We start from the raw sequence: 57,671 nt of genomic DNA on the forward strand, positions 1-57,671 counted from the left end.
GGCGGCGGGGCCGGTCAGCGCGGGTTCGCGCGGCGCGGAGCCGTCGGCTCCCGCCATCAGGGTGCTCACATCCCAGAGCACGCGCGAGAGTGGCACATCCAGCGCCTCGCAGATGCTGGCGAGCAGTTCACTGGAGGCTTCCTTGCGGCCGCGCTCCACTTCCGACAGATAGCCGAGGCTCACGCGCGCCGAAGTCGATACCTCGCGCAGCGTTCGATGCTGGGCGAGACGCGCACGCCGCAGACTGTCCCCGATTGCCTCCCGCAGCAGCGTCATCTCGTTCTCCTCCACCTCGTGTCACCGCCGTAGCGGTGCTCACCTCTTTCTGGCACAACGTCGAGCATGAACCGGTGGTTCCCGAACCGGGCTACTTCACACCGCCCGGCTCCACATTCACACAGCGCAGCAGCTCACGCACCGCGCTGTGCACGGCACCGAGTCTGATCGTCCACCGGTCACCGCGCAGTTTCAACCGGACCACTTCGCTGTGACATGGACCGGCCAACCCGAGGTATACCGTGCCGACGGGATGCCCGTCCTGGGAATCGGGTCCGGCGACCCCGGTCAATCCGAGACCCCAGTCCGCGCCGCACTGCTCGCGAGCCCCCACCGCGAGCTGTTCGGCGGTCGAGGCCGCGACCGGTCCGTCGGTGCGCAGGAGGTCGTCGTCGACGCGGGCCAGCCGGCTCTTGAGGTCGGTGGCGTAGACGATCAACCCGCCCCGCAGCACGGCGCTGGCGCCGGGAACTCCGGCCACCGTGGCCGCGAGCAGACCCGCGGTGAGCGATTCGGCCGTGGCGACGGTCTGACCCGCCGCGTTCAGGGCCGTGACCAGTTCGGCGACCGGCGCACCGTCGACGAGCGGATCGCTCACGAGCGCGACCGTCCACCCGCCAGCCATACTCTGGCGGCCTGCCCCACGTAGTCCAGGCCGGTGATCACCGTCAGCGCCACGGCCAGGTACATCAGCCACATGCCTGCGGTGGCGAAGACGCCCGACAGCGGCAGCACCAGCAGCGCGATCGCCACCGACTGCACCAGCGTCTTGAGCTTGCCGCCGCGTCCGGCCGGGATCACCCCGCGCCGCACGACCACCAGTCGCAGCAGCGTGACGCCGATTTCGCGGCCGCAGATGACCAGGGTGATCCACCACGGCAGATCACCGAGCACCGAGAGCCCGATCAGCGCGGCACCGATCAGCGCCTTGTCCGCGATGGGGTCGGCGAGTTTCCCGAAATCGGTGACCAATCCGTATTTGCGGGCCAGTTGCCCGTCGAAACGGTCGGTGATCGCGGCCAGGCCGAATACCGCCGCGGCGATGACCCGCCAGCGGGTGTCGTGCCCGCCCTCGGCGAACAGCGCCAGCACGAACAGCGGCACCAGCACGATGCGCGCGATGGTGAGCACATTGGCGATGTTGAGCAGCGGAACCGGGGGCTCCGCCACCCCGTGCATCGGCGTCACCGCACTCGACCCGCGATCGATCTCCTCGGGTCGCACGCTCATGCCCTGTCCTCTTGCCAGGACCGCGCGCCGTCCGTGGCTCCGCGAGTTACCGCCCCCAGGCGCTGACCGTTCATGCGCTGCCCTCTCGGCACTCACCGGCACTGCGCCGAAATTCAACGATTTCGCGAACTGTTTGCTCGCATGATCGGCGCCGCGCGATCCGGTCGTCGAACCCGGCGCGATGCGAGCAGCGGAGCGACAGGATGTGCGGCACATGTTCAGACTATCGGTAACCGGGCCGACTACTGTGCACCCATGACCTCACGGGGACCCTCGAGCAGTCCGACCAGCGACGCGCGTACCGCCGCGCCTGTCACCGGTGTGGTCGTACGACGAGCGCGAACCTCCGATGTCCCCGAGATCAAGCGCCTGGTCGACGAGTACGCCGGCCGCATCCTGCTGGAGAAGAACCTGGTCACGCTGTACGAATCGGTGCAGGAGTTCTGGGTGGCCGAGCTCGACGGACAGGTCGTCGGCTGCGGCGCGTTGCACGTGCTGTGGGCCGATCTGGGCGAGGTACGCACGGTGGCGGTGGATCCTGTCGTGAAGGGTCGCGGAGTCGGCGGCGCGGTGGTGGAGCACCTGGTGGCCGTCGCCCGCGAACTGCAGTTGCAGCGGGTGTTCGTGCTCACTTTCGAGGTGGACTTCTTCGGCAGGCACGGCTTCGTCGAGATCGACGGCACGCCCGTCACGGCCGAGGTGTACGCGGAGATGTGCCGCTCCTACGACACCGGTGTCGCCGAATTCCTCGACCTCAGCTTCGTCAAGCCGAACACCCTCGGCAATACCCGCATGCTGCTGACCCTGTAAGAGAATCCCTCGCGAGAAAGAAATCGACTGTGCCGATCTTCGCTGTCCACTACACCTACTCCGACTCGACGGCGGCCGACCGCGCGACCCACCGACCCGAGCATCGGGGCTGGTTGAACGCTCTCGTCGACGCGGGCACGCTACTCAGCAGCGGGCCCTACCCCGACGGTACGGGCGCGCTGCTGCTGTTCCGCGCCGAGGACGCGCCCACGCTGACCGAACTGCTGACCGATGATCCGTTCGCGAAGCTCGACCTGATCGACGCCGTCCGGGTGGTCGAGTGGCTGCCGGTGATGGGCGCCTTCGCCGAGTAGCCGACGTCGGGACACAGCGCTGCCCGCGACCGCGAGGGTCGCGGGCAGCGCTGTTGTCAGGCGTTGGTGCGGCGGGTGCGCAGCAAGCTCGCCACCGTCGCGATGACCAGAATGCCGATGATCACGCTCAGCGAGACCACCGTGGAGATCTCCGGGACGCTCACGTGCTCACCGCCGTTGATGAACGACAGCGTGTTCTCGTGCAGTGCGTGCAGCACCAGCTTCACGCCGATGAACGCCAGGATCGCGGCCAGACCGTAGGACAGGTACACCAGTCGGTCGAGCAGCCCACCGATGAGGAAGTACAGCTGTCGCAGGCCCATCAGCGCGAAGGCATTGGCGGTGAACACCAGATACGGCTCCTCGGTGAGACCGTAGATCGCCGGAATCGAGTCCAGCGCGAACAGCAGGTCGGCGAAACCGATGGCCAGCAGGGCCAGTAGCAGCGGCGTCACCACCCGTTTACCGTCGATCCTGGTGATCAGCTTGTCGCCGTCGTACTCGTCGGTGGTTGGCAGGATCCGTTTGGCCAGCTTGACGATGTAGCTGTCGCGTTTCTGTTCGTGTTCGACCTCGTGCCCGCTCTCGCGCAGCAGGTTGACCGCGGTGTAGATCAGGAACGCGCCGAAGAGGTAGAACACCCAGCTGTAGGCGCTGATCGCGGCCGCGCCGACCGCGATGAACACACCGCGCATCGCCAACGCCAGCACGATGCCGATCAGCAGCACCTTCTGCTGATAGATCCGCGGCACGGCGAAGGTGCTCATGATGATGAGGAAGATGAACAGGTTGTCGACCGAGAGCGCTTTCTCGGTGACGAAGCCCGCGTAGTACTCCCCCGAGAAAGTGCCGCCCCATTTCCAGGCGACGAACAGGCCGAACAGCAGCGCCAAGGTGATGTAAACGGCCGACCAGATGCCCGATTCCTTGAAGGTCGGCTCGTGCGGGGTGCGCACGTGGGCGTAGAAGTCGAAGACGAACAGGCCGAGGATCACCAGTCCGGTGATCACCCACTCGAGCGTGGTCACCTGCATGTGGTGGTCCGATCGATGAAGTTCATGACGCCATCATGCCCGAATTGTCCGTTTCAGTCGGCTTTGCGGAACGATTGCCCGCCATGATTTCACACACATCCACGGTAGCGGCCACCGCCGCGCGTACGAAAAAGCTCTTTCGCCGGTTCTCGACCGGCTGCTACCGTCGCCGCATGCCCCGACCACAGCCCCGAGAGGAGCGAGCCGTGTACGAAGCCACCGCGCAGATTCAGCGCCCCACCGCGATGCACCGGCTCCGCCCCGGTGCTGTGATGTCGGGTACCCGCCTCGCGCGCGCCCGCTTCACCGTCTGACCGGCGACTCGGCCCGACTCAGGGCCGTTCCCCGACCATGAGCCGCGCCAGGTCCCTCCTCGTTCGTCGCCGCCTGCTTCCGGCACGGTCAGAGCAAACCGGGAACGGTCTCAGTCGTCCTGCGACGCACCGGGATCACCGCCACGGATCGACCACAGCAAACCGTCCAGCTCGTCGGGCTTGATGAGCACGTCGCGCGCCTTGGAACCCTCGCTGGGTCCCACCACGCCGCGCGTCTCCATCAAGTCCATCAACCGTCCCGCCTTGGCGAAACCGACGCGCAGCTTGCGCTGCAGCATCGAGGTCGACCCGAACTGAGAGGTGACCACCAGCTCCACCGCCTGCAGCAGCACGTCCATGTCGTCGCCGATGTCGGGGTCGACGTCCTTGACCTCGCCGGCCTTGGCCGCGGTGACGCCCTCCTGGTATTCGGGTTCGGCCTGGGTCTTGCTGAACTCGACGACGGCATGGATCTCCTCGTCGGAGATGAACGCGCCCTGCAAACGGGTCGGCTTGCCCTGCCCCATCGGCAGGAACAGGCCGTCGCCCATGCCGATCAGCTTCTCCGCGCCCGGCTGGTCCAGGATGACGCGCGAGTCGGTGAGCGAGGAGGTGGCGAAGGCCAGCCGCGAGGGCACGTTGGTCTTGATCAGACCGGTCACCACGTCCACCGACGGTCGCTGGGTGGCCAGCACCAGATGGATACCGGCGGCGCGGGCCTTCTGCGTGATCCGCACGATCGCGTCCTCGACGTCACGCGGCGCGGTCATCATCAGGTCGGCGAGCTCGTCGACGATCGCCAGGATGTAGGGGTAGGGCCGGTAGACGCGTTCACTGCCCAGCGGAGCGGTGATCTTGCCCGACCGCACATTCTTGTTGAAGTCGTCGATGTGGCGGACCTTGTTGGCCTGCATGTCCTGGTAGCGCTGTTCCATCTCCTCGACCAGCCAGGCCAGCGCGGCGGCGGCCTTCTTGGGCTGGGTGATGATGGGGGTGATCAGGTGCGGGATGCCCTCGTACGGCGTGAGCTCCACCATCTTCGGGTCGATCAGGATCATCCTGACCTCCTCGGGGGTGGCCCGGTGCAGCAGCGAGATCAGCATCGAGTTCACGAAACTCGACTTACCCGAGCCGGTGGAACCGGCCACCAGCAGGTGCGGCATCTTGGCCAGGTTCGCCGAGACGAACTCGCCCTCGATGTTCTTGCCGAGACCGATCACCAGCGGATGGTGATCGTTGCGGGTGTGCGGCGACTTGAGGACGTCGGCCAGGCGCACCAATTCGCGGTCGGCATTGGGCACTTCGATGCCGACCGCCGATTTCCCGGGGATGGGCGCGAGCAGGCGCACGTTCTCGGTGGCGACGGCGTAGGCGAGGTTGCGGGCCAGCGCGGTGATCTTCTCGACCTTGACGCCGGGCCCGAGCTCCACCTCGTAGCGGGTGACGGTGGGGCCGCGCACGAAGCCGGTGACCGCGGCGTCGATCTTGAACTGCACCAGCACCTCGGTGATCGCCTCGATCATCGATTCGTTGGCCGCCGAACGCTTCTTGGGCGGATCACCGTCGAGCAGCAGGGTCAGCGGGGGCAGCGTGTAGTCCCCGTCGACGACACGATCGGTGACGAACTCCGGTTCCGGTGGCGGCGGCGGGGTCTGATCGACCGGCTTGACCACCGGCCGCTTGCGCGCCGGTTTCGGTGCGGGCGCGGGCGGTTCGTCGATCGGCTTGGCATCGCGCAGTGGTGGTTCGCCCAGCGATTCGGTGACCGCGTCGGAACCGCCGAACTCGTCGGCCGGGTAGTTGTCGTCGGGGTTGCGGCCACGGCGACGGGGTCGGTCGCGGTGCACCGGGAATCCGTCGGCGTCGTAGTTGGCCGGGTCGTAGGGGTCGCCGTCGTCGGCGTAGTCACCGAGGCCGAAGTAGTCGCGCAGCTTGGCAGGCACCTCACGCACGGTGGTGCCGGTGAGCAGCAGGACGCCGAACATGATGGCCAGCAGCAGGATCGGCAGCGCGAGCCAGGGCGTGAGGCCCTGACCCAGCGGTCCACCGATCGCGTAGCCGAGCGCACCGGCCGCCGTGGCGCGCCCGTCCGCGTCGGTGGGGGAACCGGCCGCCAGATGCCACACGCCGAGGGCGGGCAGCACCACGAGCAGCCCACCGAGGACCAGTCGCGGCCGGATCTCCGGCTGCGGTTCGGTGCGCATCAGCACCACCGCGAGCGCGACCAGCAGAATCGGCGCGAGCGCGGCCGCGGAACCGGCGATCGCCCGCACGATGTCTTCGAGGAAGCGGCCGACCGGCCCGCCCGCCGACAACCACATCGCGGCGGCGATGATCGCGCTCAACGCGATGAGCGCCAAGCCGATGCCGTCGCGTCGATGCCCGTGGTCGAGTTCCCCCGCCCGGCTCAGCGTGCGGGTGGTGGCGCCGACTCCGCGCGCGAGCATGGTCCAGCCGCTGCCGATGCCACGGCTGATCACCGCCAGCGGCGCGGTGGTGGACGCGCGTTTGACCGGCCCGCGCACGGGCGTGGTGCGGCCACGCGGAGCCGCGGTCGCTCGCGGGGTCGCCGCACGAGACCGCGCCGCCGGCGTCCGCCCCCTGGTCGATCCCGCCCGCGCACGAGAGGTCGTGGTGCTGCGGGACTTACCTGCCATGACCATCAGGCTAGTCGCTCGAACACCTCCGAGACCATCCGCAACACTGGTCCCACCGCGCTCGCCGCGATGATCCAGGGTGGATGCGCAGGTCGCAGCGCCCCGGTCAGCGCGGGGAAATCTCGCCGAGAACCGCGTTTCGCGGGTTCGAACTTGCGGAATCCTTGTCGATCGCCACTGATTCGGGCGCTGACGGGCCCGGATGGCTGGCGCGGGCGCGGTCACCCTCGGTACGTTGACGACGCTCTATCGGGTCGTCGACCCGTGCATTATGAAGGGGACTCTACAAGTGAAGAGAATGCTCACCAGCGCGGCCGTGCTGGGCGCTACCGCAGCCGCAGTGTTCGCGGGGCACATCGCACCGGCCCAGGCGCAGTCGGGCAACTACGGCGCCATCGCGGTGTCGGTCAAACCGGGGGTTTACGGATACGCCACCGACTACGGCAGCTACGCCGATGCCGAGGCCGGTGCCATGGCGGCCTGCCGGCGTGGCGGCGGCGGTGGCGGATGCGATGTGAAGGTGTCCTACCGCAACGGGTGTGGTGCCATCGCGATCTCGCGCGGGTGGTGGAGCTACGGCTCCGCGTCGACGATCGGCGGCGCGAAACGCGAAGCGCTGAACAACAATCCGGGCAACGCCTACATCAAGCACTGGAACTGCACCAGCGGCTACCAGCTCTAGCCCGACCCGTTTCGACCATGATCATGGGAGTTGTAGTGAACAACCGTTCGATGAAAACCGCTGCCGCACTCGTCGCGATCGTCGCGGCGCTCGGCCTCAGCGCGTGCAGTTCCGACACCGACTCGACCAGCAAGAGCGCGGAAACCACCACCAGCAAGGGCGGCGCCTTCGAAACAGGCGATGCGAAGTCGGGCAAGGAAGAGGGCGGCGAGCCCGCGGCGACCACGGTGCCCAACCTGCCCAAGCCGACCGCTGCCGAGCTGAACGCCCGGTTGACCAAGGCGCTCACAGGTCAGCTCACCGGTGACGAGAAGAAGACCTATATCGAGGATGCCGATCAGGATCCGATGCTGGTCGACAAATTCGTCGAGGCGGCCAAGAAGAACAACGTCAAGGTCGCCATCACCACGGTCGGTGACCCCGCCGACGGCAAGCTCAAGGCGAACGCCGATGTCACGATCGACGGCACCGCGGTCAAGGACGCCTTCGTCGACTTCGTCGCCGAGGACGATTCCTGGAAGGTATCGCACGTGTTCGCGTGCAACATCGTGAAGTCGGCGAAGCTCGACTCCGCGGCCTGTCAAGCCTGAGTCCCGGCCGAATACCGGTCCCGGAAACGGGAAAACCGCTGGGCGACAAGGTCGCCCAGCGGTTTCGCGTCGATCTGTCGATCAGACGGCGACGACCGTCGGCACGATCATCGGGCGGCGACGGTAGACGTCGGCGACCCAGCGGCCGACCACTCGGCGCACGCCCTGGGCGATGCGGTGGGTGTCGGTGATGCCCTCACCGGCCAGGCGCAGCAGTTCCGCCTCGACCAGTTCGTTCGCGCCGTCGAGCGCGGTCCGGTCGTCGGAGAAGCCGCGGCCGTTGAGCTCGGGCGTGCTCACCGCCTTGCCGGTGGTCGAGTCGATGACGATGGTGATCGAGATGAAACCGCCCTCGCCCAGGACCAGGCGGTCCGACAGGGTCGACTCGCCGACGTCGCCGACGGAGAGGCCGTCGACGTAGACGTGTCCGACCGGGACGCGACCGACGATGGAGGCGATGCCGTCGACCAGGTCGACGACGACGCCGTCCTCGGCCAGCATGACCCGCTCCTCGGGGACACCGGTCGCCACGGCCAGTGCGGCGTTGGCGCGCAGGTGCCGCCATTCGCCGTGCACGGGCATGGCGTTGGTCGGACGCACCGCGTTGTACAGGTACAGCAGCTCACCGGCGGACGCGTGGCCGGAGACGTGCACCTTCGCGTTCTGCTGGGTGATCACGGTCGCGCCGAGCCGAGCCAGGCCGTTGACCACGGCGAACACGGAGTTCTCGTTGCCGGGGATCAGCGAGGACGCCAGCACCACCAGGTCGTCGGCGCGGATATTGATCTGGCGGTGCTCGCCGCGCGCCATCCGCGACAGCGCCGAGAGCGGCTCGCCCTGGGAACCGGTGGAGATCAGCACCAGCCGGTTGCCGGGCAGGTTCGCGGCCTGGTCGAGGGTGACCACGACATTGTCGGGCACCGTGAGGTAGCCGAGGTCCTGCGCGATCTCCATATTGCGGACCATCGAACGGCCGACGAAGCAGACCTTGCGGTTGTACTTCTGCGCGACGTCGACAACCTGCTGGATGCGGTGCACGTGGCTGGCGAAGGAGGCCACGATGACGCGGTTGGTGGCCTTGCCGATCACATTGTCGAGCACGCCGCCGATCTCACGCTCGGGGGTGACGAAACCGGGGACCTCGGCGTTGGTGGAGTCGACCAGGAACAGATCGACACCCTCGTCGCCGAGCCGCGAGAAACCGGCCAGGTCGGTGAGGCGACCGTCGAGCGGCAGCTGGTCGAGCTTGATGTCACCGGTGTGCAGCACCACGCCCGCGGGCGTGCGGATGGCAACGGCGAGCGCGTCGGGGATCGAGTGGTTGACCGCGAAGTACTCGAGCTCGAACGGGCCGTGCACCGTGGTCTCGCCCTCGGCGACCTCGCGCAGCTTGGGCTGCAAGCGGTGTTCGCGCGCCTTCGCCGCGACCAGGGCGAGGGTGAACTTGGCGCCGATCACCGGGATGTCCTGACGCAGGCGCAGCAGGAACGGCACCGCGCCGATGTGGTCCTCGTGACCGTGGGTGAGCACAACGGCGACGATGTCGTCCATCCGGTCCTCGATGGGACCGAAGTCGGGCAGGATCAGGTCGACGCCGGGCTGCTGGTCCTCGGGGAACAGCACGCCGCAGTCGACGATCAGCAGCTTGCCGCCGTATTCGAACACGGTCATGTTGCGACCGATTTCGCCGATGCCACCCAGCGCGAACAGGCGAAGCCCGTTCTTCACCAGCTTCGGCGGCGCGCCGAGCTTGTCGTGGGCTGCCTTCTCGCGCGGCTCCGCCACCGGCGCCGAACCGCGACCGCGACCGCCGCCCTGCCTGCCACGACCGCCCCCGCGGGTCTGCTCGGCGGCGGGCTTGGTCTTGGCTTCGGCCTGCTTGGTCTTGGCTTCGGTGGCCGGCTTGGTCCTGGCGCGGCGCGGCGCGGTCTTCTTCGCGGTGCCGCGTTCTTCGGCGACGCTCAGCGATTCGGTGCCCACCTCCGCGGCGGCGACCAGGTCCGCCTCGGCGGCGACCTCGGCGATCGGCGCGGCGATGGCCGGTTCCTGCACCGCGGGTGCGGCGGCCTGCACGGTCTCCACCGGTGTCGGCGCCGGCGCGCCCGCGGCACGCGATGCCGAGCGGCGACGGGGCTTACGGGCTACGGGTTCGGTCATACCGACACCCCCGCGGCCTGCAGGTCCAGCGCCAGCTCCTCGAGCTGTGCCTGCGTCGGCATCAGCTGGGGCAACCGGGGCTCACCTACGTCGATGCCGAGCAATCGGAGTCCTCCCTTACACATCGCCACACCTCCCAGGCGGGTCATGGCCGCGTACAGCGGCAGTAGTGTCGCGTTGATCTCTCGTGCTCCGGCCACGTCACCGGCGGTGTAGGCCTGGTGGATTTCGCGCAGTCGCTCCGGCACGAGATGTCCGATGACGCTGATGAATCCGACCGCACCGACCGAGAGCCAGGGGAGATTCAGTCCATCGTCACCGGAGTAGAAATCCAGATCGGTGGTCGCGATGAGATCGGCTCCGGAGACGAGATCGCCCTTGGCATCCTTCACCGCGACGATGTTGGGATGCTCGGCAAGGCGCCGGATCGTGTCGATGGCGATAGGCACCACCGACCTCGGTGGAATGTCGTAGAGGGTGATCGGCAGCGCGGTGGCGTCGGCGACCGCGGTGAAATGCGCGATCAGGCCCTCCTGAGTGGGCCGCGAGTAATACGGGGTCACCACGAGCAGACCGTGTGCGCCCGCGTTCTCCGCGGCACGCGCCAATTCGATCGAATGCGCGGTGTCGTAGGTACCCGCGCCCGCGACCACGGTGGCCCGGTCGCCGACGCCGTCGACGACCGCCCGCAGCAGATCGTGCTTCTCGGTTTCGGTGGTGGTCGGCGATTCGCCGGTGGTTCCCGAGATGATCAGCAGGTCGACCCCACGGTCGACCAGGTGTGCCGCCAGCGCGACACCGGCATCGACGTCGAGCTTGCCCGCAGCGCTGAAGGGGGTCACCATCGCGACACCGACCGTGCCGGACGCGCGCAGCTCCGTTGGCGTCGATTCACCGTTCGTCATGGTCAGAAAGGCTACCCGGTCGCCGGACGCGCCTCGACACCCTAGCGCCCGAAGCGGCTGCCGGTGAGACTTTCCGACCTTGCGTGATGTCATTTATGACGTCACAATGATGTCATGGATCTGAACGCTCATACCGCGCGGTTGCGCGAGGAACTGATCGCCGCCGCCGCGCTCGGCGACGAGAAAACGCAGGCCACCGCCGCCGCCCTCGCCGCCGCGGTGGAGAGTTCGAGCCGCCTGGTGCTGCTGTCGGCGCTGTCGGAACTGGCCGCCGAGATCAGTACCGAGCTCGGTGACCGCACCGTGCACGTCCGGCTGGAGGGCACCGACGCGAAGGCCGACGTGCGCAAGAACACGCCCTCGGGCGCGGAGGAACCCCCGACTTTCGAGGAAATGACCGGTGACATCAGCCGGGTAACCCTGCGCTTGGTCGAACAGCTCAAGTCGCGCGCGGAGGAGGCGGCCCAGCAGAACGGGCAGTCACTCAACTCCTGGCTCTCCGGTGCCGTCAGCGGCGCGCTGAAGGATCAGATGCGCGGATACGGCGGCAAGGGCTGGTAGGCGCCGCCCGACGATCACAGCAGGGGCGCCAGGTCGCCGCGTTCGCCGATAACGACTTCGTCGAGTTCGAGCCAGTCGGCCATTTCCCGCAGCGCCCCGCGCAACGCCTCGGCGGTCTCGGCGGTCGCGTAGCCGGGTTCGGCGAACGCGCCGGGCGCGAGTAGTCGGCCGGTGGCACGTTCGGCACGCAGATCCACCCGGCCGACGAGCCTGCCGTCGACGAGCAGCGGGAAGACGTAATAGCCGTGCACCCGTTTGGGTTCGGGAGTGTAGATCTCGATGCGGTAGTGGAAGTCGAAGACCCGCTGGGTGCGCGGGCGGAAGAAGATCAGCGGGTCGAACGGGCACAGCAGCGCGGTACCGGTGATCCGGCGCGGGGTGGCTGCCTCGGGATGCAGGTAGGCGGGCGCGTCCCAGCCGTCGACCTCGACCGGCAGTAGTTCGCCCGCGTCGACCAGTTCGGCGATCGCGGGGGCGCTCTGGCGCCGGGCCAGCCGGTAGTAGTCGCGCAGATCGGCCTCGGTGCCGACTCCGAGGGCCCGGCCTGCCCGGCGGATCAGCTCGCGCACGGCGTCGGCTTCGCCGATCTCCCGGTCGCGCACATCGGCCGGGACGACCCGTTCGGTGAGGTCGTAGTGGCGGGTGAATCCGACGCGGCGGGCGGTGGACAGTTCACCGGCGGCGAAGAGCTGCTCGCAGATCATCTTCGTGTCGCTCAGGTTCCACCAGGTCCCCTTTGCCCGCGGCTTGTCCAGTTCCAGATGACGTTCGATCTCCCCCGCGCTCGCCGCACCCACCTCGGTGACGACATCGAGAATGTCCTTGCCCAGCGTGGGATTGCGGTCGATGACCTTGCGCATCCCCGACCAGCGCCCGTGCCGGTACTGCGCCATCCGCCAGCGCATCAGCGGCCAGTCGGCGACCGGGATCAGCGCCGCCTCGTGCGCCCAGTACTCCACCAGCCCCCGTCGGGCCTTCGCGCTGTCGCTCCAGGCGGCGCCGTCGAGCAGGCTGCGATCGTAGGGACCGATCCGGCTGAACACCGGCGCGTAGTGCGCGCGGACCACCGCCGAGACCGAATCTATTTGCAGCAGGCGGGTTCTGGCGATCACATCGAGCACGGCCCGCCGCTTCGGGTTGGTCGGTCTACGCTTGCCGAAACCCTGCGCGGCCAGCGCCGTTCGCCGGGCCTGCGCCGCATTCATCCGCTGCATTCGCTCAGCCTGGCACAGGGGTCCGACAGGTTTCTCGGCGCTCAGGTCGAGACCCGGACCTCGCCCGCGGTGTCGATCTCGGTTCGCCGATCACCGCCCGGCGCGGCGGCCAGCACGGTCGCCACCCAGCGCCGACCGACCGGCAGCACCCGCACCGTCACCGAGCCCGCGCCCGCCATCGCCAGTTCGTCGACCGCGGCCTCGATCACCCGGTGACGCACCCATTCCGGGACCCCGAGAAAGCCGCCGTCGTCGAGCAGGGTGACCTCGACGCCGCGCGATCGCGCCTCGCGAGCGGCGGCGCTGAGACGGTCGGTGACGAGCTGCGGCGCCCGAAGACCGTCGCGCAGTTCGGCTTCGAGCAACCTGCACTGTTCGCGTTCGGCGGCGGTGAGCTCGATCCCCGCGGCGATGCGGGCGAGCAGTGGCCCGGCCACGCGGTCGAGCGCGCCGAGCTGACGATCACGCTCGGCGGTGGCCGCGGCCAGCGCGGCCTCGGTCGCCGCCCGGCGATTGGCCTCGCTGCGCAGCTCCCGCAGCGAGCGCTGCGTGGGTGCCACGATCGACATGAACACCGTCACCGCGCCGACGGTGGCGATCGGCGTCAGCGCGCGCACCACGGTTTCGGGATGCCAGCTGGTGAACGCCCCCATCGTCACCAGCACCGTCGCGGCACCCGCCACACCGAGCCAGGCCGACGCGATCCGCCCGCGCAGCACCAGCATCGCCAGCAGATACGACGTCGGATAGGCGGTCCACATCTGGTGGGCGAACCCAGACGAACTCTCGAGCCACGGCAGGGTGATCGCCATCGCGGTAGGTCCCGCGCACGCCACGAAGATCGTGGCCTGCCAGGGCAGCGGGTCCACCGGGACCACCAGCACCACCAGCGCGGCCACGGCCATCAGCACCAGCGCGCCGCCCGCGGCCGCGGGCGGCGCGATATCGAAATTCACCCGCAGGTACATCACGATGGTGGCTTCGAAGATCACCACGAACAGCCACGCCGTGCCGTCGCTGGGCCCGAACAGGTCGCGCATCGCGAACGGCAGATCCCGATCGACCATCAACTCCCCCACACCAGAGTCACCACGGTTCCCGCGCCCGGCGCCGATTCCACGAACGCCGCGCCACCGGCGAGCGCGCGCATCCGGCCCAGGATGCTGCCCGCGATCCCCATCCGGTCGACCGGCACCCGCGCCGGGTCGAACCCGGCGCCGTCATCGGAGAGCACCACCCGGATCCCGCCGGTCGCGATGGTGACCGACACCCCGCGCCGCACGGTTCGACCGGCGACGTCGGCGTGGCGCACGCTGTTGCGCACCGCCTCCGAGAGCGCGGCTCCCAGTACCTGCGCGGCCTCGATCGGTAGGCACAGGTCCGACGCGCGCCGCGAGGACACCTGCACCGACATCTCGGATTCCACCTCACGCACCGCCTCGCGCACGAATTCGATCGCGGCGGCGGCGTCGAGGTGTTCGATCTCGGGCGCGGTCCGCGACAGTTCGAGCTGTTCGAGGGTGCGCGCGGCCTGGTTGCGCAGCACCGACGAGGACTGCCGCGCCCGCGAGGCCTCCAGCAGCGTCGAGAGCACCGCGTCGTGGATGAGCGCGGCGAAACGCGCGCCCTCGCGTTCTCTGGCCGAGGTCGCCGCGACCGCCGCCGCTCGGCTGCGCCGGCGGACCGACTCCCGGTCGACCCGCTCGGCGGCGGCCCGCGCGTACACCACGCACCACAGGAACAACGCGGCCACCCCGAGCGCCCGGGTGATGTCGCCGAACAACGCCCACATCGAACTGTCCGGCACCACAAGGGAATTCGACACACTGGTCGCCACCGCGAGCAGGGCACCGAACGCGGCCGCGCCGCGTCGTGGCCACGCCAGCCCCGCGGCCATCACCCCGACCGCGAGCCCTCGATAGGGCCACGAGGCGAACGAACCGATGTGCACCACCGAGTACACCAGCGGCGTCGCCACGGTGGCCGCGAGGTAGCACATGGCGGCCACGGCGGCGGTGCGCCGGATCGCGCCGGCGGGGCCGCGCGCCGACACGATCGCCAGCACGGCGAACGTCAGATACGCCGACACGAGGTGCAGTTCCGGCCACACCGACTGATTGACCGGCTGCACCAGCACCGCGGGCAGTTCCAGACCCATCACGATCGTGGCGCCGGTCCCGATCACCAGCCCGAGCCTGCGCAGGATCTGTTCGGTCGCCGCGCGCGAGAATTCGATGTCGTCGACCGGTGCGGGCGCCGTCGCGACCGCGAGCTCACTCACGTGGCCGGTCGCCTCTCCGGCACGGGCAGCCATCCGTCCTCGACGGCCCGTTTGTACAGATCGGTCTTGGTCGGCGCGGGGCGGCCCGCGTCGGCGTATTTCTGCCGGATACGGCCGAGGTAGTCGTTGACGGTCTGTTCCGACAGACCGGTCAGCCGGGCCACCCGGGAGGCCTTCTCGCCCGAGGCGTACAGCATCAGCACCTCCTCCTGCCGCGGGCTGAGCCCGACGTCGGAGAGCTTGGGATCACCGTCGATGGCGGCGGCCCAGTCGGTGGTCACCACCTGTTCGCCCGATGCGGCCCGGCGCACCGCCTCGACCACGGTCGCCACGCTCTCGGACTTGCGCAGCACTCCGAGCACACCCGCCTTGGCGGCGGACCGGACCAGGAAGGCGTTGTCGGCGCCGGTGAACACCAGCACCTCGATCTCGTGTTCGCGCAGCGCGGTGACATTGTCCTCGGGCGTCGAGCCGTCGGGCAGGCGCAGATCGAGCACCACGAGGTCGAGATCGGTGGTCTCGGCGAGCAACCCGGAGACGGACTCCGCCACCGCCACCAGTTCCAGATCGGGTTCGGGCCCGAGCATGGCCGCCAACCCGATCGCCACGGACTCGTGGTCCTCCACCAGACCGACCCGTCGCACCGTGCGCGTCTGCGCCAACTCGCTCACCCGACCACTCCCCCTCGTCGAACACCCACCGCGGCCAGCCCGCAACACGTCGGTCGAGTTCTACCGCATTCCGAGCCCGCCTGTCAGCCCACCAGAATTCGGGGCGGGCCCGCTGTCGCGATCAGCTAATCCATCAGACCAGCGGCGATGGTCGCGCCGAGCTCCCAGCATTTCTCCAGATCGGCCTTGCTCGGCGGGCCCGAGACCACGACCGCCGCGGCGGCGCGCTGCCAGCCCAGCCCGGAGGTAATGCGCTCCACGCTGTTCTCGGCGCCCTCGGTGCCTTCGTTGCCGTGCAGATAGACGCCGTAGGGGCGCCCGCCGGTCGAGTCGAGGCACGGGTAGTAGATGGTGTCGAAGGCGTGTTTGAGGGCGCCGCTCATGTAGCCGAGGTTGGCCGGGGTGCCGAGCAGATAACCGTCGGCGTCGAGCACGTCGACGGCGGTCACCGCCAGGGCGGCCCGGCGCACCACCTCGACCCCCTCGATCTCCGGGTCGCTCGCGCCGGCGAGGACCGCTTCGAACATCGCCTGGGTGTGCGGGGACGGGGTGTGGTGGATGATCAGCAACCGGGCCATGGGCTCGCTACTCTCCTGGGTCGCGTTCCAGTTTTTCCAGTGCCACCGCGCGGCGCATGGTGTCGCGGGCGCGGCCTCGGTCACCGGCGTAGTCGTAGGCGCGGGCCAGCCGGTAGGAGGATCGCCAGTTGTCCGGGTCGGCTTCCCATTCGGTCTTGATCTCGGCGAACAGGGCGTCGGCCGCGCCGCGTTCGATCCGGCCGGAGGGTCGGCGCGGCAGGTGCGAGGTGTCGACCTCCAGGCCTTCCTCGTGGATACGCCGGGCCAGCCGTTGATGGGCGAACGCCGCGCTCAGGGTGGCCCACAGGATCCAGAGACCCACCAAGGGCAGCAGCAGCATGCCGATGCCGATCGTGATGCCGGCGAACCCGCCGTCGGCGATATAGGCGATGGCGAGCCCGCCGAGCCGCACGAAGTAGAACAGCAGCGCGATGACCAGGAACACCACCACCGCAACGGTTTTCAGGACCTGCCGATCGCCTCGCCCCGCGTCGGAGTCGCTCACAGATCCAGGAACGGGTCGAGTCCGACGGTCAGACCCGGCCGGCCGGCGATCTCGCGCACCCCGAGCAGCACGCCGGGGGCGAACGAGGAGCGGTCGATGGAGTCGTGGCGGATGGTGAGGGTCTCGCCCTGGGTGCCGAACAGCACCTCCTGGTGGGCGACGAGCCCGGCCACGCGCACCGAGTGCACCCGCACACCGTCGACGTCGGCGCCGCGGGCACCCTCGAGTTCGGTGGTGGTCGCGTCGGGGCTGATCCCGACTCCGGCCGCGGCGCGGGCCGCGGCGATCACCGCGGCGGTGCGATAGGCGGTGCCGGAGGGGGCGTCGGCCTTGTTCGGGTGGTGCAATTCGATGACCTCGACCGAGTCGAAGAACCGTGCCGCCTGCTCGGCGAAACGCATCGACAGCACGGCGCCGATGGCGAAGTTAGGCGCGATCAGCACGCCCACCTCCGGCCGCTGCGTCAACTGCGCGCGCACCTCGGCGAGGCGGGTCTCGTCGAAGCCGGTGGTGCCGACCACCGCGTGGATGCCGTTCTCGATCAGGAACTTCAGGTTGCCCATCACCACATCGGGATGGGTGAAATCGACGACCACCTGGGTGCCCGCCTCGGTGAACGTCTCGAGCGCGTCACCCTTGTCGACCTGCGCCACCAGCTCCAGATCGGGCGCCGCCTCCACCGCCGCGCAGATCGCCTGCCCGACCTTGCCGCCCGCACCGAGCACTCCGACCCGAATGGTCACCGCATCTCCTCGTCCTCGACTCAGCTTGCTCGTGCCAGCCTATCGAGCAGCCGACGAGGCCACGGCGGCGACCTCCGCGCCCTCGGCACGGCGTCAGTCGAAGACGATGACCTGCCGTAGCGCCGCGCCCGCCGCGAGATCGTCCATCGCCTGATTCACCTGGTCGAGGCCGATGCGCGCGGAGACGAGCCGTTCCAGCGGCAGCGTGCCTTCGCGCCATCGCCGCACGTATTCGGGAATGTCGCGCTCGGGGACGGCGGAGCCGAGATAGCTGCCGATGATGGTGCGGCCCTGCGCGACCAGCGCCAGCGGCGAGATCGTGGCGGTGGCAGTCGGTGCGGGCAGGCCGACCGTCACGGTGACGCCACCGGGTGCTGTCGCGGCCACGGCGGTTTCGAACGCGCGCACGTTACCCGCCGCTTCGATCACCACCTCGGCCCGCACGCCCTGCTCCGCGATCTCACCCGGCGTGCAGGCCGCCGTGGCACCGAATTCGCGGGCCAGCGAAAGCTTTTCGGGAACCGTGTCGACGGCGATCACCTCGCCGAGGCCGAGCGAGACCGCGACGAGCACGGCCGCCATCCCGACGCCGCCGAGCCCGACCACCATGATGCGATCTCCCACAACGGGTTTCGCGGCGTTGAGCAGCGCCCCACCCCCGGTGAGCACCGCGCAGCCGAGCACCGCCGCCACCTCGGGCGGCACATCGTCGTCCACCGGGACCACCGAGCGCCGATCCACCACCGCGTGGGTGGCGAAGCCGGACACACCGAGGTGGTGCTGCACCACCGCACCATCGCGGGTGAGCCGTCGCCCACCGCCGAGCAGCTCGCCCTCGTTGTTGGCCACGCTGCCCGGCCCGCAGGGCGTGCGCCCGTTGCTCGCACAGCCGGGGCAGTCGCCGCAGCGCGGCAGGAATGTCATCACGACCCGCTGCCCGAGCCCCACATCGCTGACACCGGCCCCCACCGATTCCACGATGCCGGCGGCTTCGTGGCCGAGCAGCATCGGCACCGGACGCACCCGATTGCCGTCCACCACAGACAGATCCGAGTGGCACAGCCCGGCCGCTTCGATGCGCACCAGCAATTCACCCCGGCCCGGTTCGTCCAATTCCAGGTCACACACGGTGATCGGCCGCGAATCGGCGAAGGGCGCCGGGTCGGCGATCCGTTCCAGAACGGCTCCACGAATCCTCATGCTCGCGACGCTACCGCGCGCGCCCTTTACAGGTTCCGGGATCTGTCGCTAATCTCGATCTCGGTGATGGTGCTCCTGTCGGCCGCCTCGTACCGTGCCCAGGGTCGGCGCCATCACGAACAAGGAGCAATCCACTGTCAGTGCAGTTCAATCACACCATTGTCGGATGTCACGATAATCGGGAGACCGCCGAGTTCTGGGCGGACATTCTCGGGTTGGACGTTGGAAAAGAGTGGGGGCCGTTCATTCCGGTCGCCCTCGCGCACGGTGCCGCCTTCGATTTCGCCAAGGTGCCTCCGTTCATTTCCGAGATCCAGCCGCAGCACTACGCATTCCTGGTCAGCGAACCCGAGTTCGATGCGGCCTACGCCAAGATCCAGCGCTACCAGCTGGACCATTGGGCCGACCCTCAGCAACACGGGGTCAACGAGATCAATCACAACGACGGTGGTCGCGGCGTCTATTTCCTCGACCCCAACGGCCACTTCCTGGAACTGATCACCGTTCCGTACGGCGGTTGGCCGCAGTGAGCACCCAGGCCGGTCCCGATGCCCTCGGGACCGGCCTGTCGTTCTATACCGGTCGCGTGGCGGCTCTGGTCCCGCGCACTCCCAGCAGCGCGGCGCAGACACACGCCACCGAGACGATCACGATGAACCACGGGAACACTGTCGCGATCCCCCAGGTCGTCGCCGCCCAGCCCGCTGCCAGCGTCGGCAACGCCATCGCCGAATAGGCCAGCAGGTAGTAGGCCGACATGGTCTCACCGCGGCGATCGTGCGGAACGACTTCGGCGAGGTGGCGCAGCGAACCGCCGAAACCGAGTCCGAACGTGGCGCCGAGCACCAGCCCCGCGATGATCACGACCGCGGGCTGTTTCGTGGCCAGCGCCGGGATGGTGGCCAGCAGCGCCGCGGCCATGCCCAGGTCGCCGATCACCGCGGCGCGGCGCGCCGGGATACGGGTGGCGAACAGCTGGACCAGGGCCGCCGACAGCGCGGTGCTCGCCACGACGACGCCACCGAACACCAGGTTGTGCACGCCGGTCTTCGCCGCGGCCAGCGACGGGTACAGCGACAGCAGCACCCCCAGCACCGACCAGGCGGCCATCACGCCGATGGCGGAGAACCAGAAGTCGGCCCTGATCTCGTGCGGAACAGACGGCTTCGCGATGGTGATGCGCGCCTTCACTCGCGTGGTGTGCGGTTCACGCAGCGCGAGGATGCCCACCCCCGCGGCGAGGCACACCGCCGCGATCACGACGTACGGCGTGCGCAGCGGGGACGGCGCGTACTGCGCGAGGACGGCGGTGCCAAGGACCGTCACCGCGATGCCGACATTGAACGCGACGCCACTGAGCTGCCCGGATCGCGCACCATGCTCGGGCCGCAGGTCCAGCAGCGCCGCGGCGCCCGCGACGACGGTGGCGCCGACGGCGGCCCCGTGCAACGCCCTGGCCAGCAACAGCATCGGCACCGAATCGGCGAGCAGGAAGACGACCAGCCCGAGGATCATGGTGGCGAAGGCGCCGATCATCACCGGCTTGCGGCCGACGACATCGGAGATCCGGCCGGAGACCAGCACCGCGCCCAGCGCCGCGAAGGCATATACGGCGAAGACCATGGTCGTGGTCAGCGGCGACAGATGCCACTCGGTCTCATAGATCCCGTAGAGCGGAGCGGGCGCGCCGGAAACCCCGAGCGCCACCGCGGTCGCGGCCAGGACGAGCCCGTACGCCCAGCGCTGTCCGGCTTCGACCGGCGCCATCGTTGTCGCTGCCACAGCAGCCCCCATCAGCAGAGTTTGATAACCATCGAACGAGGTTCAGGCTACGCCGAGTATGATGACTATCGAACCCTCGAGTGAGGTAACTCATGACTCAGACTAAAGACCTTTCCCCGGCGCCGACCATACCGGTCGCCCCGCTCCCCACTGTCCTCGGCGCCCTGCACGACCCCGTCCGGCTGGAAATGGTGCGGCGCCTGAGCAACGCGGCCGCCCCCATCCGCTGCGCGGCGCTCTACGACGCGATCAACAAGTCCACCGCGACCCACCACTTCAAGATCCTGCGTGAAGCGGGCCTGATCGAGCGCCTCACCATCGACGGCCAGACCTTCCAGCGGCTGCGCGCCGAGGCGGTCGAGCACGCCCTGCCCGGCCTGCTCCCGTCGATCGTCGATGCCGCCAACCGGGCCGACGCGCCCGGCGAGCCCGACCGCGACGACCGGTGACGGCCGAATCACTCAGCGTTCGACGAGCTTTCGTACCGAGGCGGGCAGCTCGCGGGTGCGCTGGTACGGACCCGACACGGCAGCACCGTAGGGGCGGGCGAGCAGTGTGCGGGCGATCTCGCTGACCTCGTCGGTGGTGACCGCGTCGATGCGCGCCAGCGTCGCCGAGACACTGCGGTGGTTGCCGTAGCTGAGTTCGCTGCGGCCGATGCGGTTCATCCGGGAGGCCGAGTCCTCGAGGCCCAGCACCAGCCCGCCGCGCAAAGAGCCCTTGGCCCTTGCGCATTCGGCATCGGTGACACCATTGGCGGCGACCTCGTCGAGCACGTTGCGCGCCAAGGTGGTGACCTGGCCGAGGTTTTCGGGCTGGCAGCCGAGCGAGACCGAGAACGCGCCGGTGTCGGCGAAGGTGTCGACACTCGAGTACACCGAGTACGCCAGGCCGCGTTCTTCCCGAATACGTTGGAACAGGCGCGAACTCAGCCCGCCGCCGACGATGGTGTTGAGGATCGACAGCGGCCAGCGCTGTTGGCCTTCGTGCCTGCCGAACGCTCGCACACCGAAGGCGAGGTGGGTCTGTTCGCTGTCGCGGTTGATCCTGATCAGGCCGGGGGCGCCCTGAGCGCGGAACTTGCCTTCGCGGCGCGGCGCGGGTTCGGCGGCGGTGTCCAGGTGTGGTCCGAACGCGCGCCGCACCAACTCCACCACCCGATCGTGGGTCACATTGCCCGCCACCGCCACGACCATGCGCTCGGGCCGGTAGCGGCGCTGGTGGAACCCGCGCAGTTGGGCGGCCTGCATGTTCTCGATGGATTCGACGCTGCCGATGACCGGGCGCCCGATGGGGTGGTCGCCGAACATCGCGGTGAGGAAGGAGTCGGCGACCAGGTCCTCGGGGTCGTCGTCGCGCATCGCGATCTCTTCCAGGACCACCTGGCGTTCCACGTCGACGTCGACCGCGCGGCACAGCCCGTTGAGCACCACATCGGCGACGAGGTCGACCGCGAGCGGCAGGTCCTCGTCGATGACATGGGCGTAGTAGCAGGTCTGTTCCTTGGCGGTGAACGCGTTGAGTTCGCCGCCGACCGCGTCCATGGACTGCGCGATATCCAGAGCGGTCCGCGTCGGGGTCGCCTTGAACAGCAGGTGTTCGAGGAAGTGCGCGGCGCCGGCCACGGTGGGGCCCTCGTCGCGTGATCCGACCCCTACCCACACCCCGATGGACGCCGAGCGCACCGCGGGTACGTGTTCGGTGACCACGCGAAGGCCGCCGGGGAGCACGGTGCGGCGCACCCCACCGGCTTGGACATCGTCAGCGGATTCGATATTCGATTCGGTCAACTTCGGCTTGTCCACCCGATCCTCGACAACAGTGTCCTCCCCGGACTCGGTCCGCGCTTCGACGTACTTCGACCTCGTCACCCGATCCTCGATGTGCTCGGACCTCGTCACCCGATCCTCGACGACGTTGTCCTCATGGGGCCAGGTTCGCGATTCGATGTGCTCGGACCTCGTCACCCGATCCCACCGGACGGCTGTGCTGGCATGGTTCCTCGACCTCTCGAACGGGAGCCGGCGACGTGCGCGTAGTGCCTCATCGTGCGCCGCAGCAGGCGCGACGGCCGGCTCCGCGATTCTATGCGCCCATCGCCCCCGCCCGCGCATCGGCCCTCGAGGCCGGGTCCCGGCCCACGAGCCCGTGCGTACCTGATCCGTCGAGGACACTCGCGATCGCGGCCAGCGCGGCCTCGCCCGCCATCGCCCAGTGCGTGGCGTCGATGCGGTACCGGTGGACGACACCGTCGACGGCGGTGACCCAACTCGCCGCGCCGCGCGAACCGCTGGGGTCGTCGACGGCGGCGGCGAAGTAGACGAGGTCACCGTCGAAGCGACGCGGCCGGTAGTCGTCGACCATCCCCATCGAGGCGGTGGCGGCGTCGATGATGCGGGCGATGCGCCCGCGATCGAGTGCCGCCAGCGGTCCGCCGAGATCCGCGGCCGCGGCGGCGAGGCCGTCGGCGTCGAACGCGAGATCGGTGCCGGCCAGCCCGCCGAGCAGGTCGCCGACGGTGGGCATCGAGGTGTCCTCCGGTCCGTCGCCGAGCCAGCTGTCCATCATGGCCAGCTGCGCCACCTGGTCACCGTCGGCTTGCAGACCGGTGGCGACGGCGTGGGCCAGCAGCCCACCCAGCGACCAGCCGAGCAGGTGGTACGGCCCTTCCGGCTGTACCTCGCGGATGGCGGCGATATAGCGGCGTGCCCAGTCCTCGATCGTGGCGGGCAGCGGTTCGTCGGCGGTGAGGGCAGGCGATTGCAGACCGTAGATCGGGCGCTGCGGTGCGAGGTGGCGCGCCAGTCCGGCGAACGACCAGGACACCCCGCCGACGGGATGGATGCAGAACAGCGGCGCACCGGTGCCGCCCGCGCGCAGCGGGAGCAGCACCGCGAAAGCGTCGTCGCCCGAGTCGTCGCCCGAGTCGTCGGCGCGCAGCCGTTGCGCGACGACGGCGGGCGTCGGGTCGGTGAAGAACCAGGCCACCGGCACCGCGTGGCCCAGCGCCTCGCTCAGTCGCGACGACAGCTGGACCGCGGTGAGCGAGTTGCCGCCGAGATCGAAGAAGTTGTCGTCCATGCCGATCCGGTCGAGCCCGAGGACCGCGGCGAACGCGCCCGCCACAAGCCGTTCGGTCTCCGTGATCGGCGCCCGGTAGCTCGCGCGGCGCAGTTGCGGACGTGGCAGGGCGTCGCGGTCGAGTTTGCCGGAGGCGTTCACGGGCAACGCATCCAGCTCGAGCACCACGGCGGGCACCAGATATCCGGGCAGTTCCGTGGCGAGCGCTGCCCGTAGCGCGGCGGCGTCGAATATCGAACCACCCTGTGTCGCAACGGCATCAGCCGCGAATCCAACTCGGGCACCGGGATCTGCGTCGAACTCGTGGTCGCGCGATGTCACCACGTAGGCGACAAGCCGATCGGCGCCGACCCCGGCCACCACGGCGGCCGCGGCCTGCGCGACCCCCGGCTGCCGACCCAGCGCGGCTTCGACCTCGCCGAGTTCGATGCGCTGGCCGTTGAGCTTCACCTGTAGATCGGCGCGACCGACGTATTCCAGTGCCGCGCGGTCCGTGCCACGCAGACGAACGAGGTCGCCGGTGCGGTACATCCGCGCACCGGGCACGCCGAACGGATTCGGGACGAACCGCTCCGCGGTGAGTTCGGCGGCCCCGATGTAGCCGTGCGCGAGTTGCGCGCCACCGACATACAGCTCACCGGTCACCCCGGGCGGTACCGGACGCATCCTGGCATCGAGCACGTAGAGGCCCGTATTCCACACCGGCGTGCCGATCGGCACCGTGACGACATCGTCATCGGTCACCCGGTGAGCACTCACCTGCACCGTGGTCTCGGTCGGCCCGTAGAGGTTCACCACCTGCGCGCCGGTCAGGGCGCGCACCTGCTGTGCCAGCGCGGCGGGCAATGCCTCGCCACCGGCGAACACCCGCCGCAGCGTCGCGGGCGCGGTGCCGTTGCCTTCGGTCGCCGCCTCCCGCACGTGCGCCACATAGGCCGCGAGCAGGGTCGGGGCGAATTGCACTGTGTCGACCCGATGTTCGGCGATCAGTGCGGCCAGGTAGGCCGGGTCCCCGTGCCCACCGGGCCGGGCGATGACAGTGCGGGCGCCCACTCGCTGCGGCAGCAACAGCTCCCAGATCGAGGCGTCGAAGGTGATCGGCGTCTTGTGCAGCACGGTGTCACCGGCGGCGACACCGAACTGCTGTGCCAGCCAATCGAGTTGGTTCACGATCGCGCGGTGCGCGACCCCGACGCCCTTGGGCAGGCCGGTCGATCCGGACGTGAAGATCACGTACGCGGTGTGTTCCGGGAGCAACGGCGACACCCGCTCGGCGTCAGCGATCGGCGCGACCGCGAAACCCGCGAGATCGACGGTGTCGAGCGCGATCACCTCGTGCCCGCGCAGCGGCAGGTCGGTGGCGTCGCCGCCGGTGGTGAGCACACAGACCGGTTGCGCGATCCGCAGGACACGGGTGATCCGCTCGGCCGGGTGATCCGGATCGATCGGCACGTAGGTACCGCCCGCCGCCAGCACCGCGTACAGACCGACGAGCAAGTCGGCCGAGCGCCGAATCGCCACCGCCACCGAGTGATCGGGCCCGACACCGTGTTCGATCAGATGGCGTGCGAGCCGGTTCACCCTCGCCGCGAATTCGGCGTAGGTGAGCACTGTGTCACCGTCGACGAGCGCGACGGAATCAGGTGTCGCGGCGGCTCGGCGATCGAACGCTGTCGGCAGCACGCCGGCCGTGCCTGCCCACGCCGTATCGCCCGCACCCGGCATCTCCTCAGATGCGGCCGCGATCCCCCGCGCGTCGCTACCCGGATGCGCGGTGTCACACCAGTTCTCGAGTGTCCGGCGGTCGCTGTCGGTGAGCAGGTCGATGTCACCGACCGTCGCTGCCGGGTTCGCCGTGACCGCGTCGAGCACCCGCACGAAGCCGTCGGTGATGCGGGCGGCCGTCGCCGCGTCGAACAGATCGGTGGCGTAGGTCAGGCTCACCGCGCAGCCGCCGTCGTCGGTGTCGGTCAGGACGAGATCGAGGTCGAACTTGGCGATGGCGGCGTCGGCGTCCAGTCCGGTCACGGTGAGGTCGGGCAGGACCACCTCGGCGGGGTTCGCGGCCAGGTTCTGGAAGGCCAGCATCACCTGGAACAGCGGGCTGTGCGCGGTCGAGCGGTTCGGGTCGAGCACGTCGACCAGTCGTTCGAAGGGCACCTGTGCGTTCTCGAAGGCATCCAGGTCCACCCGCCCGGTCTCGCGCAGCAGCGTGGCGAACGAGACGGCGGGGTCGACCCGGGTGCGCAGCACCAGCGTGTTGACGAACATGCCGACCAGATCGTCGAGGGCCTGCTCGCCGCGCCCCGCCACCGGGGTGCCGATCGCGATATCGCCGGTGCCGCTGAGCCGGGCGAGCAACGCCGCCAGCGCGGCGTGGGCCACCATGAACTCGCTCACGTCGGCGCGACGGGCCACCTGCGCGACCCGCTGCCAGACCCGCCGCGGCACCACGGTGTCGATTCTGGCGCCACGATGCGAGGCGGCGGCCGGCCGTGGGCGGTCTGCGGGCAGTTCGAGCAGCCCGGGCAGTCCGGCCAGTTCGGTGCGCCAGAATCGCAGTTGCCGCGCGGCGACCGACTCGGTGTCGTCCTCGCTGCCCAGCACCGCGCGCTGCCACAGCGTGTAGTCGGCGTACTGCACGCGCAGCGGCGCCCACGCGGGTGCGGTCCCCGCGCGCCGGGCGAGGTAGGCGACAGTGGTGTCGCGCAGCAGTGGCCCGGCGGAGAACCCGTCGGCGCTGATGTGGTGGATCACCACGACCAACACCACTTCGTCCGCCGCGCAGCGCAATACGCGGACCCGCACCGGCGGCGCGAGGGTGACATCGAAGCCGCGCCCGATCTCGGCCGCCACGATGGCTGGTACCGCGATGGGGTCGACGGTCTCCACCACCGGTGTCGGCACGAACTCCCACACCGCCTGGTGTCCGATCCCGTCCAAGGCGGGGTAGGCCGTGCGCAGCACCTCGTGCCGGTCGAGCACATCGGTGACCGCGGCGGCCAGCGCGTCGGCGTCGACGTCGCCGGTGAGCCGCACCGCGATCGGGATGTTGTACGCGGCGGACTCGGGATCGAGGCGGTTGAGCAGCCACATGCGCTGCTGGGCCGCCGACAGTGGGATCCGCGCCGGTCGTTCGCCCGCGGTCAGGGCGATCCCCGCGCCGCTGCCCGCGGTGGCCGCGAGCACGGCGGCCAGGTCGGCCACGGTGCTCGCCTCGAACAGGGTTCGCACGGGCACCCGGGTGGCCATGGCCGCGCCGAGACGGGCGGCGACCCGGGTCGCGATGAGGGAGTTGCCGCCGAGTTCGAAGAAGTCGTCGTCGAGCCCGACCCGCTCGCGCGCGAGGACGGCACCGAACACCTCGGCCACCGCCCGCTGGGCCGCGTCGACCGGTGCCCGGAACGGGCGTGCCACGAATTCCGGCGCGGGCAGCGCCGTGCGGTCGAGCTTGCCGGAGGTGTTGACCGGGAACGCGTCGAGCACGACGATCACCGACGGCACCATGTACGACGGCAGCACCGCACCCACGGCGGACCGCAGCGCGGCGGCATCCAGCGCGACGCCCGGCACGGGCACCGCGTAACCGACGAGCCGGTCACCGGTCGCGCTCGCCGCGACGACCGCCGCCGCCTGGCTGACTCCGTCCACGCCGCGCAACGCGGACTCGATCTCGCCCAGCTCGATGCGCTGACCGCGGAACTTCACCTGGAAGTCGATGCGCGCCAGATAGACCAGTACCCCGTCGCGAGTCCACTTCACCAGGTCGCCCGTGCGGTACATGCGTCCGCCCCGGCGACCTCGGTCGGGACCGTCACCGTCCGGACCGGAGTGCGCATCGGCGCCGAGGAACGGGTCCGCGACGAACCTGTCCGCGGTGAGCCCCGTGCGGCCGAGGTACCCGCGAGCGAGCTGCTCGCCCGCCAGGTAGAGCTCACCGGCGACGCCCGGCGCGACCGGGCGCAGTCGTTCGTCGAGCACGTACACGCGCGAATTCCCCTCGGGCACACCGATGGGCACGGTCTGTCCCGTCGCGCCTTCGGCGGGCCAGGCCGTCACCGAGACGGCGGCCTCGGTCGGGCCGTACAGGTTGTGCACCACCGCACTCGATTTCGCGCGCAACGCACCCACATGCTCGGGCGTGAGCGCTTCACCGATCGCGAGCACCAGCCGCAGTCCGGCCAGCTGCTCGGCCTCGGCGTGCGCGGCGAACATCGCCAGCATCGACGGCACGAAATCGACGACGGTGATGCCCCGCGCGGCGACCAGTTCGGCCAGGTACAGCGGGTCGCGGTGCCCGTCCGGGGTGGCGAGCACCAGGGTCGCGCCCGCCGCGAGCGGTGCGAAGTAGCCCCAGACCGACAGGTCGAACCCGGCCGCGGACTTCTGCAGGTACCGATCGTCGTCGTCGAGGTCGTACTGCTCGATGAGCCAGGCGATCTGGTTGCGAATTCCGGCATGGCTCATCGCCACACCCTTGGGGACGCCGGTCGAGCCGGAGGTGAACAGCACGTAGGCGAGATTCGAATCCCGCAGGGGGGCAAGCCGTTCGACATCCGCGACCGGATGACCCGGGTAACGAGCGGTGTCCACGTCGTCGAGCACGACGACCCCGCTCGGCCTGGCCGTCCCCGAACCCTCTGTCCCGGTCCCGACGCCAGGGGTCGACGCACCCTGATCGCTACCGATCGACCGGAACGCCGAGTCGGCGACGTCGACCGCTATCGAACCGTCGAATTCGTCCGCCGCGGTGGTGAGGACCAGGTGCGGTCGGGCTGTGTCGAGGATGCGAGCGATCCGCTCGGCCGGGTGGTCCGGGTCGATCGGCACATACGCCCCGCCCGCGGTGAGGACCGCGTACATGGCGACGACGAGTTCGGTGGAGCGCCGGATGGCGAGCCCCACCAGGGCGTCGGGGCCGACGCCCTGGTGGATCAGGTGCCGCGCCAGGCGGTTGACCCGGTTGTCGAGTTCGGCGTAGGTGAGCTCGACGTCGTCGAACACGAGCGCGGTCGCCTCGGGATTCGCCCGAACCCGCGCGTGGAACGGGGCGAGTAGCGTTGCGGTGCGGTCGATCTCGTAGTCGGTCGCATTCCACTCGGTGAGGATGCGGGTCCGCTCGACCGGTTCGAGCACCTCGACCGAATCCAACGGTGCGTGCGGCGCCGCGGCGACCGCGGCGAGCAGGCGTTCGAGCCGTCCGGCGATCGCGACGGCGGTCTCGGCGTCGAACACATCGTGGGCGTAGGTGAGAACGCCGGTGATGCCCGCGGCCGCACCGTCGGCGGTGTACTCGTCGCTGACGATGAGGTGCAGGTCGAATTGCGACAGCTCGTTGTCGGTGTCAAGTCCCGACACCGTGATGCCGGGCAGGGCCAGCTCGGCGCGCTCGAAGTTCTGGAACGAGAAGCCGACCTGGAACAGCGGATGCCGGGCGGTGGAGCGGGCCGGGTCGAGCACCTCGACGAGACGTTCGAACGGCACCTCGGCGTTGGCGTAGACGGCCAGGTCGGTCGCGCGCTGGCGAATCAGCAACTGCTGGAACGACTCTCCGGCCCGCAGGCGCGTGCGGAAGACCAGCGTGTTGACGAACATGCCGATGAGATCCTCGAGCGCGGCCGCACCGCGCCCGGCCACCGGCGTGCCGACGGTGATGTCGGCGCTGCCCGTCAGTCGACCGAGCAGTGCCGCGAACGCGGTGTGCACGACCATGAACACCGTGGCCCCGGATTCCCTGGCCAGCGCGCTGAGCCGGGCATGGGTGTCGGCGTCCAGGGTCACCGGCACGGTGCCGCCGACCAGCGTCCGTACCGCCGGGCGCGGTCGGTCCAGCGGCAACGCCAGCTCATCGGGCAGGTCGGCGAGTTCGCCGCGCCAGAAGTCGAGCTGGCGGGCGGCCACCGAGTCGGGATCGGCTTCGTCGCCGAGCACCGCGCGCTGCCACAGCGCGTAGTCGGCGTACTGCACCGGCAACGGCGTCCACTGCGGCGCCGCGCCGTCGCGGCGCGCGAGGTAGGCCGTCATCAGATCGCGCACCAGCGGCGGCATCGACGAACCGTCGGCGCTGATGTGGTGCACGACCATGGCCAGCACAGCCTCATCGGCGCTGATCCGATACAGCACCACCTGCCACGGCACCCCCGCCGTGACGTCGAAGGTGGTGGCGGCCAGCGCCGTCACCTCGGCCACGATCCGCGCCGCGGCCAGATCGGTAACACGCAGTGCCACACCGGCTTCGGCGGCGGGCAGGATCCGCTGCACCGGGCCGTCGGCCGACTCGGGGTAGTAGGTGCGCAGCACTTCGTGCCGGCCGATGAGATCGTCCACGGCGGCGGCGAGCGCGTCGAGGTCGAGCAGGCCGCGCAGTCGCACCGCGATCGGCACGTTGTAGCCGGCCGACTCCGGATCGAACCGGTTGAGGAACCACATGCGTTGCTGAGCGGGCGAGAGCGGAATCGACGAGGGCCGCTCCCCCGCCACCAGCGCCGGTCGCGCCGCGCCGTGCTCGCCCTCGAGCGCAGCGGCCAACGCGGCCACCACCGGTGACTCGAAGATCCGGGCCACCGGCACCTGCCGGTGCAAACTCGCCCCGAGCCGCGCCGCGACCCGGGTCGCGATCAGCGAGTTGCCGCCCAGGTCGAAGAAGTCGTCCTCGGCACCGACCGCCTCGACACCGAGCACCTCGGCGATGACACCGGCCACCAACTGCTCGGACGGTGTGCGGGGAGCGCGGAACTCCCGCGCGAGCACTGTCGGCGCGGGCAGGGCCCGCCGATCGAGCTTGCCCGAGGAATTGAGCGGGAACCCGTCGAGCACCACGAACGCGCTCGGCACCATGTAGGCGGGCAGTGCCTGCCCGAGCGCGGCTTTCACCGCGCCGAGATCGAGCGGCGCGGCAGCGAGCAGGTAGGCGGTGAGGTAGTCGCCGGTGCCGTCGTCGCGCACGGTGACCACTGCTCGTTCGACGGCGTCGAGACCGGTGAGGACCGTTTCGATGTCGCCGAGTTCGATGCGCAGACCGCGCAGCTTCACCTGGAAGTCGGTGCGGCCCAGGTATTCCAGTTCACCGGAGCGGGTCCGGACCACGAGATCGCCGGTGCGGTACATGCGCGCGCCGGGGGCGCCGAGCGGGTTGGCGACGAAGCGGTCGGCGGACAGGTCGGGACGGGCGAGGTACCCGCGGGCCAGTTGGACACCGGCCAGATACAGCTCGCCCGGTGTGCCGACGGGAACGGGGCGAAGACGAGCGTCGAGCACGTGCAGGGCCGTGTTGGCCACCGGGGCGCCGATCGGCACCGTGACCGTGTCGGCGTCGGTGACCTCGTGGAAGCTCACGTCGACCGCGGCCTCGGTGGGCCCGTACAGGTTGTGCACCGCGACACCGGGGATCAGCGCGCGCAGACGTTGGGCGTCGGCCGCGGGCAGTGCCTCACCGGAGGCGAACACCTGCCGCAGCGACACACACTCCACGGCGCGCGGCTCGGCAAGGAACGCCGCCAGCATCGACGGCACGAAATGCGCCACGCCGACACCGGTACGGGTGACGAGCTCGGCCAGGTAGGCGGGATCCCGATGCCCGTCGGGCCGGGCGATCACCAGGGTGGCGCCGATCTGCAAGGGCCAGAACAGTTCCCACACCGACACATCGAAGGTGATCGGCGTCTTCTGCAGCACGGTGTCGGCCGCGTCGAGCCGGTAGGCGTCCTGCATCCAGACCAGGCGGTTGACGATCGCGGTATGGGTGACCGCGACCCCCTTGGGCTTGCCGGTCGAGCCGGAGGTGAACAGCACGTAGGCCAGGTCCGCGCCGCGCAACGGCCGGATCCGCTCGGCATCGGTCACCGGGTCGCTCGCGAAACCTGACAGGTCGAGTGTGCCCGGATCGACCACACCGGTGCCGGACTCGACCACACGCGGGTCGGACTCGACCACGCGCGTGCCTCGCTCGGCCACACGGATACCGGGCTCGACAACGCTCGTGTCCGGCTCGATCCGCGCGGCAGAGGAAACTGTGCTCGATCTGGTCGCGGGGAACCCTGCGGCGGCCAGCACGCAGACCGGGGCCGCGCTCGCCAGGACGTCGGCGATCCGGTCGGCCGGGTGGTCGGGATCCAGCGGCAGGTAGGCGGCGCCCGCGGCCTGCACCGCGTAGAGGGCGACCAGCAGGTCGATGCCGCGCGGCAGCCCGACCCCGACGACCGCGCCGGGCCCGACCCGCTGGGCGATCAGCCAGCGCGCCAGGCGAGCGACCCGAGACCCGAACTCGCCGTAGGTGATCCGCTGCCCCTCGAACTCGAGGGCGACCGCGTCGGGAGTACGCGCGGCCTGCACGGCGAACATCGAGACCAGCGTCGCGTCGGTGTCGAGCGGGGCCACGGTGTCGTTCCATGCCGCGAGCTGCGCGGTCTCGGCGGCGGTCAGCAGCTCGATCTCGCCGACCGCGATGCTGTCGTCGGCGACGACGGCGCTCAGTATCCGCACGAACCGCGCACCCAACGATGCCACCGTGTCGACATCGAACAGATCCGTGGCGTAGCGCAGCCACCCGCGCATACCGGGTTCGCCTGCGGCGCCGACGGTTTCGTTGATCGCCAGCGACAGATCGAACTGGGTGGTCGCCGCGGGCAACGCGAACTCGTCGACGCGCAGCCCCGGCAGTTCCAGGGTGGTGTCCTCGCGATGTTCGAACGCGAGCATCACCTGCACGATCGGCGAATACGCCGTGGAGCGCACCGGATTCAGCTCGTCGACGAGCTGTTCGAACGGTAGGTCGGCGTGCGCGAAGGCACGCAGATCGGCCGCCCGCACCTCGGCGAGCAGCGCGGCGAACCCGGCGCTCGCGTCGACCGCCGTCCGCAGCACGAGTGTGTTCACGAACATGCCGACGAGGTCGTCGAGCGCGGCATCGGCGCGCCCGGCGACCGGGGTGCCGACGAGCACCTGCGTGCCCGCGCCGTGCCGGGACAGCAGCACCGCGAACGCCGCGTGCACCACCATGAACGTGGACACCCCGTGCCTGCGGGCCAGCGTCTCGATCCCCGCCACGACATCGGCGGGCACCTCGAACCCGACGGATCCGCCCGCACCGGTGCGCGCGGCGGGCCGAGCCCGATCCGTGGGCAGATCGAGAACCGGTGCGATCCCGGCCAATTCGGCCCGCCAGTGCGCCGACTGACGCGCCAGCCGCGACTGCGGGTCGTTCGCGTCGCCGAGCACGCCACGCTGCCACAGGGTGAAATCCGCGTATTGCACGGGCAACGGCGCCCACACCGGAGCGGTCCCCGCGGCGCGCGCGGCATAGGCGGTGATGAGATCGCGTGCCAGCGGTGTCGTCGACACGCCATCGGCGGCGATGTGATGCACGGCCAACACCAGCACGTGCTCCGGCTCGGACGACCCAGCGGGTTCGTCGTGTGCTGCGCGGTGCAGCAGCGCGGCGCGTAGCGGCGGCTGGGTGGTGAGGTCGTAGCTCTCGCCGACGACGTCGCGCACGGCGACGGCCAGCTCGTCCTCGGCGACCTCGCGCACGACGGCGGCGGGCAGCACCGCGTCGACGGGAAGGACCACCTGGGTCGGGCCGTCGGCGTCCTCGGGGAAGACCGTCCGCAGCGATTCGTGCCGGTCGAGCACATCGGCCAGCGCCGCCCACAGCGCGTCGGTGTCGAGGACACCGGTCAGGCGCAACGCGATCGGCAGGGTGTAGACGGCCGATTCGGGGTCGATCCGGTTCAGCAACCACAGCCGGGTCTGGGCCAGCGACAACGGGATTCGGTCCGGTCGCGGTCGCACGACGGTCAGCGGCAAGGTCAGCTCGCGGCCTGCGCCCGCCCGCTCGACGAGTCCGGCGACGGTCGGCGCGTCGAACACATCGCGCACGTCCAGCGCACTGCCCAGCGCCGCGTTGGCCCGGGCGACCAGCCGCATCGCGAGCAGCGAGTTGCCGCCGACGGCGAAGAAGTCGTCGGTGGCGCCGATACGCGCCACTCCGAGCAGCTCACCGATCACCTCGGCGAGCGCGGTCTGGGCACCCGGTAGCGGCGCGACGTACTCGGCGGTGACGGACAGGTCTGCGGCGGGCAGCCCGGACCGATCGAGTTTGCCCGACGAGTTGAGCGGCACAGCGTCGAGCACCACCAGGTGCGCGGGCACCATGTACGCGGGCACCCGGCCCGCGACGTGCGCACGCACCGCCACGCTGTCCACCACACCGGCGACATACCCGACCAGGCACTGGCGCCCGGCGTCGTCGGTAGCGGGCAGCACGGCCGTGTGGGTGACGCCCGGCGCGGTGCCGAGCGCGGCCTCGATCTCGCCCAGCTCGATCCGCAGGCCACGGATCTTCACCTGGAAGTCGTTGCGGCCCAGGTAGACCAGTGCGTCGTCGCGATCGCGGCGAACGAGGTCGCCGGTGCGGTACATCCGGGTTCCGTCGGCGCCGAACGGGTCGGCGACGAAGCGGTCGGCGGTCAGATCCGGCCGGCCGAGGTAGCCGCGGGCCAGCTGGTCGCCCGCGAGATACAGCTCTCCCGCGACGCCGCCGGGGACCGGGTGCAGGCGCTCGTCGAGAACGTAGGCGCGCACGTTCCAGGTCGGCCTGCCGATGGGCAGTTCGGTCTGCTCGACCGGGGCCGTGATCTGCTGAAAGGTGCTGGTGATGGCCACTTCGGTGGGGCCGTAGGTGTTGTGCAGCTCGCCGGGGATCGCCGCGAGCACGGCGGCCGCGAGCGGGGCGGGCAGTTCCTCGCCGCCCACGTGCAGCATGCGCAGCCCGCTCAGCTCGCCGCCGAGCCCTTCGGCGAGCATCGCGGCCAGTACCGAGGGCACGAGTTCCAGAATGGTGATGCCCTGCTCACGCACCACCCGCGCCTGATATTCCAGGTCGAGGTGCCCGCCGGGGCGCAGCAGCACCAGCGGGGCGCCGAGCAGCGCGGGGGCCAGCAGTTCCCAGAGGGAGACGTCGAAGGTGAGGGGCGCGCGCTGCAGGAAGCGATCCGCCGCCGTCATGTCGTATTCGCCACGTAGCCAACAGATCTCGTTGAGCACGGCGCGATGCGAGATCAGCACGCCCTTCGGCGTGCCGGTGGAGCCGGAGGTGAACAGCACATACGCCGGGTGCTCGGGGCGCAGCGGCGCGAGGCGCTCGATGTCGGTGATCGGATTCACCGCCACCGACTCCTGGGCTGTGTCCTCGAGCTGGGCGACGGTCAGCACCGCGAGCCCGGAACGCGACGCGGCGGCGAAATGCACCGAGGCCGTGGCGGATCGGACGACGCCGTCCACATGGTCGAGATCACCGGCCGACGCGACGACGACCAGCCGGGGTGCCGTGGTCGCCAGCACATGCGCGATGCGCTCGGCGGGTTGGCTCGCATCGATCGGCACGTACACGCCACCGGCGGCGAGTACGCCGTGCAGCACCACCAGCAGCTCGATGCCGCGCGGAACAGCCACGGCCACCGGCGTTTCCGGCCCGACGCCGCAGTCGATCAACCTGCGGGCCAACCGATTCGCTCTCGCGGCGAGCGCGCCGTAGCCGATCTCGGTGCCTTCGAAGATCGCCGCCACGGCGTGGGGATCTCGCGCGGCCGCGGCATCGAGCAGGTGCGCGGCGAGTGGGGCGCGCAGGCCCAGTTCCGCGAGTCCGCTGTCGAGCGGCACCACCTCACCGTGGTGTCGCACGGGCAGCGTGGCGGCCGTGGGGTCGGCGAGCAGGGCGAGGTCGCCGACCGCGGTGTCGGGGGCCGCGACCGCGTCACCCAGCACCCGCTCGAGCATCGCGACCATGGCCGCTACGGTGTCGGCGTCGAAAAGATCGGTGGCGTAGCGCAATTCGAGGTCGAGGCCGTTGGGCGCGCCGTCGGGGGCGAATCGATCGACGAAGGTGAAGTCCAGATCCACTTCGATCGGCGCGTCCGGCATGGTCAACCCCGACAGGGTGAGACCGGGCAGTTCGAAGGCGGTCACCCGCTGGTTCTGCAAAGCCAACGAGATCTGGTACAGCGGCGAATACCCCTGTGAGCGAGCCGGATTCAGCGCGTCGACCAGGCTCTCGAACGGCACGTCGGCATGGTCGAAGGCATCGAGATCGTCGGCCCGGACCTCGTCGAGCAGCTCACTGAAACGCGCGCCGGGCCGCACCCGTGCGCGCAGCACGAGCGTATTGACGAACATGCCGACGATGTCGTCGAGTTCGCGATGCCCGCGCCCGGCCACGGGCGTGCCGACCACGATGTCGGTGCCGGTCGACAGGCGCGCGAGCAGCACCGAGAGCCCCGCGTGCAGCACCATGAACGGCGTGGCGCGGTGCGTGCGCGCCAGCTCCTCGATCCCGCGATGCAGGTCGGCGCCGAGCGTGGTGGTGAAGGTGGCGCCCCGGTTGGACGCGATCAGCGGCCTGCGCCGGTCGGCAGGCAGAGTGAGCACGTCGGGCAGGCCCGCGAGTCGACCCGTCCAGTAGTCGAGCTGGCGGGCCAGCGGCGCGTCCGGGTCGTCGGCGCTGCCGAGCCCTTCGGTCTGCCACAGCGCGTAGTCGGCGTACTGCACCGCCAGCGCGGGCAGCTGCGCCCGCGCGCCGGTGGCGCGTGCGGCGTAGGCGGCCACCAGATCCCGGGTCAGTGGACCCATCGACCAGCCGTCGGCGGCGATGTGGTGCACGACGAGCACCAGCACGTGTTCGGTGGGGGCGACCCGCAGCAGGGCGGCGCGCACCGGTACCTCGGTGGTGATGTCGAAAGCACCGTCCAGGACCGAGACCACCGCCGGTGCCACGTCGTCAGCGGCGACCTCGGCGACGGCGAGCTCGGGAACGAACGCCGGCCCCACGAGCTGGGTTGCCTGCCCGTCGAATTCGGGATAGGTGGTGCGCAGGGTCTCGTGCCGGGCGATCAGATCACCCAGCGCGCCACGCAGCGCGGCGGTGTCCAGCTCGCCGCGCAGCCGGATCGCGACCGGAATGTGGTAGGCGGCGGAGTCCGGATCGAAGCGATGCAGGAACCACATCCGCTGCTGAGCGGGCGAGAGCGGAATCCGTGCCGGCCGTCGGCCCGCCACCGGGCCGCGCCGACTGCCGGTACCGCGCAGCGCGTCCAGCCGCACGGCGAGCGCGTCGACCGTGCTCGCCTCGAACAGTTCCCGTACCGGCACCCTGGCATCGAGGGCGGCGCCGAGGCGCGCGGCGATCTGGGTCGCCAGCAGGGAGTTGCCGCCGAGCGCGAAGAAGTCGTCACCGGCGCCCACCCGGTCGAGGTCGAGCACCCCGGCGAAGGTCGCGGCGACGATCCGCTCGGTGGCTGTCGCGGGCTCCCGGTAGTCGAGCCGGCGGGCCGAGGGCGCGGGCAGTGCCCGACGATCGAGCTTGCCGGAGGCGTTGACGGGCAAGGCGTCGAGGAAGATGTAGGCGCCCGGGACCATGTAGGAGGGCAGGGTCGCGGCGACCGCCGCGTCGAGGTCGGCGGCGGTGGGCACCACCGAGTAGTCGAGTTCCGAATCCATCGGCGCGACGCCCGCCGCGTGCATCGCAGGGCCGTCGCCGGAGTCGATGTCGTCAGTGCGGTCGACGGTTTCGGCGGCGCGGACGATGTAGGCGACGAGCTGGTCGGGCCTGCCCGTGTCCGACCGGACCAGGACGACGACCCGACCGACGCCGGGAACCGTGGCGATCGCCGCTTCGATCTCGGCGGGCTCGATGCGCAGGCCACGCAGTTTCACCTGGAAGTCGGTGCGGCCCAAGTAGTGCAGCGCCGGTCCGTCGGGGCCGGTGCGCCAGGTGACCAGGTCGCCGGTGCGGTACAGGCGCTCGCCCGTGCCGAAGGGGTCGGCCACGAAACGTTCGGCGGTGAGATCGGTACGGCCGTGATACCCGTCGGCGAGCTGTGCGCCCGCCACATACAGCTCGCCCGCGACACCGGCCGGGACCGGACGCAGTCGCGAATCCAGCACGTACACACGGGTATCGGCGACCGGTGCGCCGATCGGCACCGTGGCGCCGGGTTCGTCACCGACCTCGTGGGTGGTGACCTGGATGGCGGTTTCGGTCGGACCGTACAGGTTGACCACCCGCGCGCCGGTCGCCGTGCGCACCCGTCGCGCCAGGTCCGATGTCAGCGCTTCACCGCCGGCGAAGACCAGGCGCAGCGAATCCGACTGCCGGGAAACGGGTTCGGCCATCACCGCGGCCAGTACCGACGGTACGTACTGGACCACACTCACCCGATGGCGCACGGTGGCGTCCGCCAGGTACGCCGGATCACGATGCCCGTCGGCGGTGGCGAGCACGAGCCGGGCCCCGACCTGCAAGGGCCACAGCAGTTCCCACACCGACGCGTCGAAGGTGAACGGGGTCTTCTGCAACACCACATCGTCGGCGTCGAGCGGATAACGCTCCTGCAACCACCGCAGCTGGTTCACCACGGCCTTGTGCGGCACGGCCACGCCCTTGGGCTTGCCGGTCGAACCCGAGGTGAACAGCACATACGCGAGGTGCTCCGGGCGCAGCGGAGCCACCCGTTCCGCATCGGTGATCGGGTCGCCGGACAGCGCGGACAGGTCGAGTGCGTCGACGTCGAGCACCGACTCCCCCACCGTCATACCGCTGCCCGCGACCGTCAGCACACAGACCGGTGCCGTCTGCGCCAGCACAGCGGCGGTCCGCTCGGCCGGATGGTCCGGATCCACCGGCACATACGCCGCCCCGGCGACCAGCACCGCGTGGACCGCGACCACCTGCTCGAGCCCACGGCGCATCGCCACCGCGACCAGCGAGCCGGGGCCCGCCCCGAGCCCGATCAGGTACCGGGCCAAGCGCGCGACTCGCCCACCGAACTCCGCGTACGAAAGCTCCACCGCTGCGCGGGAATCGACAGCGCCCCGTGCGGGCACTTCGGCGGCCGCGACTCCGGCTCGGTGCGCGGCGATCGCGTCGACTGCCGCGTCTTCGAGCCGGGAGATCGCGCTCGCGACACCGCCGGACGTGCCGTCCGCGACTCGGGCGCCGTTCCCGGCTGCCTCGCCCGCGCGATCCGCCACGTCCAGGTCATCGGTGCCTGCCGTTGCGGTGTCCGTGTCGACGACCACGGCGATCGCCTGCGCGGCGGCGGCCACGCGGTCGGCGAAGAGCGAGGCGAGCGTGGCCGTGTGCGTGCTGTCGGTGGCGGTGCGGTTCCAGGTGGTCAGAAGTTGGGTCCGCTCGGCGGGGTCGAGGATGTCGAGGTCGCCGACGGGGCGGGTCGGATCGGCGAGAACCGCGGTGAGCACGCGGTCCAGGCGGGCGGCGAACACCGCGACGGTGGTGGCGTCGAACAGATCGGTGGCGTAGAGGAAGGCGCCGGAGATGCCGGTGGGCGCACCGTTGTCGTCGCGGTGTTCGGTGAGGGTGAGCTCCAGGTCGAACTTGGCCACACCGGTGGGCAGGTCGAACCCGGCGACCGTGAGGCCGGGCAGGGCGAGGACGCTCGGGGTGTCCTCGTTGAGGGACAGCATCACCTGGAACAGCGGATTCCGGGCGGTGGAGCGGACCGGATCGAGAACCTCGACCAGACGCTCGAACGGCACATCGGCGTGGCCGAAGGCGGCGAGGTCCGTCTCGCGGACCCGGGCGAGAAGGTCGGTGAACGAGGTCTCGGGTGTCACCTCGGTGCGCAGGACGAGGGTGTTGACGAACATGCCCACGAGATCATCGAGCGCGCGTTCACCACGGCCAGAGACCGGCGTGCCGATCGCGATATCGGTGGTCGCCGACAGCCGCGCCAGCAGTACCGCGAACACCGCGTGCGCGGCCATGAACACCGTGATGCCGTGCGCGCGAGCCAATTCCGCCAGCGCTCGATGGGTGGGGGCATCGATCTGCACGCCGTGCATCGCACCGCGCCGAGAAGCCACCGCGGGGCGGGTTCGGTCGGTGGGCAGTTCCAGCTGCTCCGCCGCCCCGGCCAGCGCGCCACGCCAGAACGAGAGCTGCTTCGCCGCAACCGATTCCGGGTCGTCCACCGCGCCGAGCACCTCGTGCTGCCACACGGCGTAGTCGGCGTACTGCACGTCCAACGGCGCCCACATCGGTGCGGCGCCGGCGGCCCGCGCCCCGTACGCGGTGAGCACGTCACGGATCAACGGCCCGAACGAGAAGCCATCGGCCGCGATGTGGTGCAGCACGATGACCAGCACATACTCAGCGTCGGCGGACTCCGTAGGGTCCGCCACGACGGCCTGCCCATCGGCACCGCCACGCTCGAGTGCGCGATGCTCCAGCGCGGCGCCCGTGGTGACACGCAGCAGCGACGCGCGGATCGGGGCATCGACGGTGAGGTCGAAACCGGTGGCGGCGAAGGTCCGCACCGCGTCGGAGAGGTCGGCCGCGTCCACGATACGAGGGTGGACCTCGGGAATGAGGCCGGTCGCCGGAAGGATCTCGGCGATGGCGTTGCCGTCGCGCTCCGGGTAGCGAGTGCGCAGGACCTCGTGCCGGTCCAGCACGTCGACGATCGCGACCCGGAGCGCGGCGAGGTCGAGCGCACCGGTGAGCCGGACGGCCATCGGGATGTTGTCGGTGGCCGAGCCGGGATCGAAGCGGTTGAGGAACCACATGCGCTGCTGGGCGGGCGAGAGCGGAATGGAATCGGGTCGGGTTCGCGCCGCCAGCGCGGGGCCGGTGTCGGTGCCGCGCAGCCGGTCGGCGGCCGAGGCCAGCGCCCGCACCGTCGTGGTGTCGAAGAGCTGGCGGACGGGCAGGCGAATGCCGAGGTCGGTACCGATGCGCGCCATCAACCGGGTGGCGAGCAGCGAGTTGCCGCCCAGGTCGAAGAAGTCGTCGTCGCGACCGACCCGGTCGAGTCCGAGGACCTCGGCGAACGCGGCGGCCACCACGTGCTCGGCCACGGTAACCGGGGCCCGGTAGACGGCGGTATCGAACACCGGCGCGGGCAGCGCCGCCCGGTCGAGCTTGCCGACGGGGGTCAGCGGCACGGCCGCGAGCGCGACGACCGCGGCGGGCACCATGTGCGCGGGCAGGTGCGCGGCGGTGTGCGCGATGAGCGTCGCGGCGTCGACCGTGGCACCGGCCACGGGCACCACATAGGAGACCAGCAGGGTCGCGCCCGCATCGGTGCGGTGCCCGACGGTGGCGGCGAAGTCGACCGTTCGATGGCGGGCGAGGACCGCGTCGATTTCGCCGAGTTCGATCCGGAAACCGCGCACCTTCACCTGGAAGTCGTTGCGGCCCAAGTACTCCAGATCGAACGAGCCCGCGCGCCGCACCCAGCGCACCGTGTCACCGGTGCGATACATCCGCTCGCCGGGCGCGCCGAAGGGATGGGCGACGAACCGTCCGGCGGTGAGCGCGGGCCTGCGGTGGTAGCCGCGCGCCAGCTGCGCACCGGCGATGTACAGCTCACCGACGACCCCGGCGGGCACCGGCCGCAACCGCTCGTCGAGCACCAGTTCGGTCGTGCCCTCCACCGGCGCGCCGAGGGTGATCGCGGTGGTGGCGCTGAGCGGTTCGCTGATATTGGTGACGATGGTCGTCTCGGTCGGCCCGTAGCCGTTGCGGAAGGTCAGACCCGGGATCGCGGCGGTCCACCGTGCCACCAGTTCCGGCGGGCACGCCTCGCCACCGACCACCACCATCCGCAGCTGGTCGAGACCCTCCGGGTGCACGGTCGCCAGCGCCGACGGCGTGATGGCCACATGGGTCACCCGTTCGGCCCGCAACAGCTCCCCCAGCTCGGCCCCACCGAACACCCCGGCGGGCGCGATGACCATCGTCGCCCCCTCGGTCACGGTCAGCAGCAGCTCGGCCACGGAGATGTCGAACGACGGCGACGCCACGTGCAGCACGCGCGCGTCGGCGGCGGCCAGGTACCGCCCGGCCTGGACGGGCAGATACGCCGCGACCGCGCCGTGCGGAATCACCACGCCCTTGGGCAGACCGGTGGTGCCGGAGGTGTAGATGACGTACGCGGGATCCAGTGGATCGACCGCCCGTCGACCCACCCGGCCGCCACTGGCCGTACGGGTATCTGCCGCATCGAGGTCTGCCGCAGGCGCGTTGCCATCGAGCACGAGCCAGTTCACCGTGGCCGGCAGATCCGACCGGACCGCCTCGATCGTGATGCCCGCCGCCGCACCGGAATCGGCGAGCATGTGGGCGATGCGGTCGGCGGGGTAGCTCGGATCGACCGGAAGGAAGCCCGCGCCCGACTTCACGACGGCCCAGATCGCGGTGATCGAGGCGGCCGAACGCGGAATACTCACGGCCACCAGGTCACCCGCGCCGACGCCGAGATCGGTGAGGCGGGCGGCCAGGTGGGTGGAGGCGGCGTCGAGCTCGCCGTAGGTCAGGGTGCGGGCGCCGTCGCGGATGGCGATCGCGGCGGGGTCGGCGGCCGCGCGGGCGAGCACCTGCGGCAGCAGCGGAGCGGGCGTCGACGGGCCGCCGGTGCGGGCAGTCAGATCGGCGAGTTCGGTGTCGATCAGTAGCGGGAGGTCGGCGACCGGGGTCTGTGGGGCGGCGGCGATCGCGGTGAGCAGACCGGTCAGGCGCGAGGCCATACCTACGATGGTCGGTTCATCGAAGAGATCTGTGGCGTAGGAGAATTCGGCCGACAGACCCATGGCCGCGGAATCACGCAGGGTCAGCGAGAGATCGAACTTCTCGATGTCGTAGGGCAGGTCGACGGCGGCGGCGCGCAGCCCGGGCAGTTCGAAGGTCGTCGGCGGCAGGTTCTGTAGCGACAACGCCACCTGGAACAGCGGATGACGACCGGCCGATCGGGTCGGCGCGAGCACCTCGACGAGCCGCTCGAACGGCAGGGTGGTGTGGTCGAAGGCGGCCAGATCCCCGGCGCGGACGCGGCCGAGCAGGTCGGCGAACGGTTCGCCGCCACGCACCTGGGTGCGCAGCACGGCGGTATTGACGAACATGCCGATGACGTCGTCGAGTTCGGCGGCGCCGCGCCCGGCGACCGGGGTGCCGATCGCCACATCGGCATCGCCGGACAGGCGCGCGATCAGCACCGACAGCGCCGCGTGCAGCACCATGAACAACGTCGCGCCCTGTGCCGCGGCGACCTCGTTCAGCGCCGAGACCAGGTCGGCGTCGAGCTCGAACGCGACTCGCCGTCCCCGCATCGAGGCGGTGGCGGGCCGAGGCCGGTCGGTCGGCAGGCTCGACTCATCGGCCAGTCCGGCCAGGCAGTCACGCCAGAACGCGATCTCGCGTCCGGCCCGCGAGTCGGCGTCGTCCTCCGCGCCCAGGACGGCACGCTGCCACAGGGTGTAGTCGGCGTACTGCACCGGCAGCGGATTCCATTGCGGCACCGCATTTTCCGCGCGCGCGTAGTAGGCGGTCATCGTGTCGCGCACCAGCGGTCCGGCCGACCAGCCGTCGGCGGCGATGTGATGCACCACCAGCACCAACACGTGATCACCGTCGACCTCGAACAGCCGCGCGCGCACCGGTGGCGCGGCGGTGACGTCGAATCCGCGCAGAATAACGCCCGCCAATACCTCCGCGAGCTTCTCGGCGCTGATGCTGACGGCATCGAGCAGCGCCCCAGACTCGGTGGCGTGGATATCAGCGGCACCCACGCTGTCGGCACCTGCGCTGTCGGTACCCGCGCTGTTCGCGGCCGCACTGTCGGCGGCATTGCTGTCGGCGGCAACTCTGCTCGAATGCAGCTCGGCTGCAAGCAATTCCAGTGCTGCGTCCACTGGGAGCACCTGCTGGGTGCCCACCCCGTCGACATCGGGATACACCGTGCGCAGCACCTCGTGTCGCGCGATCAGATCACCCACCGCCGCCCGCAACGCATCCCGATCCAGCGCGCCCGACAACCGCACCGCGATCGGGATGTTGTACGCCCCGGTCTCCGGATCGAACCGGTTCAGCAACCACATCCGCTGCTGCGCGGGCGAGAGCGGCACCACCTCGGGTCGCGGGCCGGCGACGAGCGCGGGCCGATCATCGACCACTCCGCCCTCGACCAGTTTCGCGAGCACGGCGACGGTCGGACTGTCGAAGAAGTCGCGAACATCCACTCGCACTCCGAAATTCGCCTGCAAGCGACCGATGGCGCGAGTGGCGATCAGCGAGTTTCCGCCGAGTCGGAAGAAATCGTCGTCCAACCCGACCACGTCCACGTCGAGCAGTTCGGCGAACAACGCGGCGACAGTGCGTTCGGTCGCCGTGCGCGGCTCCCGGAACTCGGCGGCAGCGGCGCGGAAGTCAGGCTCCGGCAACGCTTTCCGATCCAGCTTTCCGCTGGCGTTGATCGGCATCGCGTCCAGCTGCACCAGCAGCGAGGGCACCATGTACTCGGGCACCGACGCCTTGGCGTGCTCGGTCAGCTCGGCCGCGTCGAGGACCGCGCCGTCCACGCTCACCACATAGCCGACCAGCGCCTCACCGGCGGCGTGCCGATGCAGCACCACCGCCGCGTTCCCGACGCGGGGATGCGCGGCCAACACGGCCTCGATCTCCCCCAGCTCGATCCGCAGACCACGCAACTTCACCTGGAAATCGGTGCGCCCCAGGTATTCCAGCTCACCACGCGACTCCCGCACCAGATCACCGGTGCGATACATGCGCTCACCGGGCCCGCCGTGGGGATCGGCGACGAACCGATCCGCGGTGAGCCCCGGCCGCGCCACGTAGCCACGCGCCAACTGCACACCCGACAGATACAGCTCGCCGACGACCCCGACAGGCACTCGATCGAGATTCTCGTCGAGCACGAGCAGTCCGGTGTCGTCGGCGGGACCACCGATCGGCACCGACACCTCGTCGAGGGGAGTCACCTCGTGCGCGGTGACGTCGACCGCCGCCTCGGTGGGCCCGTACAGGTTGTGCAGCGCGGTCGAGGACAACGCGCGCAGCCGAGCGGCGGTAGCGGCGGGCAGCGCCTCGCCGGAGGCGAACACCAGCCGCAACGACGACAGATCCACCTCGGGGTCCACGTCACCGACGAACGCGGCCAGCATCGACGGCACGAAGTGGGTCACGGTGACCCGATGCCGCGCGATCAGCGCGGCCAGGTACGCGGGATCACCGTGGCGCCCCGGCTCGGCGACGATCAGCCGAGCGCCGATCTGTAAAGGCCAGAACAACTCCCACACCGAGACATCGAAGGTGAAGGGCGTCTTCTGCACCACCACATCGGCATCGGTCATGCCGTAGCAGCGCTGGCGCCAATCCAGGTTCGCCACGATCGCCCCGTGGGTGACCGCCACCCCCTTCGGCCGACCCGTCGACCCGGAGGTGAAGATGACGTAGGCCGTATTGTCGGCCCGCACCCCGGACGCCACCTCGCCGGGCACCGCGTCCCAGTCGATGTCATCGGTGCGCAGCACCGGCACGCCGTTGAGGTCGGGCTCGTCGCCGACCCGCGTCACGACCACCACCGGCCGCGCCACCTCGAGCACGTAGTGCAACCGGTCCACCGGGTGATCGGGGTCCAGCGGCACGTACGCACCGCCGGCCCGCACGATGGCATGCACCGCGACGACCAGCTCGATACCGCGCCGCAGTGCCAACCCGACCAGGGCCTCCGGCCCGACACCCGCCTCGACCAACCGCGCCGCCAGCACCCGCACCCTGGCATCGAATTGCGCGTAGGTCAGCGTGCGGTCCCCGTACTGCACCGCGACAGCGTCGGGCGTGCGCGCCGCCTGCTCGGCGAACCGGTCGACCAGTGTCGCCGCGGCCACCTCCACCATCCCCAGCGCCGCCATCGCGTCACCCGCCAGCGAATCCAGCAGCGCGCCGAAGGTCCCCTCGGCGGCATCGACCACGCCGGGGAACAGCTCGGCGAGCACCACCTGCACGAGCGTGTCCGCGTCCAGCGCCCCACCGGTGAGCTCGGCCATCAGCGTGAGCTGGGCGTCGAGATCGGCGTAGGACACCGCGGCACCGTCGAATTCGACCGCGATTCGCGCCGAGTCCATCGTCGCGACCGTCGCCACCAGCGCCGCCAGCTGCTCCGTTTCCGCGCGCGCCGGAGTGGGGTTGGTCATCGCACACTGCCTTCCATTACCGGCCGCGGGTAACGCCACGCGGCCGCACAAACTCTCGGAACTCCCGGTTCGCACCCGGGATGAGGTGAATCGGCGCGGGGGCGGCCAACCTCGGGCACCCTGCCCGGAATCCGCCCGCTGACCCCGGATTCAGCGCGATCGGCTATGACACGATCGCGGCAATCCGGCTCGCCGCCACGCAACCAGCAATGACTCGGTTATCTCCCGACCTCCATCGTCAACCCCGACACCTGAACCACGCGTCCGAACACGAGGAGAAGCGTATTCGTTTCAACAATAAACCGGACCAGATTCAGTCAAAATCAAGGTTGGGGCACTCATTTCCCGGCGCTGAGAACGGTCCAGCGATCCGACCGCGTACGCCGAGCCGACAGCGGGCGGTGCACCACTGTGGTGGGCTGCGGCACGGCTGTCAGCACAGGTTCTCACTGTGTCCGGTCACACTAGGCGACACAACGTTGCATCACCGTTGCATCTTCGTGATCCAGATCACGAAGATGCGCGAAGCCGGGAAACGACAAAACCCCCGCCGAATCGGCGGGGGTTTCGGTCAGTAGCGGCGGCGCCTACTCGGCGTCGGCAGTCTCCTCGACGGCGGCCGGTTCGGCGGCAGCGGCCTCGTCCTCGACCGGGACGAGCGAGATCTTGCCGCGGTTGTCGATATCGGCGATCTCCACGCGCAGCTTGTCGCCGACGTTGACCACGTCCTCGACCTTGGCGACGCGCTTGCCGTTGCCCAGCTTGGAGATGTGCACCAGACCGTCGCGGCCCGGCAGCAGCGATACGAACGCACCGAAGGCGGTGGTCTTGACGACCGTGCCGAGGAAGCGCTCGCCGACCTTGGGCAGCTGCGGGTTGGCGATGGCGTTGATCAGGTCGATCGCGGCCTGGGCCGACGGCCCATCGGTCGCACCGACGAACACGGTGCCGTCATCCTCGATGGAGATGTTGGCGCCGGTTTCCTCGGTGATCTGGTTGATCATCTTGCCCTTGGGCCCGATGACCTCGCCGATCTTGTCGACCGGGATCTTGATGGCCGTCACGCGCGGGGCGTAGGGGCTCATCTCGTCGGGGTCGGTGATGGCCTCGGCCATCACGTCCAGGATGGTGGTCCGGGCGTCGTGCGCCTGGTTCAGCGCACCCGCGAGGACCTGCGAGGGAATACCGTCGAGCTTGGTGTCGAGCTGCAGGGCAGTGACGAAGTCACGGGTACCGGCAACCTTGAAGTCCATGTCGCCGAAGGCATCCTCGGCGCCGAGGATGTCGGTGAGCGCGACGTAGCGGACCTCGTCCTCACCCTTGTCGTTGGTGATGGTGTCGGACACCAGGCCCATGGCGATACCCGCGACCGGCGCCTTCAGCGGCACACCGGCGTTGAGCAGCGACAGCGTCGAGGCGCAGACCGAACCCATCGAGGTGGAGCCGTTGGAGCTCAGCGCCTCCGAGACCTGACGGATGGCGTAGGGGAACTCCTCCTGCGAGGGCAGCACCGGCATCAGCGCACGCTCGGCGAGCGCGCCGTGGCCGATCTCGCGACGCTTCGGCGAACCGACGCGACCGGTCTCGCCGGTGGAGAACGGCGGGAAGTTGTAGTGGTGCATGTAGCGCTTGGAGGTCTCCGGGCCGAGCGAGTCGACCTGCTGCGCCATCTTCACCATGTCGAGGGTGGTGACGCCCATGATCTGGGTCTCGCCACGCTCGAAGATCGCCGAACCGTGGGCGCGCGGGATCACGTCGACCTCGGCGGAGAGCTGACGGATATCGGCCAGGCCGCGGCCGTCGATGCGGAAACCGTCGGTGAGGATGCGCTGGCGAACCAGCTTCTTGGTGACCGAGCGGAACGCGGCACCCAGTTCCTTCTCGCGACCGGCGAAGTCGTCACCCAGACGAGACAGCACCTCGGCCTTGATCTCGTCGATGCGGGCCTCACGGGCCTGCTTGTCGGCGATGCTCAGCGCCTGGTTCAGCTCGACCTTCGAGGTGCCCTCGACAGCCTCGAACACGTCGGGGCCGTAAGGCGGGAAGAGCGGGAACTCCTGGGTCGGCTTGGCGGCGAGCGTGGCCAGGTCGGCCTGGGCACGGACCAGGCGCGCGATGAACGGCTTGGCGGCCTCGAGACCCTCGGCCACGACGGCCTCGGTCGGGGCCTGCGCACCGTCTTCGATCAGCGCGATGACCTTGTCGGTGGCCTCGGCCTCGACCATCATGATGGCGACGTCGCCGGTGTCGGTGACGCGGCCCGCGACGACCATGTCGAACACGGCGCCCTCGAGCTGCTCGACGGTCGGGAACGCGACCCACTGGCCACTGATGAGGGCGACGCGCACGCCACCGATCGGGCCGGAGAACGGGATGCCCGAGAGCTGAGTCGACGCCGAGGCGGCGTTGATGGCCACCACGTCGTAGAGGTCGGCCGGGTTGAGGCTCAGGACCGTGACGACGACCTGGATCTCGTTGCGCAGACCGTCGATGAAGGTCGGGCGCAGCGGCCGGTCGATCAGGCGGCAGGTCAGGATCGCGTCGGTGGAGGGGCGGCCCTCGCGACGGAAGAACGAGCCGGGGATTCGTCCCGCGGCGTACATGCGCTCTTCGACATCGACCGTCAGCGGGAAGAAGTCGAACTGGTCCTTGGGGTGCTTGCCTGCGGTCGTCGCCGACAGCAGCATGGTCTCGTCGTCGAGGTAGGCGGCGACGGAACCCGCGGCCTGCTTGGCCAGACGGCCGGTCTCGAAGCGGATGGTGCGGGTGCCGAAGCTACCGTTGTCGATCAGCGCGACCGATTCGAAAACTCCGGGCTCGACCTCGACCGCAGTCGAAGGGCGTTCAGTTGTCTGCGTCATATTCTCTTCTCTCGACCTCTCGTCTCGCTGGAGCGCAGCACCATGTGGGCGCGAACCAGCTATTCGTCAGCCGTACCGGACACGGACACGTGGAAACCCTCCTGGCGTCCACGCGCAGCACCCGGCCGTATCCCCTTGGCTGGAACATTCCACAAAAGGGGCAACGCGGAGGCGATCATCGATCGAAGCCCGACGGCGGCGAGCGAAACGCCTGCCGAAAGGCCACTACCGAAGACCGACGCCACGCGGACGGATGCACACGGCTGTCACATGTTGTAATGCAGCCGGGAACCCGATGGTCCCCGAATACACGAATAGCCAACGAGAAGAAGTGTACTTCTTCCCGTTGGCCAGGTGTCGACCGCCTCGACGAGGAGGCGTGTCTGATTCAGATCAGCGACGCAGACCCAAGCGCTCGATGAGCGAGCGGTAGCGGTTGATGTCGTTGGCCTGCAGGTACTTCGACAGGCGGCGACGACGACCGATCAGGGCCAGCAGGCCGTGGCGGGTGTGGTGATCGTGCTTGTGCTGCTTCAGGTGCTCGGTCAGGTCCGAGATCCGCTTCGACAGCAGCGCGATCTGCGCCTCCGGCGAGCCGGTGTCGGTGGGGTGCAGGCCGTACTCGGCGAGAATCGCCGACTTCTGCTCAGTGGTCAGCGCCATGTGGCTCGACTCCTATTTTTCAGTTCCGCGCTCGAAGGTCCGGTTACCCGGGATGGGCGCCACCGCGGACCGCAGCAAACCCGAGGAGCCACTGTACGCGACCCGCAACGGGTAGTTGAAACCGGGATCAAGCGTCGGCGGCGGTCAGAACTTTGCGCGCGGCCTCGACATCGCGGCCCATCGCCTCGACCAGATCGTCGATGGTGTCGAATTTGCGCATCCCGCGCAGTTGTTCGACGAAATCGACGCCGACGTGCTGGCCGTAGAGGTCGGCCTCCCCGTCGAGGACGAACGCTTCGACGGTGCGTGAGCGGCCCGAGAACGTGGGATTGGTGCCGACCGAGATCGCGGCCATCGCGCGCTCGCCGGGTGCGGCGTCGCCGATGGCCGGGCCCGCCCCGAGCACGGTGAACCAGCCCGCGTAGACCCCGTCGGCCGGGATCGCCGCGTGCATCGGTGGGGCGACATTGGCGGTCGGGAAACCCAGCCCGCGACCGCGACCGTCCCCGTGCACGACGACACCTTCGACACGATGCGGGCGCCCGAGCGCCTCGGCGGCCGCGCCCATATCGCCCGCGTCGACGCAGGCCCGGATGTAGGTGGAGGAGAACGTGACGGCGTGCTCGCCGAGCAGGGTCACCCCGTCGACCTCGAAGCCGAACCGCTCGCCGAGTTCGCGCATCGTGTCGACGGTGCCCGCGGCCTTCTTGCCGAACGTGAAATTGTCGCCGACCACGACCTCGGTCACGTGCAGACGTTCGACCAGCAGGTCGTGCACGTATTCCGACGGGGTGAGCTTCATGAATTCCTGAGTGAACGGCATCACGCAGAACACGTCGATCCCGAGTTCCTCGGCCAGCTCCGCGCGACGGGTCAGCGTCGTCAACTGGGCGGGATGCGAACCTGGTCGCACCACTTCCATCGGGTGCGGATCGAAGGTCATCAGAACCGAGCGCACGCCACGTTTGCCCGCCGCGGCGACCGCGCGGCTGATCAGCTGCGCGTGCCCCCGGTGTACCCCGTCGAACACGCCGATCGTGAGAACGCAACGCCCCCAGTCCGCGGGCACGTCGTCGAGACTTCGCCATCTCTGCACAGAGCGAAGCCTACGCACAGCGGTGCCCGAACAGAATTCCGGTGTGAGGCGGATCGCCGGTGCGCGGCGTGCCGGTTCGTCGATGTGTCATTCGGGCCAGGACTGCCTAACATTGGTGATGTGCCAGCCAAACGAGATGTCGCCACCCGTAAGGCGCTGACGCAACCCGCCGAGCAGGCCGAACTCGCCGCCGCGATCGCGACCGAGCTGTCGGCGGTGGCACAGGACTATCTGAAGGTCATCTGGACCGCCCAGGAGTGGTCGCAGGAGAAGGTGTCGACCAAGTTGCTGGCCGAGCGGATCGGCGTGTCGGCCTCGACGGTGTCGGAGGCGGTGCGCAAGCTCACCGATCAGGGTCTGGTCGAGCACGCCCGCTACGGGGCGATCACCCTGACCGAACACGGCCGTCGCGCCGCGATCGCGATGGTCCGTCGCCACCGGCTGATCGAGACCTTCCTGGTGAACGAACTCGGCTACGGCTGGGACGAGGTGCACGACGAGGCCGAGGTACTCGAACACGCCGTCTCCGACCTGCTCATGTCCCGGATCGACGCGAAACTCGGCCACCCCGACCGCGACCCGCACGGCGACCCCATCCCGTCCTCCGACGGCGCTGTGCCCACTCCCCCCGCCCGTCAGCTCAGCGACTTCGCCGCGGGCGAGTCCGGCCGGGTGGCCCGCATCTCCGACTCCGACCCCGCGATGCTGCGCTATTTCGACTCCGTCGGTATCGCGCTCGACACCACGATCGAAGTGGCCGAGCGCCGCGATTTCGCCGGCACCATCGCCGTCCGCATCGAGTCGTCCGAAGCTCCCACGGAATTGGGAACCCTTGCCGCCGAAGCGATCTGGATCACCACCTAGTTCTGCTGGATCAGCAGAAGTAGGTGCGGAGCCGGTCGGGAACGCCGTCGGCGGCGGCCCGGGACCAGCAGATGTCGTGGGGGAACCGAACATAGGTGGTCCAGGTTCCCGACGTGCGGGTGATGACGCGCTGATTGTCGCCGGGGGTATTCCAGCGGATGACACCCCACTTCCCGTCGCAATCGGGGATCGTGGCGACCGGTCCCGGATCGACGCCGAGTTCGGTTTCGATGGTGGATTCGGCACAGGCGGCGGGCTCGGGCGCGATGTCCTGGAAACGCAGCTGACCGGTGACCGTGCCGCCCTGGGCGACCAGGAACAGCGAGTGCATGCCCTCGGGGACCGGGTTCGTTCCGGCCGGGGCGGTCATGCCGAAGCGATAGCAACCGAGTTCGGTGACGAAGGCGGCGCGGCCCTGCTCGTCGGTGACTCCGTCGCGGCGCGAGGTTTCCGCCGTCTCGCCGACCGGGATGTCGTTGCCCGACGGATCACACGGCTGCTGCAGCGACAAGTACACCGGCACACCGGGAACGGGGATACCGGACAGCGTCACGGTGCGCAGCACCACGGTGCCGGTCGCCGGTTCGGGCGGTCGCACGGTCGTCGCCGGTGCGGTGGGCGCACCCACCGAAGGCACCGGGTGGCCGAGCGACGTGGCACCCGGCCGAACGGCGGGCGTCGCGGCGGGAGCGACGCTGGGCGTGGCGATCGAGATCGGCGCGGCGCTCGTGGTGGTGGGACGCGCCGAGCTCGTTCCCGGCGCCTGCGGATCGCCCACACCACAGCCCGCGACCACTATCGTCACACCGACGACGACACCGATCCAGATCTTCCCGATCGCAGCCATGTCCGCCCCTCCGACGCGAAAATCCATACATCTTCGCTATCGCCGGTTCCGGGCACGATGTTATCCGCTGTTCAGCGCCCCTGACAGCGGACCCGTCAGTCGCCGATTCCCCTCGGGCGCACCACCATCACCGAGCCGGCGCGTTTACCGCTCTCCTCCAGGAGCGCGATGGCCCGGCCCCTGGGGTCGATCGCGGCGTAGACGCCCTTGATGCCGACGGGCTCGAGCCAGCGACCGGTACGCAGGTCGGTGGCCTGCGATTCGTCGATGTCACGGAGCGGGAAGGCGGTACGGACGGCGGCGTCGATATCGAGGCTGAGCAGCGGCTGCTCGGCGTCGACAGCGGTCGCGAGTTGTTCGAGGGTGCGGGCGTGTTCGAGGGTGAAGGGCCCGACTCTGGTGCGACGCAGGGCGGTCAGGTGTCCGCCTACCGTGAGCGCCGCGCCGAGGTCGCGGGCCAGGGCACGGATATACGTGCCGGAGGTGCATTCGACCGCGACATCGAGGTCCACGAATTCACCATCGGCGATATCGCGCCGGGCCAGGATATCGAAGCGCGACACCGTGACCCGGCGGGCGGCCAGCTGCACCTCTTCGCCGGCGCGCACCCGCGCGTAGGCCCGCTCGCCGTCGACCTTGATGGCACTCACCGTGGCCGGAACCTGGTCGATGTCCCCGGTCAGGGCCGCGACGCCCGCCGCGATCTCGTCGTCGGTGACGTGCAGCGCGGGCGTGGTGGCAGTGACCTCACCCTCGGCGTCGTCGGTGTTCGTGGCCTGGCCGAGGCGGATCGTCGCGGTGTAGGCCTTGGTCGTGAGCAGGAGCTGGCCGAGCAGTTTCGTGCCCCGTTCCACCCCGAGCACCAGCACCCCGGTGGCCATCGGGTCGAGGGTGCCCGCGTGACCGACCCGCTTGGTCTGCAACAGCTTTCGGCTGCGCGCCACGACATCGTGACTGGTGAGCCCGCTGTCCTTGTCGACGATCACGAGCCCGCCCAGCTCGCCCACCCGCGACACTCGCGCGGCCATCAGCCGTGTGCGATCGCGGTCAGGATCAGCCCGTCGGCGATCAGCCAGAGGCCGTCGAACTCGGTCAGCGCGGCGCCGCCGTCTTTCGCCGAGCCGGGCACGAGCAGCTTCGTGTGAAAAGTACCGGAGCCCGAATCGTCTGTGCGGGAGTCGATCTCGAAGGTGATGTGCGCGTCCTCGAAACCGAGCCAGCGCAATGTCAGCGGAAACCAGGCCTTGTAGGTGGCCTCTTTGGCGCAGAACAGCAGCCGATCCAGATGCAGGCCCTCGCCGGGGGTATCCGACAGCCATTCGCGTTCGGCGGGCAGGCTCACGGAATCGAGCACGCCCTCGGGCAGTGTGTCGTGCGGTTCGGCGTCGATACCGACCGAGCGGAACCGCAGCGAGTGCGCCATCGCGGCGGCCCGGTAACCGTCGCAATGGGTGAGGCTGCCGACGATGCCGCGCGGGAACAGCGGCATGCCGCGTTCGCCCTTGCCGATCGCGACGGGCTGCTCACCGAGCTGTTCGAGGGCGAGGCGAGCACAGTGCCTGGCACCGATGAAATCCCGGCGGCGCTTCTCGACGGCCTTGGCGATGAGGTGCTCCTCGGCGGGGTGCGCCGTCAGATCCTCCGGGAACACCAGCAACTCCGCCGAAGCCACACTCCTCGGCAAAATCCTCTCCAGCACGCCTATCCGCCTCTCCGCGTATTTTGGCCAGACCTCGGCGCTGGTTGGGTCAGCGATGGCGTCCGGCGGTACCGGGTGGGCGGGTTCGCTCGTGCCCGGTGAGTTACCGATGTCCTTACGAAATCAGGCGAGGGGTTCCGGTGCAAATTCGCTGTGTCAGATGCCTCGCCTGCGTTCGGCCTTCTCGCGCATCTCGGTGGCCGCGGCTTCCATTTCCGGGGTGACCTTGAAGTGGCCGCCCCAGGAATTCAGGTCGCCTTCGGCGTAGACCGGTTCGGGCAGGATCTGGCGTAGCAGCGGGTCGGGCATGCCCCGGCGTTTCCATTCGCGGGGGTAGCCGAGGGAGACCTCTTCGAAACGGACACCGTCGTAGTAGGTGGTGCGGGGGATGTGGAGGTGGCCGTAGACCGAGCAGATCACGTTATAGCTGGTGTGCCAGTCGGCGGTCAGGTCGGTGCCGCACCACAGCGAGAACTCCGGGTAGAACAGGATGTCGGTGGGCTGGCGGACCAGGGGGAAGTGGTTGATCATCACCAGCGGGGTGTCCGCGGGCAGCGCGTCGAGGCGGCGCTGGGTGTACTGGACGCGGGCGTGGCACCAGGCGTCACGGGTGAGGTACGGGTCGGGGGACAGCAGGAACTCGTCGGTCGCCACGACATTGCGTTCGCGCGCCAGCGCCAGGCCCTCCGCCTTGGTGTTCGTGCCCGCCGGTCGCCACGAATAGTCGTAGAGCAGAAACATCGGCGCCACGGTGACCCGGCCGCCGTACTTCTCGGCTCCCTGCCCCGTCCACACCGGGAACGGGTCCTCGGGGGTGACGACATCGAGATCACGGCACATCGCGACGAGGTAGTCGTAGCGGGCGGCGCCGTGCATCTGCACCGGATCCTTCGGCGTGGTCCACAGCTCGTGGTTACCCGGCACCCAGATCACCTTGGCGAACCGACCGCGCAGCAACTGCAGCGCCCAGCGCACCTCCTCGGCCTTCTCCCCCACGTCACCGGCGACGATCAGCCAGTCCTCGGGCGAATCGGGAACGATCTGCTCCACCACCGGCTTGTTGCCCTGATGCCCCACGTGCACATCGCTGACCGCCATCAACTTCGGAATCACCTGTCCACAGTGACACACCTCGGGCGCACGGCACCGGCGGGTTCACCCCTGCGCGTCGAGCGCCTCGGCCACGAGCAGATCGAGCAACCCCGGAAGTGGACTACCCGACCGGACATCCGTTGGATCGACATGCCCCTACCCGCGCTGAGTCAGGCGGCCCCGCTCGGGATGTCGGCGCCCACTCTGGCCCAGCGGCCCGACTTCGCCCGCGCGAGGACCGCGATCAATCGCAGCAGCATGAACACGACCAGGCCCGACCAGATTCCCGCGACGCCCCAGTCGAAGATCAGCGACAACCAGATCAGCGGCAGGAAGCCGGTCAGGGCGGCGACGAGCGTCGCGCTGCGCAGGAAGGCGGCGTCGCCCGCGCCGAGCAGGACACCGTCGAGAGCGAACACCGCGCCCGCCACCGGGATCATGGCGACGAAGAACCACCAGATCACGTGGGCGCGGTCGAGGACCTGGGGGTCATCGGTGAACAGCAGCGGGATCGCGGTCACCCCCGCGGCGAAAGCGGCGGCGAGGAACAGGGCGAAGATCTCCGACCAGATCGTGACCCGGCGCGCGATCATCTTGGCGCCGTGGGCATTACCCGCACCGAGGGCCGCACCGACCAGGGTCTGGGCGGCGATGGCGAGCGAGTCGAGGGTCAGGGCGAGGAAATTCCAGAGTTGCAGCACCAACTGGTGGGCAGCGACGGACGCGGCGCCGAAACGGGCGGCCACCGCAGCGGCGGAGACGAAGCAGATCTGGAAGGACAGACTGCGGACGATGAGGTCGCGGCCGAGAACGAGTTGCGCGCGCATCACCGCGATGCGCGGGCGCAGCGAAACACGTTCACGCAGGAGGGCATAGGCGAACAGCACGCCGGAGACCGATTGCCCGACGAGATTGGCCACCGCCGAACCGGCCAGCTCCATCCGGGGCGCACCGAGCAGTCCGTACACCAGGACGGGACACAGCACCGCCGACAGCGCAAGGCCCGCCACCACATAGGTCAGTGGTCGCCGCACATCCTGCACGCCGCGCATCCATCCGTTGCCCGCCATCGACAGCAGAATCAGCGGCACCCCGAACAGCGCGATCCGCACCCAGCTCAGCGCCTCGTCGGCGATCTCCCCGCCACCGGCGAGCACCGAACACAGTGGCACCGCGAACAATTGGATCACCGCGACGATCACCAGACCGATCGCGACGCCCACCCAGCTCGCTTGCACACCCTCCTCCACCGCGCCCGCCCGGTCCCCCGCCCCGTGCCTGCGGGCCGCGCGCGCGGTCGTGCCGTAGGACAGGAACGTGAGCTGCGTGCTCACCGATCCGAGGATCACGGCGCCGACCGCGAGCCCGGCCAGTGCCAACGCCCCCAACCTGCCGACCACCGCGAGGTCGAAGAGCAGATACAGCGGCTCGGCGACCAGCACGCCCAGGGTGGGCACGGCGATGCCGAGAATGCGCCGCGGCCCGGCCCGGTCGACCTCGCCGGTCGCGACCGCATCCATCGGTTCAGCGGACCCCACACCGACCTCCCACAGTCACCAAGAACTCTTCTGGCGCGAACGCGCTGCCGACCCGCCGATGGTGGCACACGCCACCGACGACATCGCCGAGCGCGCGTCACCACCAGGGAGATCTCGCCGATCACCGGCACGACCCTCGCTCCCCGATGTTCGCAGCCCGGGGAGCAGTGACCGGGCGGTGGCTGGTGCGGCGGGGTCGGTCAGCGACAGTGTCGCGTACCGGCTCCGTAGCGAGCCGCCGATCGCACGATACCTACAGATCGGCATGAAATCACAGGTAAGACGGGTGGACGGCAGGCACTATGAGGAGTGATATTGGTCGCCCGCCCAGCTCAGGTGCGACGATGACAAACCGCGGACGCCTGGTTCGCCCGGACAACTCAGGATCGAGCATGGTGTTTGTGCAGCGATGGCGCGTGATCACGGCATTCGCTCTGGTCGGGGCGGCCACCCAGCTGGTGTGGCTCACCTACGCGCCGGTGACGACCGTGGCGGCGGAGCACTTCGGTGTCTCCGAGTCCGCCATCGGGTGGCTGGCGAACATGTTCCCACTGCTCTACGTGCTGCTGGCGGTGCCCGCCGGCATCGCACTCGATCGCTGGTTTCGTCCCAGCCTGATCGCCGGCGCGGTCCTCACCGCGATCGGTGCGGCGCTACGTCTGCTCGACGGCGGTTTCGCGATCGTGCTCATCGGTCAGACCGTCGTCGCCGTCGCGCAACCGCTGGTGCTCAACGCGATCACCGGCATCGCCGGGCACTATCTCGACGAGAAGGACCGGCCCACCGGTATCGCGGTCGGCACCGCGAGCACCTTCGCCGGGATGGCGGCGGCGTTCGTGCTCGGCGCGGCGCTGCCCACGGAAAGCCAGCTCACCACCCTGACCGCGGTCGGCGCGATCTTCGCCGCGGTGGCCGCGGTCGCGCTGACCGTCGAACTGATGCGCGCGGGGACCGGGCCCTCGGCGAGCACCTCGACATCGGTGGCCGCGCTTCGGGCGACCCTCGGCGACCGGTATGTGCGCCGGCTCTGCGTCGCCGTGTTCTTTCCCTTCGGCACCTTCGTCGCGTTGGCGACCTATGGCCAGGCGCTGCTGGAACCCTCCGGCGTGAGCGCCGACGCGGCCAGCATCGTGCTGCTGGTGAACGTCGTGGCCGGTGTCGTCGGCTGCGCGGTGCTCCCCGTCGCCGTCCTGCGCCGGGGCATCGAACTGCCCGCCGTGATGGTCGGTCTCACCGCCAGTGCCGCCGCCTGCCTGCTGGTCGCGCTCGCCCCCGGCCTGGTGACGGGTGCGCTGGCCTTCGTCCTCATCGGCCTGACACTGTTGCCCGCGCTTCCGATCGTCCTGGCCATGGCCGAACGTCACACCGGCGCGGCGGAAGGCACCGCAGCCGGACTGATCTGGATGACAGGCAACCTCGGTGGA

General features: G+C 69.7%; 35 protein-coding genes (1 of these 35 running past the window's edge). 9 read left to right on the forward strand and 26 right to left on the reverse strand.

Annotated elements, in window-relative coordinates; genetic code table 11:
- The 3 genes from NA12_RS10090 to pgsA all read right to left on the reverse strand — a co-directional run.
- Nucleotides 1-276 (reverse strand): helix-turn-helix domain-containing protein (locus NA12_RS10090; protein WP_131817101.1); only part of this gene is annotated, 276 nt, incomplete at its 3' end.
- Between the two features lie 91 nt (nucleotides 277-367).
- On the reverse strand, nucleotides 368-874 hold the full coding sequence (locus NA12_RS10095) for a CinA family protein (RefSeq protein ID WP_067448867.1): 507 nt from the start codon (nucleotides 872-874) through the stop codon (nucleotides 368-370).
- Nucleotides 871-1,506, reverse strand: a complete 636-nt coding sequence (gene pgsA / locus NA12_RS10100) for a CDP-diacylglycerol--glycerol-3-phosphate 3-phosphatidyltransferase (RefSeq protein ID WP_174551067.1) — start codon at nucleotides 1,504-1,506, stop codon at nucleotides 871-873. The genes NA12_RS10095 and pgsA overlap by 4 nt, the downstream gene beginning before the upstream one ends.
- 255 nt (nucleotides 1,507-1,761) lie before the next feature.
- Between pgsA and NA12_RS10105 the strand changes: the two genes are divergently transcribed.
- Together NA12_RS10105 and NA12_RS10110 are read left to right on the forward strand one after the other, a co-directional pair.
- Entirely contained in the window at nucleotides 1,762-2,316 is a 555-nt protein-coding gene (locus tag NA12_RS10105) for an amino-acid N-acetyltransferase (RefSeq protein ID WP_067448686.1), read from the forward strand.
- Nucleotides 2,317-2,345: 29 nt separating this feature from the next.
- Complete coding sequence (locus NA12_RS10110; RefSeq protein ID WP_067448688.1) at nucleotides 2,346-2,630, forward strand: YciI family protein; 285 nt, start codon at nucleotides 2,346-2,348, stop codon at nucleotides 2,628-2,630.
- Nucleotides 2,631-2,686: 56 nt separating this feature from the next.
- Here the strand turns inward: NA12_RS10110 and NA12_RS10115 are convergent, their stop codons facing one another.
- The gene (locus tag NA12_RS10115) at nucleotides 2,687-3,664 is read right to left on the reverse strand and encodes a TerC family protein (protein WP_067448690.1); all 978 of its coding nucleotides are present in this window, start codon (nucleotides 3,662-3,664) and stop codon (nucleotides 2,687-2,689) included.
- A 424-nt stretch (nucleotides 3,665-4,088) separates the two neighbouring features.
- Nucleotides 4,089-6,635 carry a DNA translocase FtsK gene (locus NA12_RS10120; protein WP_067448871.1) on the reverse strand — a complete coding sequence of 849 codons (2,547 nt, stop codon included), beginning with the start codon at nucleotides 6,633-6,635 and terminating at the stop codon, nucleotides 4,089-4,091.
- Nucleotides 6,636-6,933: 298 nt separating this feature from the next.
- Between NA12_RS10120 and NA12_RS10125 the strand changes: the two genes are divergently transcribed.
- Both NA12_RS10125 and NA12_RS10130 read left to right on the forward strand, forming a co-directional pair.
- Nucleotides 6,934-7,317 (forward strand): DUF4189 domain-containing protein, encoded by a 384-nt coding sequence (locus tag NA12_RS10125; RefSeq protein ID WP_243654812.1) that lies wholly within the window; start codon nucleotides 6,934-6,936, stop codon nucleotides 7,315-7,317.
- Between the two features lie 23 nt (nucleotides 7,318-7,340).
- Nucleotides 7,341-7,907 (forward strand): WKL family lipoprotein, encoded by a 567-nt coding sequence (locus NA12_RS10130; RefSeq protein WP_243654682.1) that lies wholly within the window; start codon nucleotides 7,341-7,343, stop codon nucleotides 7,905-7,907.
- An 81-nt stretch (nucleotides 7,908-7,988) separates the two neighbouring features.
- On the opposite strand, the gene NA12_RS10135 is transcribed toward NA12_RS10130, so the two are convergent.
- The gene (locus NA12_RS10135) at nucleotides 7,989-10,064 is read right to left on the reverse strand and encodes a ribonuclease J (RefSeq protein ID WP_067448701.1); all 2,076 of its coding nucleotides are present in this window, start codon (nucleotides 10,062-10,064) and stop codon (nucleotides 7,989-7,991) included.
- Nucleotides 10,061-10,969 carry a 4-hydroxy-tetrahydrodipicolinate synthase gene (gene dapA, locus NA12_RS10140; RefSeq protein ID WP_067448703.1) on the reverse strand — a complete coding sequence of 303 codons (909 nt, stop codon included), beginning with the start codon at nucleotides 10,967-10,969 and terminating at the stop codon, nucleotides 10,061-10,063. The genes NA12_RS10135 and dapA overlap by 4 nt, the downstream gene beginning before the upstream one ends.
- A gap of 114 nt (nucleotides 10,970-11,083) precedes the next feature.
- On the opposite strand from dapA, the gene NA12_RS10145 reads away from it, so the two are divergent.
- On the forward strand, nucleotides 11,084-11,530 hold the full coding sequence (locus tag NA12_RS10145; protein ID WP_067448705.1) for a hypothetical protein: 447 nt from the start codon (nucleotides 11,084-11,086) through the stop codon (nucleotides 11,528-11,530).
- A 14-nt stretch (nucleotides 11,531-11,544) separates the two neighbouring features.
- Here NA12_RS10145 and NA12_RS10150 read toward each other — a convergent pair whose 3' ends face one another.
- The 8 genes from NA12_RS10150 to NA12_RS10185 form a co-directional block, all read right to left on the reverse strand.
- Nucleotides 11,545-12,744 carry a winged helix-turn-helix domain-containing protein gene (locus tag NA12_RS10150; protein WP_067448707.1) on the reverse strand — a complete coding sequence of 400 codons (1,200 nt, stop codon included), beginning with the start codon at nucleotides 12,742-12,744 and terminating at the stop codon, nucleotides 11,545-11,547.
- A gap of 41 nt (nucleotides 12,745-12,785) precedes the next feature.
- The gene (locus NA12_RS10155) at nucleotides 12,786-13,811 is read right to left on the reverse strand and encodes a DUF8320 family protein (RefSeq protein ID WP_067448876.1); all 1,026 of its coding nucleotides are present in this window, start codon (nucleotides 13,809-13,811) and stop codon (nucleotides 12,786-12,788) included.
- Complete coding sequence (locus NA12_RS10160; protein ID WP_165914745.1) at nucleotides 13,811-15,025, reverse strand: sensor histidine kinase; 1,215 nt, start codon at nucleotides 15,023-15,025, stop codon at nucleotides 13,811-13,813. The genes NA12_RS10155 and NA12_RS10160 overlap by 1 nt, the downstream gene beginning before the upstream one ends.
- Entirely contained in the window at nucleotides 15,022-15,696 is a 675-nt protein-coding gene (locus NA12_RS10165; protein ID WP_084472625.1) for a response regulator transcription factor, read from the reverse strand. The genes NA12_RS10160 and NA12_RS10165 overlap by 4 nt, the downstream gene beginning before the upstream one ends.
- 125 nt (nucleotides 15,697-15,821) lie before the next feature.
- The gene (locus NA12_RS10170; protein ID WP_067448714.1) at nucleotides 15,822-16,274 is read right to left on the reverse strand and encodes a flavodoxin family protein; all 453 of its coding nucleotides are present in this window, start codon (nucleotides 16,272-16,274) and stop codon (nucleotides 15,822-15,824) included.
- A gap of 7 nt (nucleotides 16,275-16,281) precedes the next feature.
- Nucleotides 16,282-16,779 (reverse strand): hypothetical protein, encoded by a 498-nt coding sequence (locus NA12_RS10175; RefSeq protein ID WP_067448716.1) that lies wholly within the window; start codon nucleotides 16,777-16,779, stop codon nucleotides 16,282-16,284.
- A complete protein-coding gene (gene dapB / locus NA12_RS10180) occupies nucleotides 16,776-17,522 on the reverse strand; it encodes a 4-hydroxy-tetrahydrodipicolinate reductase (protein WP_067448718.1) in 747 nt (248 codons plus the stop codon). Before dapB ends, NA12_RS10175 begins: the two co-directional genes overlap by 4 nt.
- A 93-nt stretch (nucleotides 17,523-17,615) precedes the next feature.
- A complete protein-coding gene (locus NA12_RS10185) occupies nucleotides 17,616-18,722 on the reverse strand; it encodes an alcohol dehydrogenase catalytic domain-containing protein (protein WP_067448720.1) in 1,107 nt (368 codons plus the stop codon).
- A 134-nt stretch (nucleotides 18,723-18,856) separates the two neighbouring features.
- On the opposite strand from NA12_RS10185, the gene NA12_RS10190 reads away from it, so the two are divergent.
- Entirely contained in the window at nucleotides 18,857-19,252 is a 396-nt protein-coding gene (locus tag NA12_RS10190) for a VOC family protein (protein ID WP_067448722.1), read from the forward strand.
- 43 nt (nucleotides 19,253-19,295) lie between these two features.
- On the opposite strand, the gene NA12_RS10195 is transcribed toward NA12_RS10190, so the two are convergent.
- Complete coding sequence (locus NA12_RS10195; RefSeq protein ID WP_067448880.1) at nucleotides 19,296-20,489, reverse strand: MFS transporter; 1,194 nt, start codon at nucleotides 20,487-20,489, stop codon at nucleotides 19,296-19,298.
- 107 nt (nucleotides 20,490-20,596) lie between these two features.
- Between NA12_RS10195 and NA12_RS10200 the strand changes: the two genes are divergently transcribed.
- Nucleotides 20,597-20,953, forward strand: a complete 357-nt coding sequence (locus NA12_RS10200; protein WP_067448724.1) for an ArsR/SmtB family transcription factor — start codon at nucleotides 20,597-20,599, stop codon at nucleotides 20,951-20,953.
- A gap of 12 nt (nucleotides 20,954-20,965) precedes the next feature.
- Here NA12_RS10200 and NA12_RS10205 read toward each other — a convergent pair whose 3' ends face one another.
- The 5 genes from NA12_RS10205 to NA12_RS10225 form a co-directional block, all read right to left on the reverse strand.
- Complete coding sequence (locus tag NA12_RS10205) at nucleotides 20,966-22,294, reverse strand: M16 family metallopeptidase (protein ID WP_132369761.1); 1,329 nt, start codon at nucleotides 22,292-22,294, stop codon at nucleotides 20,966-20,968.
- A 295-nt stretch (nucleotides 22,295-22,589) separates the two neighbouring features.
- A complete protein-coding gene (locus NA12_RS10210) occupies nucleotides 22,590-45,587 on the reverse strand; it encodes a non-ribosomal peptide synthetase (RefSeq protein ID WP_067448726.1) in 22,998 nt (7,665 codons plus the stop codon).
- 587 nt (nucleotides 45,588-46,174) lie between these two features.
- The gene (locus tag NA12_RS10215; RefSeq protein ID WP_067448728.1) at nucleotides 46,175-48,448 is read right to left on the reverse strand and encodes a polyribonucleotide nucleotidyltransferase; all 2,274 of its coding nucleotides are present in this window, start codon (nucleotides 48,446-48,448) and stop codon (nucleotides 46,175-46,177) included.
- A gap of 393 nt (nucleotides 48,449-48,841) precedes the next feature.
- Nucleotides 48,842-49,111: a 30S ribosomal protein S15 gene (rpsO, locus tag NA12_RS10220; protein WP_056811493.1), complete on the reverse strand. Its 270-nt coding sequence runs from the start codon at nucleotides 49,109-49,111 to the stop codon at nucleotides 48,842-48,844.
- A 127-nt stretch (nucleotides 49,112-49,238) separates the two neighbouring features.
- Nucleotides 49,239-50,207 (reverse strand): bifunctional riboflavin kinase/FAD synthetase, encoded by a 969-nt coding sequence (locus NA12_RS10225; RefSeq protein WP_067448729.1) that lies wholly within the window; start codon nucleotides 50,205-50,207, stop codon nucleotides 49,239-49,241.
- Nucleotides 50,208-50,402: 195 nt separating this feature from the next.
- Here NA12_RS10225 and NA12_RS10230 point away from each other — a divergent pair, with 195 nt between their 5' ends.
- Nucleotides 50,403-51,071: a metal-dependent transcriptional regulator gene (locus NA12_RS10230; protein WP_174551069.1), complete on the forward strand. Its 669-nt coding sequence runs from the start codon at nucleotides 50,403-50,405 to the stop codon at nucleotides 51,069-51,071.
- 10 nt (nucleotides 51,072-51,081) lie between these two features.
- Here NA12_RS10230 and NA12_RS10235 read toward each other — a convergent pair whose 3' ends face one another.
- From NA12_RS10235 to NA12_RS10255, 5 genes are all read right to left on the reverse strand, one after another.
- On the reverse strand, nucleotides 51,082-51,918 hold the full coding sequence (locus tag NA12_RS10235) for a hypothetical protein (RefSeq protein WP_067448732.1): 837 nt from the start codon (nucleotides 51,916-51,918) through the stop codon (nucleotides 51,082-51,084).
- A 95-nt stretch (nucleotides 51,919-52,013) separates the two neighbouring features.
- Nucleotides 52,014-52,946 (reverse strand): tRNA pseudouridine(55) synthase TruB, encoded by a 933-nt coding sequence (gene truB, locus NA12_RS10240; RefSeq protein ID WP_067448734.1) that lies wholly within the window; start codon nucleotides 52,944-52,946, stop codon nucleotides 52,014-52,016.
- Nucleotides 52,946-53,617 (reverse strand): 4'-phosphopantetheinyl transferase Npt, encoded by a 672-nt coding sequence (npt, locus tag NA12_RS10245; RefSeq protein ID WP_067448736.1) that lies wholly within the window; start codon nucleotides 53,615-53,617, stop codon nucleotides 52,946-52,948. The genes truB and npt overlap by 1 nt, the downstream gene beginning before the upstream one ends.
- A gap of 156 nt (nucleotides 53,618-53,773) precedes the next feature.
- On the reverse strand, nucleotides 53,774-54,730 hold the full coding sequence (locus NA12_RS10250; protein ID WP_132369653.1) for a metallophosphoesterase family protein: 957 nt from the start codon (nucleotides 54,728-54,730) through the stop codon (nucleotides 53,774-53,776).
- Between the two features lie 149 nt (nucleotides 54,731-54,879).
- Entirely contained in the window at nucleotides 54,880-56,229 is a 1,350-nt protein-coding gene (locus NA12_RS10255) for an MATE family efflux transporter (RefSeq protein WP_067448740.1), read from the reverse strand.
- 410 nt (nucleotides 56,230-56,639) lie between these two features.
- Between NA12_RS10255 and NA12_RS10260 the strand changes: the two genes are divergently transcribed.
- Nucleotides 56,640-57,671, forward strand: the 5' portion of a protein-coding gene (locus NA12_RS10260; RefSeq protein WP_067448742.1) for an MFS transporter. Its footprint extends 129 nt past the window's final position; only the first 1,032 of its 1,161 coding nucleotides appear in the window; the start codon lies at nucleotides 56,640-56,642; the stop codon falls past the right edge of the window.

The organism is Nocardia alba NBRC 108234, from assembly GCF_001612665.1.
Taxonomy (GTDB): domain Bacteria; phylum Actinomycetota; class Actinomycetes; order Mycobacteriales; family Mycobacteriaceae; genus Nocardia; species Nocardia alba.

What these genes read in the sequence shown, in the direction of transcription:
- pgsA (WP_174551067.1), bottom strand. Translation starts at nt 1,506, where the DNA reads ATGAGCGTGCGACCCGAGGAGATCGATCGCGGGTCGAGTGCGGTGACG.
- NA12_RS10105 (WP_067448686.1), top strand. Translation starts at nt 1,762, where the DNA reads ATGACCTCACGGGGACCCTCGAGCAGTCCGACCAGCGACGCGCGTACC.
- NA12_RS10115 (WP_067448690.1), bottom strand. Translation starts at nt 3,664, where the DNA reads ATGCAGGTGACCACGCTCGAGTGGGTGATCACCGGACTGGTGATCCTC.
- NA12_RS10120 (WP_067448871.1), bottom strand. Translation starts at nt 6,635, where the DNA reads ATGGCAGGTAAGTCCCGCAGCACCACGACCTCTCGTGCGCGGGCGGGA.
- NA12_RS10125 (WP_243654812.1), top strand. Translation starts at nt 6,934, where the DNA reads ATGCTCACCAGCGCGGCCGTGCTGGGCGCTACCGCAGCCGCAGTGTTC.
- NA12_RS10130 (WP_243654682.1), top strand. Translation starts at nt 7,341, where the DNA reads ATGGGAGTTGTAGTGAACAACCGTTCGATGAAAACCGCTGCCGCACTC.
- NA12_RS10135 (WP_067448701.1), bottom strand. Translation starts at nt 10,064, where the DNA reads ATGACCGAACCCGTAGCCCGTAAGCCCCGTCGCCGCTCGGCATCGCGT.
- dapA (WP_067448703.1), bottom strand. Translation starts at nt 10,969, where the DNA reads ATGACGAACGGTGAATCGACGCCAACGGAGCTGCGCGCGTCCGGCACG.
- NA12_RS10145 (WP_067448705.1), top strand. Translation starts at nt 11,084, where the DNA reads ATGGATCTGAACGCTCATACCGCGCGGTTGCGCGAGGAACTGATCGCC.
- NA12_RS10150 (WP_067448707.1), bottom strand. Translation starts at nt 12,744, where the DNA reads ATGCAGCGGATGAATGCGGCGCAGGCCCGGCGAACGGCGCTGGCCGCG.
- NA12_RS10155 (WP_067448876.1), bottom strand. Translation starts at nt 13,811, where the DNA reads ATGGTCGATCGGGATCTGCCGTTCGCGATGCGCGACCTGTTCGGGCCC.
- NA12_RS10170 (WP_067448714.1), bottom strand. Translation starts at nt 16,274, where the DNA reads ATGGCCCGGTTGCTGATCATCCACCACACCCCGTCCCCGCACACCCAG.
- NA12_RS10185 (WP_067448720.1), bottom strand. Translation starts at nt 18,722, where the DNA reads ATGAGGATTCGTGGAGCCGTTCTGGAACGGATCGCCGACCCGGCGCCC.
- NA12_RS10195 (WP_067448880.1), bottom strand. Translation starts at nt 20,489, where the DNA reads ATGGCGCCGGTCGAAGCCGGACAGCGCTGGGCGTACGGGCTCGTCCTG.
- NA12_RS10200 (WP_067448724.1), top strand. Translation starts at nt 20,597, where the DNA reads ATGACTCAGACTAAAGACCTTTCCCCGGCGCCGACCATACCGGTCGCC.
- NA12_RS10210 (WP_067448726.1), bottom strand. Translation starts at nt 45,587, where the DNA reads ATGACCAACCCCACTCCGGCGCGCGCGGAAACGGAGCAGCTGGCGGCG.
- NA12_RS10215 (WP_067448728.1), bottom strand. Translation starts at nt 48,448, where the DNA reads ATGACGCAGACAACTGAACGCCCTTCGACTGCGGTCGAGGTCGAGCCC.
- rpsO (WP_056811493.1), bottom strand. Translation starts at nt 49,111, where the DNA reads ATGGCGCTGACCACTGAGCAGAAGTCGGCGATTCTCGCCGAGTACGGC.
- NA12_RS10235 (WP_067448732.1), bottom strand. Translation starts at nt 51,918, where the DNA reads ATGGCTGCGATCGGGAAGATCTGGATCGGTGTCGTCGTCGGTGTGACG.
- truB (WP_067448734.1), bottom strand. Translation starts at nt 52,946, where the DNA reads ATGGCCGCGCGAGTGTCGCGGGTGGGCGAGCTGGGCGGGCTCGTGATC.
- NA12_RS10255 (WP_067448740.1), bottom strand. Translation starts at nt 56,229, where the DNA reads ATGGATGCGGTCGCGACCGGCGAGGTCGACCGGGCCGGGCCGCGGCGC.